Genomic DNA, 57,671 nt, shown 5'->3' with positions numbered 1-57,671 from the left:
GCAGGACGACGCGCGGCGTGGTCGCCGCGAGCCTCCGCAGGGTCGACTCCGCCGCGTCGCGCCACTCGCGCTCGGCCGCCTCGGGCCCGACCGCGTCCGCGCGGCGGGCGAGCACGTTGACGCCGCCCGAGACGACGACGAGATCGGCTCCGGAGGCGGCCGGCAACGCGGCCATCGCCTCGCGGTCGGCCGAGCACGCGTCCTCGAACCCGGGATCGTCGTAGCGCGCGGTCGGCGGCAGGTCGACGGGCGTGCAGCCCGCGAAGGCGAGGGCGACGACGGCCCAGCCCTCGGGGACGAGGGCCGCCGCGATCCCGCTCGTCCAGCTGGCGGCCACGGAGTCGCCGACGACGACGGCGGTGCGCTCGGCGTCGTCCGGGCCCCACCGGCAGGTGCGGGCCCCGTCCGGGCTGGGGGTCGGGTCGTGGCGGCAGCCGGTGTGCGGGTCCATCGCCGGGGCGAGCGAGGTCGCGAAGGCCGAGTCGATCTCCGACCTCTCGGCCGGCGACCAGGTGTCCGCCTCGAGGGCGGCGAGCACGGTCGTCCCGGGGTCCCGCGCGGGGAGGGGCGGCACGTCGCCCCCGCCGGGGGGCTCCGAGGCGAGCCCGAGCACGGAGGCCAGCGCCGACGGCTCGCCGAGCTTGGTGGGGGAGCGGACCTGGGCGGCGGAGGACACGACGACGAGGACCGCCACCACGGCCGCGACGGCGAGGCCGGGGCGTGCGGCACGGGGAGCGCGGGCTCCGGCCGCCACGCGCCCCTGCCCCGGCGGCCGACCGGGCGCCGCCGTCGGACGTGCTGCCCCAGGGCCGCGCAGGGCGGGGCGCTCCACCCAGCGGTACGAGGCCGCGCTCAGCACGAACGTCAGCGCCACCGAGGCAGGGACCCGCCACCAGGAGTCGACGAGGGCCGAGCCGACGACGGCCACCGGAAAGTGCCAGAGGTAGATCGAGTACGACCGGCGCCCTGCCCACACCGCCGCGGGGGCGCAGAGCAGCCGCGGCGCGCCCGGCAGGTCGGCCGAGCCGAACGAGAGGACCAGGGCCGTGCCGAGCACGGCCGGCAGCGCGCCGGGCCACGGGAACGCGGCCAGGGGCTCGGTGAGGAGGAGAGAGCCGAGGACCAGCAGCATCCCCAGGCTCGTGGCCCGGGCTCGCCAGGCGACGGTCCGCACGGCGACGAGGGGCACCAGGGCGCCGCAGGCCGCGCCGACGCCGATCTCCCAAGCCCGGCCGAACGGGTCGAAGTACGCGGCCTCGATGGAGGTCGCGGTGAGGTGCCACGACCAGGCGGCCGAGGCCACGGACGCGACGAGGGCGGTGCAGCCCACGACCAGGCGCCTCCTCGTCGCGTCGCGTCGCCGGACGGCGGCGAGGACGAGCACGACGACGAGGGGCCAGACGACGTAGAACTGCTCCTCGACGGCGAGCGACCAGAAGTGCTGCAGCGGCGAGACCGGCCCGTCGTGCTGCAGGTAGTCGGTGCCGGCTGCGATGAGGTGCCAGTTGGCGCTGAAGGTCGCGGAGGTGACCGCGTCGAGCAGCACGTCGAGGGCCCGCGGCGTCGACCAGACGGCGAAGGAGGCGGCGACCGTCGCCCCGAGGACGGCCCCGGCGACCGGCAGCAGTCGGCGGGCGCGGCGGACGTAGAAGGCCCCCAGGTCGACGAGGCCGGTGCGGTCGTGCTCGTCGAGCAGGAGGCGGGTGATGAGGTAGCCCGACAGCGCGAAGAAGACGTCGACCCCGATGACCCCGCCGACCGGGACGAAGGTCAGGTGGTAGAGCACGATCACGGCGGCGAGCCACCCTCGGAGCCCTTCGAGCTCGGGGCGACGAGTGAGTGGACCGACCGTTCTGCGGCTGCGAGGCATCAGGCATTTATACCCTCCGGTCCAACCTGGTGCAATATGAGTTCCACAGGTAGGATTCCGGTACGACGTCGGCGGTCAGGGCCGGCGCTGACGGTCCCTCGAGCCGGGCGACGACCTCCCGACCCGAAGGCCCCCATGACGACCAGCTCCCGCTCCTCGTTCCGACCCGACGTCGAGGGGCTCCGGGCGCTCGCCGTGCTCGTGGTCGTGGCCGAGCACCTCGTCGGCTGGCCGTCCGGCGGGTTCGTGGGTGTCGACGTGTTCTTCGTCGTCTCCGGCTTCGTCATCACCTCGGTGCTGCTCGCCGAGCTCGACGCGACGGGGACCGTCTCCCTGACGGCGTTCTACGCCCGTCGCGCCCGGCGGATCCTGCCGGCCGCCGGCGTCGTGCTCGTCGCCGTCGTCGTCGCGGCCTGGGCGCTGTGGCTCGCGCCGCGGGCCTGGGCCACCGTCCTGGACGCCCTCGCGTCGGCGGCGTTCGTCGAGAACTGGCACCTCGTGGCGCTGGGCACGGACTACCTCGCCTCCGACGGGGCCGTGTCGCCCCTGCAGCACTTCTGGTCGCTCGCCGTCGAGGAGCAGTTCTACCTCGTCTGGCCCCTGCTCGTCATCGCCGTCGCCGTCGTCGTCCGCCTCCTGCGGCGGCCCGGAGCGACCCCGGCGCTGCTCGGTGCCGTGTTCGGGGTCGTCCTCCTGGTGTCGGTCGCCTGGTGCGCGTGGCGCACGGGCGTCGCGCCCGCCGCGGCGTACTTCGACTCGGTCGGACGCACCTGGGAGCTCGCGGCGGGCGGCCTCGCCGCGCTCGCCGCCCCCGGGGCGCGCCGTCTGCCCCGGGCGGCCCGCCGGGTGCTGACCCTGGCCGGGCAGCTCACGATCGTCGGCTCGGCCCTCGCCGTCGGGTGGGCCCTCGCCGGCCCGGCCGCGGCGTTCCCGTGGCCGTGGGCCCTCCTGCCCGTGATCGGGACCGTGCTCGTCGTCACCGCGGGCTCGGGGACGCTGGGCCCGGTCGAGTCGGTCCTCGTCTCCCGGCCCGCCCGGTGGGTCGGCCGGCGCTCGTACTCCCTCTACCTCTGGCACTTCCCCGTCATCGTGTTCGCCGCCTCCCTCGGGCTCGACGGCCCCGGGTGGGTCGTGGCCCAGCTCGCGCTGACCGTGCTGCTGACCACCGCCTCCTACCGGCTCGTCGAGCAGCGCGTGCAACGGTCCGGCTGGCTGCGCGGGGCTGCGGACCCGACGGGCGGCAGCTCGTCCGTGCGCGACACGGCTGCGGTCCCCTCCTCGGCGGTCGGACCTGCCCCCGTCCGTGCGGGCTCGCCGACGACGGCACCGAGGAGGCGCGGCGCACGAGGGCCCGTCGCCCAGGTCGCGCTCGCCGTCGTCGTGGGGACCGTCGTGGTCGGTGCCTCGGCGGCACAGCTGCGGGGGCCGGCGTGGCTGATCGACCCGGCCGCCGTCCGCGCGGTCGCCTCGCCGGGAACCTCGGGCACCCCGGGCGGCCCGGCCGCCCCCGGCGCCTCGGGCCGCGTGGTCGGCGACCCGGCCTCGTGGTCGACATCGTCGCTCCGGGCCGCCCTCGACGGCGCCGTTGCCGGTGCGGGAGACGTGCCGACGGCCGTGCTCGAGGGTGCGTTCTCGTCGGCCTCCGCGCCGCAGATCGGCCCGGAGGGGTGCCGCTACGACGTCGGGACCGACCCCGCGTCGTTCGAGCCCTGCGTCACCGGGCCTGCCTCGGCCGAGCGCGTGGCCGTCGTCGTCGGCGACTCGATCGCCCTCAGCTGGATGCCCGCGGTCGTCGAGGCCCTCGGCCCTGACTGGCGCGTGCTCGGACTCGGCGTCGGGAGCTGCTCGACGATCGAGGCCCGGTTCCACGGGGGCGACGGCGGCACCGCCTTCGCCGACGCGTGCTCCGAGAGCCGGTCGCACCTCGTGGACTTCGTCGAGCGCACCGCGCCCGATCTCGTCGTCACCTCGTCGAGCGCCGCCGGGGTCGATCGGCTCCTCAGCGGCGCGACGGGGGCGGAGGCGGCAGCCGAGTGGCGGCGCGGCACGACGTCGGGCGTCGAGCGGCTGTCCCGTGCCGGCGGCGGTGCTCGCGTCGTGCTGCTCGGAGCACCCCCTCGGGGCGCCTCGCCGGCGGCCTGCGCCACGAGGGCGACGCGCGCGGCGCTGTGCACGACCGAGGTGGAGCCCCGATCCGAGGCGGCGGCGCGGGCCGAGGCCGCCGGGGTCGCCGACGCGCGCGCCGCAGGAGTCGACGCCGTCCGGGTCGACGTCGAGCCGTGGTTCACGTCGACGGGAGGGCTCGTGCCCGTCACCGCGGGGCCCCTGCTCGTCCGGTCGGACGCGCAGCACCTCACCGAGCAGATGTCACGATCGCTCGGCGGCCTCGTCAGGCTGCACCTGCGGGAGGGTGCGCTCGCCCGCTGAGGCAGTCTCCTCGCGCCGCACCGTGCGGCGCGGCACCGTGCGGCGCGACGCAGTGCGGCGCGGGTCAGGCTCGTGAGGCGGCTCGTCGTCCGGTGCGTGGGCGGCTGTCCACCTTGTCGGCCTCGGACGGATCGTTCGCCTCGTCGGCCTGGTCGGCCTGGTCGGCCTCATCCGCCTCCTCGGCCTCGCGGGGAGCGTCCGCCCGGTCCGCCTCCTCACCAGGCTCTGCGCCCCAGCGTCGGTCGGACAGGCAGACGACGACGGCCAGCAGCAGCACCATCGTGGTCATCTTGAACGCGTCGCAGGTCATCAGCCCCGAGGTGAAGACGACGAGGCACGCGCGGACGTCGCGGCCGCCCCGGATCGCCGAGACCACGAGGGCGGCGACGACGAGGCCCGCCCCGAGGACGCCCTGCGTGGCGAGCGACGACAGCAGCTGGTTGTCGACCACGTTGAAGCCCGTGCCGAAGAAGTAGCCCTGGGCGAACAGCTGACCCTCGCTGCCCTCGCCGCTGCCGAAGAAGGCCTCGAGCACGGGGCGGCCGACCAGTCGGGGAACGGCGGGGAAGTGCCCGGCCCGGTTGAGGAACGAGCCGGAGGACAGCAGCTCGTCGGCCCGCTGCGCGATCTCCGTCCACGACACGAGCACGACGGCGACCGCCGCGGCCGCGAGGATCGACCCGCGCTGCCACGTCGCCGATCGGCGCGAGCTCACGAGCAGGTAGGCGAGCGCGATCACGGCAGCGACGACGGCGCTCCGCGAGCCGGCCAGCACGAGGCAGGTGCCCAGCAGGACGAGCGCCGACCACCGGGGGCCGGGCGCGCGTCGGCGCCAGGTGGTGAGCAGCAGCACGAGGCCCACCATGAGCAGGGTGCTGTACGGCAGCGCGTGCGACATCGTCCCCTGCACCCGGACGGCGTCGCCGCCGAGGAGGTGGTTCTCGTTCCACAGGCCGCGTCCGGTGGCGTAGACCTTGTAGCCCCAGAGCAGGGGCTGGCCGCGCACGACCTCGACCAGGCCGGCGAGCCCCTGGAGCACGGCGACGACGACGACGCCGTCGACCAGTCGACGGCGGTCGGCGGATCCGGCCTGCGCCAGCACGACCACGACGAGCCCCGCGAGCAGGGTCGTGCGCAGCACGAGGCCGAGCCCGGGCGGGTAGGCGACGAACGTGGTGACCGACGCGCCGACGAACACGGCGACCAGCAGCACCGGGCCGGCGGCGACGCGCAGGCCGCCGGGCGGTCGCGGCGACGCCGCCGTGAAGAGCAGCAGGACGAGGCTCGCGACGACGACCGCGTCGCACACGGCCTGCGGCACGAGCGGGGACCACGCGAAGCAGTGCAGGCCGAGCACGAGCGCGACGACCGCGCCCCGGAGCGCGTCGCCGCGGACGACGGCCGCGAGCACGAAGAAGGCGGGCACCGCGAGGACGCCCGCGAGGGCGGCGAGCATCACGAGGCCGCCCCCTGCACCGAGACGATCCGGAGCGTGGCGACCAGGGAGGCACCCTGCACGGCGACCCCGACCGCCTCGGCGAGCACGAGAGCGGAGACCGCCCCGACGGCTCCGCCGACGAGCCCGCCGAGGGCCAGCGCGGGCAGGCCCACGACGGCGGCGGCCGTGACGGCCGTCGTGATGCGCGGCGCCTCGCCGACGGAGACGAGGCCGAGGGCCGCGCCCCGCGACACGGACATGACGAGCAGCAGCACGGCGACGGAGACGAGGAGGTGCGGGTCGAGATCGACCGTGCCGCTGAACAGCACGGGCGCGACGACGGGCATCGCGAGCACGAAGCAGACGGCGGCGACGGCCCCCGTCGCCGTGGTGAGGGCGATCGACACGGCGATCCGGCGCGCCCTGTCGTGCTCCGGCGACGAGCCGAGCCAGTTCTGCAGCCGTGCGGGCAGCGCGCCGAGCACCGCGAAGCCCATGCGCATGGGGCGGTCGGCGCCCGAGAACACGGCCACCGACGCCGGGGCGACGAGGCCCAGCACGGCCGCCGGGAGCATCGTGTAGACCGTGCTGATCGCCCGGCCGCGGAGGATCGTGCCCCGGGAGCGGACGAGGCTCGGCACGCCGCGCAGGGCAGCGCCGGACGGGAGCAGCGGGAGGCTGCCCACGGCGGCGGCGATCGCGACGCTCGCCACGGGCACGGCCAGGAGGACCAGGCCGTAGACGACGAGGTCGGCTCCGGCGCTCATCGCGGCGGCAGCGGCGAGGAGCAGCAGCACGCGGGGCAGGGCGTCCGAGACGAGTGCGGCGCCCGGGCGCCCGACGCCGACGAAGTACCAGGCGGGCGACGCGGCGCCGGTCAGCACCGTGCCGGCGGCGACCAGGGCGGCGGCCAGGGCGTGGTCGGCGACGACGAGGCCGGCGGCCACGGCGCAGACCGGCGCGACGACGGCCGCGGCCGCCAGCTTCGCGGCCTGGCCCGCGTGCCAGAGCGCACGTCGTCCGTCGTCGTCGGCTCGAGCGACGGCCTGCACCTGGTCGAGCGACCAGCCGAGCTCGGCGACGACGTGCCCGGCGCCCCCGACGGCGAGGGCGACCGCGACGGCGGCCCAGCCGGACGCTCCCGCCGTGGTCGTCACGGCCGGGATCACGAGCACGGGCGCGACGGAGGCCACGAGCGGCGCGAGGACGAAGAGGGCGAGATGGCGGGCCTGGGCCGCGGCGCGCCTCATCGGGTCGCGACGATCGCGAGGGAGTCCCAGCCGCGCCGGACGACGGCGGCCAGCCGCTCGTCGACGTCGGGCACGGCCCGGGAGGCGGCCGCCGGGTCAACGGCGCAGAGCGCGTCGGCCACCGACGCGGCCGACCCCGGCTCCGTCGTGACGAGCAGGGCCCCGGCGGCCGGGGCGATCTCGACGAGCGCCGGCGAGTCGGCGGTGACGACGACGCGCCCCGAGGCGAGGCCCTGCCAGACCTTGTTCGCGATCACCGAGCGTGCCTTCTCGGACGAGCCGAAGATGCCGAGGACGACGTCGGCCGCCGAGATCAGCCCGGCGAGCGCCGCCTCCGGGACCGGGTCGACGAAGCGGCAGAGGTGCTCGATCCCGAGGAGCCGCACGGCGCGTTCCGTGGCGTCGCGGGTGCCGCCGTCGCCCACGAGGGTGAGGCGGACGTCGCGCCGGCCCTGCGTCAGCGCCAGGGCCGCCACGACGACGTCGAGCCCGTGCAGGGGGATGTAGTTGCCGTACCAGAGCACCTCGAGGGTGTCGCCCGGCGCACGCGGCGGGGTGGGGACGGCCCACTCGGGCGCGCCGACGGGCAGCGACACGACGCGCGTCCCGGCGGCCGCCCTGCTCGTGACGGCCCGGCGGGCCCGGACCTCGGTGTCGACGAGCCAGACGTGGGCGGCACGGAGGGCGAGGTCGTCCTGGAGGCGGAGGAGGCGGGCGCGCAGCGACCCGGGCCGGACCCGGCCCCAGTCACCGACCTCGGTCTCGTGCAGGCCGACGAACCCGTCGACCACGACCGTGGAGCGGGTCAGCCGCCCGACGAGCCCGACGTACGGCGCGTGCGCCAGGCGCAGCTCGCTGAGCACGACCACGTCGTGGCGCAGGGACTCGCGGACGAGCGTCGCCAGGTCGCGCAGGAGGCGCAGCGCGCGCGGGCCGCGACGGCTCGCCGTCAGCACGGTCACCTCGCACCCCTCGGCGCGGAGGTGCTCGCGGAGGCGGCGGTTGCGCGGGTAGGACGGGTCGTGCACCCGGTACTGGAGCACGCGCACCGGGCCGGTCACCGCGTGCCCGCCGACTCGCGCAGCCAGTGCGCGACGACGTCGACCGCGTGCACGATCTGCGTCACCGCGGCGGCGTACGCACGCTCGTCGCGGCCCCAGGGGTCGGGCACGTCGTCGAGCTCGGGCGAGGCCGGGGGCAGCGTCGAGCCGCGCTCGGCCACCGCGAGGCGGACGGCCTCCCGCAGCCTGCCCTCGACGTCGGGCGCGGCTCCCCGTGCCTCGGACGCGAGGCCGGCGCCGTGCTGCTCGACGACGCGGACGAGCTCGAGCAGCGTCATCGCCCGCCGGACGACGCGCGGGCGCAGCTCGATGGCCGCCCGGCGGTGCTCGCGGGCGAGGCCGAGCACGAGGTCGGCGGCCGCCAGCTGCTCGCCGGTCACCTGCGCGGCGTCGTGCGACGGGTCGAGCCCGCGTGCGGACACGCTCGCGGCGATCGTCGGGGCCATCGGCTCGCCGACGACGGCACGGGTTCCGCCGCTCGACACGACGACGGGCAGCCCGGCGAGCCGGTCGCGGAGCAGCACCTCGGCGAGCGGCGAGCGGCAGATGTTGCCGGTGCAGAGCACCACGACGGCGACGGGCGCGGTCGTCACGGCGCCACCGGCCCGGTGGCCCCGGTCGTGGACCTGACGGCGCGCGAGACGTCGCGGCGGCCCGTCCCCGGGGTGCCGTCCACCGAGGCGGCCGCGACCGTGAGGGCGGGGGAGTCCCCGTAGTAGGAGTCGTAGGTCGTGTAGCCGTAGGCGTCCGCGCCCTTGGTGGGGACCATGGTCATGACGACGCCGAGGACCCGGCTGCCGACCCGGTCGAGCAGCCCGAGCGCCTGGGTGAGCTGTCCCCGCGTCGCGCGGCCCGCGCCGACCACGAGGATCGAGCCCGACGTCATCGTGCTGATGACGGCGGCGTCGGTGACGGGGAGGAGGGGCGGGGCGTCGATGATGACGTGGTCGAAGGTCGAGCTCAGCTCGTCGACGAGGGCGGCCATCGCTCGCGACCCGAGCAGCTCGCTCGGGTTCGGCGGCGTCGTGCCGGCGGCCAGCACCGTGAGGCGGCCACGCCCCCAGGGCTGCAGCACGTCGTCGAGCTCGGCACGGCCGATGAGGACGTCGGTGAGGCCCACCGTCCCGTCGAGGCCCATCAGCTCGGCGAGCCGCGGGCGCCGGAGGTCGCCGTCGACGACGACCACGCTCGCGCCCGTCTCGGCGAGGGCGATGGCGAGGTTCGCGCTCGTCGTCGACTTGCCCTCGGCGGGCAGCGCGGAGGTGAGCACCATGCTGCGCCCCCGCGTGTCGACGTCGAGGAACTGCAGGGCGGTCCTCAGGCCGCGGAAGGCCTCGGCTCGCGGGCTGCGGGGATCGGTGTGCACGAAGAGCGGGCGTGACCGGACGGTCACGTCGTAGCCGACCGCGCCGATGACGGCCGCGTCGGTCACCTGCTGCACGTCGGAGAAGCCGCGGACCTTGGTGTCGAGCAGGGACCGCAGGGCGGCCCCGCTCAGTCCGACGACGAGCCCGCCGAGCAGGCACAGGCCGAGCGTGGTCGCGAGCCGCGGGCTCGCCGGAGCGAGGGGGGAGGACGCGGGCTCGATCGTCTCGACCCGGACGGGCGTGGGCCCGCCGCCGACGGGCAGCTCGAGCTCGTCGGCGACGACCGTCGTGAAGCTCGACCCGACCGCGGACGCGATGCTGCGGGCGACCGCGGGGTCGTCGTCGCTCGCCGAGATCACGACGATGACCGTGTTGGCCGGCGAGGTGGCGGTGACGCGCTTCGCCAGCTCGGCCACGGTCGTGTCGAGGTCGAGCTCGTCGATCACGGGCTGGAGCACGCGGGCGCTCGTCGCGACGGAGAGGTACGACGTCACCTTCTGCTGTGCCGCGCTGCTGCCCTGCACGATGTCCTGCGCGCTCGACTGGTCGACGCCCTGCACGGACACGAAGACCTGGGTCGTCGAGACCCAGGAGGCCGGCAGGAGCAGGAGGGCCAGCACGCCCGCGGCGAGGCCGACGGCGACCCCGCCCGCGACGAACGACCAGCCCTTCCTGACGATGCGGACGTAGTCGGAGAACTCCATGGGTGATCCTCGCTTCGGGGCGACGAGCCGGAGACGGCGGTCGTCCGACGCAGGGTGAGTGCTGTCACAATCTAACATTTCTCACATGTACGTCAAGCGTAGATATCGCCGGGACCCGCAGCCGCGACGGAGGACGGTCGTCAGCGGCGCAGCGACCGCCTGAGCTCCGCCTCGTAGGCGTCGCAGACCGACTGCCAGGTGTAGGCGGCCTCGGCCCGCGCCGCCGCCGCCTCGCGCAGCCGCCGCTGCTCGGCGGGGTCGTCGAGCAGGGCGACGACCGCCTCCGCGATCGCCGCCGGCTCGGGCGGGACGAACACGCCCGCGTCGGCGAGCACCTCGCGGTTGTAGACCGTGTCGCGGGCGATCACCGGGGCGCCCGTGAACATGGCCTGCACGAGCGCAGGGTTGGTGCCGCCTACGCTGTGGCCGTGGAAGTACGCGCCGGCGTGCTGCCAGAGCGCGAACAGGCGGTCGTCGTCGCTGACGTGGCCGAGCCAGCGGACCCGGTCGTGGTCGGCGGCGAGGTCGCGGACCAGGTCGTCGAGCTCGCCGCCGTAGCCGGTCGAGCCCACGATCACGACGTCGTGGTCGACGGCGATGCGCCGCGCGGCCTCGACGAACTCCACGATCGAGTTCTCGGGCACGAAGCGGGCGACGACCAGGGCGTAGCCGCCGTGCGTCAGCCCGGGCTCGACGGGCAGCTCGCGCACGGGGTCGCCGCCGTAGGGGATGAAGGTGCCCTCGACGCCGAACTCGTCGCGCCAGCGCCGGACGATCTCGACGGCGTCGCAGACGAGCGCGTCGGCGAAGCGCGCGGAGGCGCGGGCCCCGAGCTTGAACACGGTCTTGGCCGCCCGGCCCCACTTGGCCCGCTCCCACTCGATGCCGTCGACGTTGATGATCACGGGCACGCGGCGGAGCCGGAGCAGCGGCAGCCAGAACCCGTTCGCGACGTTCATCATCAGCACCGCGTCCGGTCGGCGCACGACGGCGTCGAGCACGGCCGTCAGCCCGTAGCTCAGGGTGCTCAGCGACCGGCTCTCGACCCCGCGGGTCGTGCGCGTGCGCACCCGGGGGTCGCGGGCGGGGTCGTCCTCGCGCACGGCGCCGTGCCTGCCGTAGACCGTGACGTCCCACCCGGCGTCCACGAGGGCCGGCGCGATCCGGCGGACGGCGGTCTCGAAGCCGCCGTAGTAGCTCGGGTAGCCGCGCGTGCCGATCACGGCCACGGAGGGCCGTCGGCCGTCGGGGGCCGCACCGTCGAGGGCACCGGAGAAGGGGCGGGGGCGAGGCGACATGGACGTCCGTTCCGAGAGGGGGCGCGCGGCGCACCACGGTACCGCAGCCCCGCGCCGCGGCCGGGCTGGCCCCCGAGCGAGGGGGATGGTACAGGCGTGTCCCCAGGAGTGCGGACACGGTGAGGTGAAAGGCGGGGTGAATTGGGCGATCAGGGCTGTTCGGGGTACACGTGTCGCCCACACTGGGACCGGGTCGCCTACTGGGACGGCAGCCCCGCCTCGGCATCCGCTCCGATCACGAGCTGGAGGGCCGATGATCGCCGAGCGCGATCGCCGAACCGACAAATGAGGATCAGCCGTGCCCGCAACTCTCGACGCCCCGACGCGCCGTGACCGCTCCGCCCGCCACGTCCGCCGCCGGCCGCGCCACCGCGCGGGCGGCAGCGCCTGGCCGCTGCCGATGCGCGTCGTCGCCGTCGTGCTCGCCGTGATCGTCCCCGTGACCGGCCTGTCGCTCGTCGACCCCGCCGAGCGCGCCGAGGCAGCCGTCGTCCAGTGGGGTACAGCCGGCGGCACCGCCCCGTCCTGGCAGGACACGGTCAACGGCGACTTCCTGCAGGTGGGCAACGGGGTGCTCGCCTGCGGCACGGCCGTCGTCTCGGGCGCCGGCACCTGCGCGAACCTGCACGCGGGCACCACGACCGCCACCAACAACGTCAACGACTACTTCTCGATGCAGGCCTCGAACACCGTCTCGGGCTTCACGACCAACTCGAGCTCCGCCTCCGTCACCATCCCCTCCGGGGCCACCGTCGCGAAGGCGTTCCTCAGCTGGAGCGCCAACACGGGCGTCTTCGCGGGGCGCACCGGAGCCGACGCGCTGCGCTGCGGCGCCCTGACGCAGAACCAGGTCATCAGCGGACAGTCGCCCCTCGCGACCCGTCCCGACAGCTCGTCGGGCTACCGCACGCAGGCGGCGAAGCTCAAGGTCGGCTCGGCCGCCGTGCGCAGCGTCCCGGCGACCGGCGTCCTCGAGGACACCGCGGCCACGGCCCCCGGCACGGCGCTCTACTACAGCGCCGGCGCCGACGTGACGGCCGCCTTCGCGGGCGCCGCCACCGGCAGCGCGCTCGCCGTCTCGGCAGGCGACATCTGGGCCCCCGTCGGGGCGGGCTGCTACGCCGGCTGGTCGCTCACGGTCGTCTACGACTACGGCACCTACGTGCCCGGCACCACCGCCTCCGAGCCGCACAGCGTCATCTACTACGAGGGCCACGTGCGCGAGGGCGCCTCCGACCCCGACCTCACCGTCGCGTTCTCGGGCTTCTCGTCGCTCGGCGCCGCCCGCTTCGGCTACACGCTGTTCGAGGGCGACCGGGGCATCACCGGCGACTACATGCGCTACAACCGCCAGGCCGGGGCGTACGCCGAGATCCCCAACGCCGCAGGGGCCCTGGACAACGTCGGCATCAGCCGGGCCGACGGCTCGACGCGCTACACGCAGACCGGGTCGGCGGCCACGCCGGTCTTCACGAACGCGAGCGTCGACGCCGCGACCACGACCCTGCCCGGCGTCCAGGCGGGCGACACCTCGATCAACCTGCAGATCGGCACCAGCGGCGACTCGTACCTGCTGCGCAGCGCCGTGCTCAGCGTGCCCACCGCCTCCTTGACGGTGGTGAAGAGCCTCGACGGCACCATCGGCGACCAGTACCGGGTCGCCACCGAGAACACCCGGTTCCAGATCACCGTCTCGAACACGGGCTCCGTGGCGCTGATGAACGTGGTCGTGGCCGATCCCGACAACCCCGAGTGCCGGAGGACCGTCGGGACCCTGGCGGTCGGCGCCGTGGTCACCTTCAACTGCACCGGCCCGCCGCCGACGCAGGCGAACCAGGTCAGCTCGGCCACCGCGACCGGCACGGCCGCCGGCAACTCCGCGGTCACCGTGACCAGCACCGGCACGACGACCGTGCACCTCAGCGCGATCGCGCTCACCAAGACGGGCGCGCTGCCCTCCGGCTCGACCGGGGCCGTCGGCGACGTCGTCACGTACACCTTCACCGCCCGGAACACCGGCGGCGGCACCCTCACGGGCGTCAGCATCACGGACACCAGCCTCCCGGGCCTCTCCGGCCTCACCTACGGCGCCTGGCCCGGCGGCACCGCCGGCACCCTCGGCGAGGGCCAGTCGGTCACGGCGACCGCGACCTTCGCCCTCACGCAGGCCGTCGTCGACGCCTCCTCGATCTCGAACACCGCCTCCGTCGTCGGCACCGACGCCGACGGCGGCCCGCAGCCCACCGCCTCCGCGACCGCCCGCACCGCCGTGCCGGCGAACCCGGCGCTCGCGCTCACGAAGACCGGCGCCCTCCCCGCCGGCAGCACCGGCCGGGCCGGCGACGTCGTGACCTTCTCCTTCACGCTGCGCAACAGCGGCAACCAGACCGTCGCCGGCGCGACGATCACCGACGGCGTCGCGGGCGTCGGCACGATCGCCTACGGCACCTGGCCGGGCGGCACGGCCGGCCGCCTCGCCCCCGGGCAGCAGGTCACGGCCACCGCCCCGTACACGCTGACCCAAGCCGACGTCGACCGCGGCACCGTGCCGAACACGGCCACCGCCCGCGCGGCGTCCCCCAGCGGCGCCGCCGTCACGTCGAACACGGCCTCGACCAGCGTCGCCGTCGCCGCTGCGCCCGCCCTCGCCACCACGAAGCGGGCCGCCCTGCCCGCCGGAGCCGCGGGCGTCGCCGGCGACGTCGTCACGTACACCGTCACGTTGTCGAACACGGGCAACCAGACCCTCACGGGAGTCGCCGCGAGCGACCCTCTGACCGGTCTCTCGGCCTTCAGCTACGGCACGTGGCCGAGCGGCACCGCCGGCACCCTGCGCCCCGGCCAGCAGGTCACCGCGACCGCGACCTACACGGTGCGGCAGAGCGACGTCGACTCCGGCTCGGTCGTGAACCGCGCCACCGGCACCGGCACGCCCCCGAGCGGCGCGGCCGTCTCGTCGGCGGCCGCGGCGACGCTGCCGCTCTCGACCGGCTCGTCCGTCTCGCTGACGAAGACCGGTGCCCTCGCCGCCGGTGCCTCCGGCCGCGCCGGCGACGTCGTCACCTGGAGCTTCAGCGCCGCCAACACCGGCTCCGTCACCCTGCGCGGCGTGACGATCACCGACGCCGTCGCCGGCGTCGGCCCGATCACGTACGGCACCTGGCCGAGCGGCACCGCCGGCACCCTCGCCCCCGGGCAGGCCGTCACGGCGACCGCGTCGTACACGCTGACCCAGGCCGACGTCGACGCCGCCCGGGTGCAGAACACGGCCACCGTGCAGGGCACCCCGCCGTCCGGCGCCGTGGTGCGCCAGACCGCCACCGCCTCGGTCGACGTGGCCGCGGCGAGCACCGTCTCGCTGACCAAGTCGGGCGCGCTCGCCCCGGGCGCGACCGGCCGTGTCGGCGACGTCGTCACCTGGTCGTTCACCGTGCGGAACACCGGTGCCTCCACCCTCGACGCCGTCACGATCGCCGACCCGCTGGTGGCCGACCGCGTGGCCTTCGGCACCTGGCCGGGCGGCACCTCCGGCCGTCTCGCACCGGGCCAGCAGGTCTCGGCGACGGCCAGCTACGCGCTCACCCAGGCCGACGTCGACGCGGGCTCCGTCGTCAACACGGCGACCGCGACCGGCACCCCGGCCAACGGGCAGCGAGCGACGTCGAACGCCGCCGCGACCGTGCCCGTCGCCTCGTCGCCCGCCATCTCCGTCGCCAAGTCGGGCGTGCTCGCGGCCGACGCGCAGGGCCGCGCCGGCGACCGCGTCGACTACACGTTCACCGTCCGCAACTCGGGCAACGTCAGCCTCACCGGCGTCGCCCTGACCGACCCGCTGCCCGGGCTCTCGGCCGTCACGTACGGCACCTGGCCGGGCACCGCGGGCACGCTCGCGCCGGGCCAGCAGGTGACGGCGACCGCGCGCTACGCGCTGACCCAGGCCGACGTCGACCGGGGCAGCGTCGCGAACACGGCCACCGCCTCCGGCACCCCGCCCGCAGGAGGCGCGGTGCGCGCGAGCGGGTCCGCCCTCGTCACCGTCGCCCCGGCCCCCGCGGTCGCGCTGACGAAGTCGGTCGCGGGCACCGCGGCCCGCGCGGGCGACGTGCTCACCTACACGTTCACCGCGACGAACACGGGCAACCAGACCCTCACCTCGGTGTCGGTCGCCGACCCGCTGCCCGGCCTCTCGGCCCCGGCGTACGGCACGTGGCCGAGCGGCACCGCGGGCACCCTCGCCCCGGGCCAGCGCGTCACGGCGACCGCGACCTACGCGGTGACGCAGGCGGACGTCGACGCGGGCTCCGTCGTGAACACGGCCACCGCCTCCGGCCGGACCCCGGCGCTCGGCACCGTCCAGGGCCAGGGCTCCGCCACGGCCCCGATCAGCGCGCCCGGCTCGCTCGGCCTGACGAAGACCGGCACCCCCGCGGCCGGCTCGACGGGCGCCGCCGGCGACGTCGTCACCTACTCGTTCCGCGTCGTCAACACCGGCGCCGTGACGCTGCGCGGCGTCGCCGTGACCGATCCGCTCGCCGGTCTCTCGGCCGTCTCGTACGGCACCTGGGCCAGCGGCACCGCCGGCACCCTCGCCCCCGGCCAGGCGGTCACCGCCACGGCCAGCTACCGCCTGACGCAGGCGGACGCCGACCGGGGCAGCGTCGTGAACACGGCCACCGCCTCCGGCCGGACGCCCCAGAACGCGCTCGTGACCCAGGGCGCGACGGCCACGACCGCCGTGCCGCAGACCGCCGGGCTCGCCGTCGCGAAGAGCGGCGCCCTGCGCGCCGGGTCGACCCGCGCCGCCGGCGACGTCGCCGACTTCACGATCCGCGTGACGAACACGGGCACGGTCACGCTGGGCTCCGTGGTGCTGAGCGACTCGCTCGCCGGCCTCAGCGAGCCCGTGCTGACCTGGCCGGGCACCCCTGGCCAGCTGGCGCCCGGGCAGACCCTCGTCGCTCGCGCCTCGGCCGCCGTGACGCAGGCCGACGTCGACGCCGGCGCGGTCGTGAACACGGCGACGGCCCGCGGGGTCGCCCCGGGGGGCCAGACGACCACCGCCTCCGGCGCCGCGACCGTGCCGATCACCTCGTCGCCCGCGCTCGCGCTCACCAAGCAGGTCGCGCCCGTCGCGGGCGGCTCGGCCGGCCGCGCCGGCGACGCGCTCGAGTACCGCTTCTCCGCCACGAACCGCGGCACCGTCACCCTGACCGGCGTCGGCATCGCCGACCCGCTGGCCGGTCTCGGCACCCTCGCCTACACGTGGCCGGGCGCCGCCGGCCGCCTCGCCCCGGGCGAGACCGTCACCGCCACGGCCCGCTACGTCGTGACCCAGGCCGACGCCGACGCCGGCAGCGTGGCCAACCGAGCGTCCGTGCGCGGCGCGACGCCGCAGGGCGTCCAGACGTCGGCCGAGGCGACGGCCGTGCAGCCGATCGGCTCCGCCCCGGCGATCGCGCTCGACAAGACGGCCGTCGTGGCCGGCTCGGGCTCGGTCGGCAGCCGCGTCACCTACCGCTTCGACGTGACGAACACCGGCACGCAGACCGTCTCGGGCGTCACCGTCGAGGACCGCCTGCCCGGCCTCTCCGCGATCTCGTACGGCACCTGGCCCGGCGCGGTGAGCGGCCAGCTCGCCCCCGGCCAGACCGTGCGCGCCACGGCGACCTACGTGCTGACCCAGGCCGACGTGGACGCGGGCAGCGTCGCGAACACGGCCACCGCATCCTCGACCGGTCCGTCCGGCACGGCCGCGGCGGCCTCCGACGCGGAGACGGTGCGCACGGCCGTGGGCACCCAGGCCGTCGGCCTGACCAAGACCGAGACGCTGCGCGGCACGGCCGCCGGCGACGTGGGCGACACCGTCGACCTCGGGTACGTCGTCACCAACACGGGCACGACCACCCTCACGGGCGTCTCGGTCAGCGACCAGCAGCCCCGCACCACGGCCGTCGTCTACGGCGCCTGGCCGGGCGGCACCGCCGGCACCCTGGCCCCCGGCCAGTCGGTGACGGCGAGCTCGAGCTTCACCCTCGTGCAGGCCGACGTCGACGCCGGCCAGGTCGGCTCGCGGGCCACGGCCGTGGGCACGTCGCCGCGCGGCGCCGTGGTGCGCGCCGACGCCGACGGACAGGTCACGACCCGGCAGGCGCCGGGCGTCCAGCTGACGAAGACCGGGGCGGTGGCCGCAGGAGGCGCCGGTGCGGTCGGCGACACGGTCGAGTGGCGCTTCGTGCTGGTCAACACCGGCACGGTGACGCTGTCCGGCGCGGCGATCACCGACGCCCTGCCCGGCATCACGACGCCCGTCGTCACCTGGCCCGGCGAGCCCGGGGCCCTCGCCCCCGGCGCCCGGACCACCGCCACGGCGCAGTCCGTGCTGACCCAGGCCGACGTCGACGCGGGCAGCGTCGTCAACACGGCGCGCGCCACGGCGACCTCGCCCGCGCCGGGCAGCCAGACCGTCACGGCCACCGCGGCCGCGACCGTGGCCACGGCCGCGAGCGCGCCCCGCCTCGAGCTGACCAAGACCGAGACCGTCACGCCGCCGGCGTCGGGCCCCACGACGGCGAACGACGGCGCCGTCTTCACCTACGTCGTCACCAACACCGGCAACGTGACCGTCTCGGGCATCTCGATCCTCGACGGGCAGGCCCGCCTCTCGGCGGTGACCTGGGGCTCGGGCACCTCGACGACCGTGACGCTGCGCCCGGGCGAGAGCGCCACGGCGACGGGCGCCTACCGCCTGACGCAGGCCGACGTCGACGCGGGCCGCATCGGCTCGGCCGCGACCGCCTCGGGCACGGCGTCCGACGGCCGGCCCGTCCAGGCGACCGCCGCAGCGGAGGCGCCCGTCACCCGGGCACCCGCGCTCGCGCTGGCCAAGACGGCCGCGTTCGACGCCTCGACGACCAACGGCCAGCAGACCGACGTCGGCGAGACGGTCGTGTGGTCGTTCCTCGTGACCAACCGGGGCAACACCACGCTGACCGGCGTGGGCGTGGCCGACGACATGGCGGGCGTGACCGTGCAGCTCGGGCCGTGGCCCGCGGCCGCCGGCACGCTGCTGCCGGGGGAGTCCGTCAAGGGCACCGGGCGCCACGTGGTGACGCAGGCCGACGTCGACGCGAACGACGGCCTGCTCGTCAACCGGGCCACCGCCTCCGCGTCGGCCCCCGACGGCACGACGCCCACCGGCGTCGCGAGCGCCTCGATCCAGCTCGACGCCGCCGCGCAGGTCGGCCTCGTCAAGACCGAGCTCTTCGCCGACCCCGACGCCGCGGTGCACCGCGCCGGCGACCGCGTCTCGTTCACCTTCGACGTGACGAACACGGGCGCCTCGACCCTGACCGACGTCGTCGTGACCGACGACCAGGCCCGCCTCGGCGACGTCGCCCTCGCCGACGGCGGCCCATGGACGGGCGACAGCCGCATCGCGCCCGGGCAGACGGTGCGCTTCACGGCCTCGTACGCCCTGACCCAGGCCGACGTCGACGCTGGACGCGTGCGCAGCACCGCCTCCGTCACGGCACGCTCGGTCGACGCTGCGGGCGACCGTGTCGAGGCCACCGACGTGCGCAGCCTGCTCGTCGCCGCCGCGCCCGGCTACTCGTTCAACAAGACCGGAGCCTTCGCCGGCGGCGCGGCCGGTCGCCTCGGCGACCGCGTCGACTACGCCTTCGACGTCGTCAACACCGGCAACGTGACCCTCTACCTGATCGAGGTCAGCGACCCGCTGCCCGGCATCGGCACCATCACGTACACGGGCCTCGGCGAGGGCCGCTCGCTCGCGCCCGGCAGCTCGGCCCAGGGCACCGCGTCGTACCGGGTGACCCAGGCCGACGTCGACCGCGGCCGCGTCGAGAACACGGCGACGGCCATCGCGAACCCGCCCGCCGGCGACGCGATCACGTCGACCCGCTCGTTCACGCTCGCGACGGCCGCCCAGGCGCCGTCGATCACGCTCGACAAGCAGGAACTGCTCGAAGGAGGCGCCCGCGGCGTCGCCGGGGACGAGGTCCGCTTCTCGTACACGGTCACCAACACCGGCGACACGACCCTCAGCGACGTGCAGCTGACCGACGCCCAGCCCGGGATCTCCGAGATCGTGTTCGGCCCGTGGCCGGGCGCCGACCGCACCCTGACGCCGGGCCAGTCGATCACCGCGACCGCGACCGCCCGCCTGACGCAGGCCGACGTCGACGCCGGGGGCATCGCCTCCACGGCGACCGTCTCGGGCTCGGCGCCGGGCGCCTCGGGCGCCCCCGCCACCGTCTCCGACGATGCCGACGGCTCGGTCGCGAGCGTCCGCGAGAACGCCCTCGTGCTCGACAAGCGCGCCACCGCGACCGACGGCTCGGCCGTCGAGTCCGCGCAGCTCGGCGACACGCTGCGCTACGTCATCACGGCCCGCAACACCGGCACGACGACCCTGACGGGCGTCGCGATCGTCGAGGCCCTGGCCGACGCGACCCCGTTGCAGTACGGCACCTGGCCGACGGCCGAGGGCACGCTGCTGCCCGGCGAGGCCGTCACGGCGACCACCGACCGCGTCGTCACGCAGGCCGACGTCGACTCGGGCTCGGCCCTGAACACGGCCACCGTGTCGGGCACGCCGCCGCCGGGCTCGGGCGACTCCCCGACCGCCCGCGCCTCGGCGAGCGTGGTCACCACCTCGGCCGCGCCCTCGATCCGAATCGAGAAGACGCAGGCTCTCGCGTCCGACGCCACCGGCGTCGCCGGCGACGTCGTGCAGTACTCGTACGTCGTCACGAACACCGGAGGGGTCACGCTGACCGGCGTCACCGTGCGCGACGGCCAGGCGCGCGTCACCGACGCCGTGTTCGGCCCCTGGCCGGGCGGCACCGCGGGCACCCTCGCCCCCGGCCGGTCGGTCACCGCGACCGCGACCCACGTGCTCAGCCAGGCCGAGGTCGACGCGGGCGGCGTGTCGAGCACGGCCACGACGCGCGGCACCCCGCCGAGCGGCGCCCGCGTCGCCGGCACCGCCGACGCGCTCACCGAGGTCGCCGAGCGACCCGACGTCGAGGTCACCAAGACCGGCACGCTCGCCGACGGCGCGCGCGGCGTGGTCGGCGACCGCATCGACTACGAGTTCGTCGTCGTCAACCGCGGCAACGTGACCCTGAACCTGCTGACCGTGCGCGACGCCCTCGCCGGCGTCGGCGACGTCCGCTTCGGCGAGTGGCCCGGCCCGGTGGGCCAGGTCGGCCCCGGCGAGCAGGTGCGCGCCACCGCGTCGTACACGGTCACGCAGGGCGACGCCGACGCCGGAGCGGTCGTCAACCAGGCGCTCGCCACCGCGACCCCGCCCTCGGGCGAGCCCGTCACGGGCACCGGCGTGCACACCCTCGCGCTCGCCCCGACGACGCCCGCGCTCTCGGTCGCCAAGACGCAGGTGCTGCCCGCCGGCGCCGCGGGCGTGGCCGGCGACGTCGTGACGTACTCGTTCACCGTGACGAACACGGGCACGTCGACGCTGACCGACGTCGTGCTGTCCGACGCGCAGGCCGGGCTCTCCGACCTCGTCGTCGGCTCCTGGCCGACCTCGGCGGGGACGCTCGCCCCCGGGCAGAGCGTCACCGCGACGGCCACCCACGTGCTGACCCAGGCCGACGTCGACGCCGGAGGCCTCTCGTCGCCGGCCGTCGCCTCCGGCACCTCGCCGCAGGGCGACGCGGTCGCCGCGCGCACCTCCGCGTCGACGCCGCTGACCGCGCCCGCCGCCGTGTCGCTCGACAAGTCGGTGACGGACGCCTCAGGAGGCGCGGGTGCGGTCGGCGACGTCGCCCGCTACACGTTCAGCGTCGGCAACACCGGCGCCGTGACGCTCTCGGGCGTCGACGTGGCCGACCCGCTGCCGGGCCTCGGCACGATCGCCTGGACCTGGCCGGCCGCCGCGGGCGTGCTCGCGCCGGGGGAGACCGCGGTGGGCACCGCCTCCTACGTCCTCACGCAGCAGGACCTCGACGCCGGCTCCGTCGCGAACCGCGCCACGGTCTCGGCCCAGCCGGCACGCGGCGAGACCGTGCGCGCGTCGGACGCCGCGACGCTCGCGACCAGCTCCGGACGACCTGCCCTCGCGCTGACCAAGACCGAGGCGCTCACGCCGGGGGCGCGCGGCGTCGCCGGCGACGCCGTCCAGCTCAGCTGGGTCGTCACCAACCCCGGCAACCAGACCGTGACGGGCGTCCAGCTCGCCGACGACCAGGTCGGCGCCCCCGCTCCCGTCTTCGGCTCCTGGCCGGGCGGCACCGCCGGACGCCTCGCGCCCGGACAGAGCGTGACCGCCACGACCACCTACCTGCTCACCCAGGCCGACGTCGACGCGGGCGGCGTGACCAGCGCCTCCCGCGCCACGGGCACCGGCCCCGGCGGCGTGCCCGTCCGGGCCGACGCGACGGCCGGCGTCGCGGTCGACCAGGTCTCGACGATGTCGTTCACCAAGGCGGGCCGTCTCGCCGCGGGCACCACCGGGCAGGTCGGCCAGGGCGTCGACTACACGTTCCAGGTGCGCAACACCGGCACGGTCACGCTCAGCCTGCTCGACATCGTCGACGAGATGCCGGGCCTCAGCGACGTGACGTTCGACCGCTGGCCGGGCGCGATCGGCGTGCTCGCGCCGGGTGAGCGCGTCATGGGCCGGGCGGGCTACACGATCCGCCAGAGCGACCTCGACGCCGGCGGCGCGATCACGAACACGGCCACGGCCTTCGCCACCGCGCCCGACGGGACGGTCGTCCGCCGACCCGCGTCGGCCACCGTGCAGGCGGCGCCGCAGGGCCCGGTCGTGGGCCTGACGAAGGAGGCGCAGCTCGCCGAGGGCGCGACCGGTCGCGCCGGCGACCGGGTCGAGTACTCGTTCACCGTCACGAACCAGGGCAACACGACGCTCACCGGCGTCGTCCTCGCCGACGGCCAGCAGGGCCTCGGCACGATCACCCCGGGCACCTGGCCGGGCGGCACCGCCGGCACACTGGCGCCGGGCGAGTCCGTCCGGGCGACCGCCGTCTACGTGCTGACCCAGGCCGACGTCGACCGCGGCTCGGTGTCGTCCGTCGCGACGACCTCCGGTCGCTCGTCGGCGCCCGCGCAGACCGTGACCGCGAGCGACGAGAAGACCGTCGTCGTGCCGCCGCAGCCCGCGCTGGCGTTCGCGAAGACCGTCGCGCCCGCCACGGGCACGGCGCCCGGCGACGCGCTCACGTACACCTTCACCGCGACGAACACCGGCACCGTCACCCTCGACGGCGTCGTGTTCGACGACGCCCTCGTCGGGCTCTCGCCCGTGGCCGTCGCGACCTGGCCGAGCGGGACCGCCGGGCGCCTCGCGCCGGGCGAGACCGTCACCGGCACGGCGACCTACCGGGTCACCCAGGCCGACGCCGACAGCGGCTCGGTCGTCAACGCGGCGCGGGTGCTCGCCAGCCCGCCGACGGGCGCGCCGCTCACCGCGAGCAGCGCGGCCACGGCCTCCACCGCCCCCACGGCCGCCGCGATCGGCGTCGAGAAGACCGCCGCCCTCGCGACGGGCGCCGCGGGCGTGGCCGGCGACACGGTCGAGTTCTCGTACGTCGTCACGAACACCGGGACGGCCACGCTCACCGGCGTGACCCTGACGGACGCCCTGACCGCCGCCTCCCCGGTCGTCTTCGGCCCCTGGCCGAGCCCGACGAACCGCCTGCTGCCCGGCGAGAGCGTCACCGCCACCGCCCGGTACGTGCTGACCCAGACCGACGTCGACGCCGGCGCCGTGAGCTCGTCGGCCCGCACCACGGGCACGACGCCCGACGGCTCGGTCGTCGCGTCCGACGACGCCGCCGGCGTCGAGCTCGCGCGGACCGCCTCGGCCTCGGTCGACAAGACGGCGTCGTGGGTCGCCGGAGGCGCCGGTCGCGTCGGCGACGTCGCCCGCTTCACGATCGCGGTCGCGAACACCGGCACGGTGACGCTCTCCGACGTCGTCGTGACCGACCCCATGGCCGCCACGGAGGCGGACCCCTCCGGCGTCGTCGCCCCGGCGAGCTGGCCGGGCACCCCCGGCGCGCTCGCCCCGGGCCAGCGCGTCGCCGCGACCGTCGACCGGGTCGTGACGCAGGCCGACGTCGACTCCGGCGCGCTGGTGAACGTCGCGACGCTCCGGGCCGCTCCGCCGGCCGGCGCCGGCGACCCCCTCGTCGTCCGCGACGGCGCGACCCTGGCGACGGCCGTGACCGCGCCCGCGGTGTCGATCGTCAAGACGGCGACCCTCGAGCCCGGGGCCGCCGGCGTGGCCGGCGACGTCGTCCGCTACGAGTACCTCGTCACGAACACGGGCGACGCGACCCTCTCGGGCGTCGTCGTCTCGGACGACCAGGCCCGCGCCTCCGTCGTCTCGTACGGCGACTGGCCCGCGGCGGCCGGCACCCTCGCGCCCGGCCGGACGGTCACGGCCACGGCGAGCTACGTGCTCACGCAGGCCGACGTCGACCGCGGCGTGGTGGCCTCGCGCGGCAGCGTCGTGGGCACGCCGCCGAGCGGCCCCGCCGTCCGCGCCTCCGCGGTGCAGGAGGTGCGCCTCGACGGCACGGCCTCGCTCGCCCTCACGAAGACGGGCGCGCTGACCGCCGGGCCCTCGGGCACGACCGGCCGCGTCGGCGACGGCGTCTCGTTCGCCTTCACGATCACGAACACCGGCGCCGTCACGGTGTCGGGCGTCGCGGTCGACGACCGGCTGAACGGCGTCTCCGCCGTCGAGCTCGGCCCCTGGCCGGGCGAGGTCGGCGTGCTCGCGCCCCGCCAGGTCGTCACCGGCACCGCGACCTACGCGGTCGTGCAGGCCGACGTCGACCGCGGCAGCGTCGTCAACGCCGCGACCGTCTCGGGCACCGCGCCGTCGGGAGCCGCCGTGCTCGCCGACGCGCGCACGACCGTGCCGCTGACGGCCGACGGGCCCCGCCTCGGGCTCGTCAAGCAGGTCGCCCTCGCGCCCGGCGCGACCGGACGCGCCGGCGACGAGGTCGTCTACACCTGGGTCGTCACCTCGACCGGAGACGTCACCGTCCGCGACGTCGCGGTCGCCGACGGGCAGCCGGACCTCAGCGACATCTCGTTCGTCTCGTGGACCGGCCAGGGCGACTTCGACCGCGTCCTCGCGCCCGGCGCCTCCGCGACGTTCACCGCCCGGCACGTGCTCACGCAGGCCGAGGTCGACGCCGGGGTGCTCGTCACCGAGGCGACGGCGACCGCGGTGGGCGACGACGCCGCGGCCACCCCGGTCTCGGCGACCGACGCCGTCCCGCTCGTCCTGCCCTCCTCGCCGGCCCTCGCGGTCGACAAGGAGGCGCGGTGGGCGGACGGCGGCACCGGCCGCGTCGGCGACGTGGTCGAGTACCGCGTCTCCGTGGTCAACGCCGGCACGGTAACGCTGGCCGACGTCGTGGTGAGCGACCCGCTGCCCGGGCTCTCCGGGTTCACGTACACCGGCGGGACGGCCGACGGCTGGCCCGACGAGGCCGGTGTGCTGGCCCCCGGCGAGTCCGTCGTCGCCACGGCCCGGTACACGGTGACCCAGGCCGACGTCGACGCAGGCTCGGTCGTGAACGCGGCCTCCGCCTCCGGCGTGCCGCCGACGGGCGCCGCGACCGTGGCGAGCGACGCGGCGACGATCGCGACCGCCGACGTCGCGCCGCGCCTCGCCGTGACCAAGACGCAGGCGCTGCCCGAGGGCGCCGCCGGCGTCGCCGGCGACACCGTGCCCTTCACGTTCACCGTCACGAACACCGGCTCGGTCACCCTGACCGACGTGCGGCTCGCCGACGGCCAGGCCGGTCTCGGCGACCTCGTGGTCGGCCCCTGGTCGGGCGCGGTCGGCTCGCTGGCCCCCGGCCAGAGCGTCACGGCCACCGCCGGCTACGTGCTGACGCAGGCCGACGTCGACGCCGGCGCGATCGCGTCGACCGTCACCGCGACCGGCACGCCCGTGCGCGGCCCGGGCGGCCCCGGGGTCCCGGCCGACGTCTCGGCCTCGGCCGACGGCCGCACCCCGCTCGTCGCGGACGCCGCCCTGGTCATGGCCAAGGCCGGCGCCCTGCGCGGCTCCGGCCTCGCGGGCGACGTCGTCGACTGGACGATCACCCTGCGCAACGAGGGCGGCGTCACGCTCTCGGGCGTGCAGGTCGCCGACCCGCTGCCCGGCCTCAGCCCCCTCGTGCTCGGCCCCTGGCCGACCGTCGAGGGCAGGCTCGCCCCGGGCGAGTCCGTGACGGCCGTCGCCATGTCGACGCTGACCCAGGCCGACGTCGACGCGGGCGCCGTGACCAACACGGCCACCGCCTCCTCGACCCGGCCGACCGGCGAGGCCGTCGGGGCTGCCGCGCAGGCGACCGTGCGCACCGCGCCCGCCGTCGCCGGCCTCACGGTCGCCAAGACGCAGGTCATGGCCGACGGGGCGACCGGCAAGGCCGGCGACGTGCTGCAGCTCGGCTACGTCGTGCGGAACGCGGGCTCGGTGACCCTGCGCGGCGTGACGCTGTCCGACGCCCAGCCCGGCCTCTCGCAGATCGTCTTCGGCACGTGGCCGGGCGAGCCCGGCGTGCTCGAGCCCGGGCAGAGCGTGACCGCGAGCGCCACGTACGTGCTCACGCAGCGCGACGTCGACGCAGGGATCGTCACCTCCGAGGTGACCGCCACGGGCGAGGCGCCCGGCGGCGCGACCGTCGACGACGTCGCCGAGGCGGGGGTCGTGCTGCCCGGCTCGTCCAGCGTCTCGCTGCGCAAGACCGGCGCCCTCGTCGGCGAGGGCGCGGCCGGCGGGCTCGTCCGCTTCGGCTTCGAGGTCGTCAACACCGGCGACGAGACCCTGTCGGGCCTCGCGCTGACCGACGAGCTGCCCGGCCTCGGCGAGGTCGTGTTCGGCCCGTGGCCCGGCGCCGAGGGCGTGCTCGCCCCGGCGCAGGGCGTGACGGCCACGGCCGACTACGTGCTGACCCAGGCCGACGTCGACGCGGGCCTCGTCCGCAACACCGCCTCCGTCCTCGGGACGACCGCGGGAGGCGCCCTGCGCGCCGACGAGGACACGACCGTCGTCACGGTGGTGCCGCGCTCGGGCGTCGAGCTGACCAAGACCGTCAGCTACGCGCCCGGCAGCGCCGGACGCCTCGGCGAGCAGCTCGACTACCGCTTCGTCGTCGTCAACACCGGCACGGTGACGCTGGTCGGCGTCGGCGTGGAGGACGAGATGCCCGGCCTCGGCGACGTACGGTACGAGTCGTGGCCCGGCGAGCCCGGCGTGCTCGCACCCGGACAGAGCGTCGTCGCGACCGCCGCGTACACCGTCACCGCCGCCGACGTGGCAGCCGGCCAGGTGTCCAACACGGCGACCGCGATCGGCACGGGCGCCGGCCCCGACGGCACGGTGCCGCCCGTGACGAGCCCCGACCCGACCCCCGACCCGACCCGCGACGACGACACCGTCGTCGTCCCGACCCACGACCGCGTGCTGGCCTTCACCGGCGACGAGGTGGCCGCCCCGGCGCTCCTCGCCCTGGTGCTGCTGGTCGCCGGCCTCGGCCTGGCCCTCACGGGCCGGCGTCGCGACCGGGACGTGCGCACGACGACCGCCCGCCCGAGAGGACACTCATGACCACCCGACCTGCCCTGCTCCGCACCTCCTCCGCCGGCTCCCGCTCCGCGCTGACCCGCTCGGCCGTGGCCGTGCTCGGGGGCGCCGCGCTCGTCGTCGCCCTCGCCGGCTGCACCGGGGGAGGCGACGGCGACGCCAGCCCGTCGCCCACGCCCTCGAGCACGGCCGCCGCGGCGCCCGCCGTCACCGACATCCAGGACGACCCGGGCACGGCGCCCGACTTCGTGGGAGCCCTGCAGGACGTGCAGCAGACCGCGTGCGAGCTCGACGGAGGCGCGTACACGGTCACCGGGACGGCCGCGAACCCCACGGACGCCGCCCAGCACTACCGGATCTACGTGTCGCTGCTCGACGGCGACCAGGCGACCCTCGGCCTGACCCAGGTCGACCTCGACGCGGTCGCCGCGGGCGAGACCGCCGAGTGGGAGGCGCAGCTCGCCGTCGACTCCGCCGACCTGAGCTGCGTGCTACGCGTGGAGCGCTTCGCCGCGTGACCACCGTCAGCGGCGTGCCCGCGAGCGCGGTGACGGCGGAGTCCGCCGGGTCGGCGCCTGCCGCGCCGGTGCCGGTCGGCGCGTCGCCGACGGGCGTGCCGCGGCTGCCGGGCGCGACGGTCAGCCGGCCCCGGCTGCTGAGGGCCCTCGACGAGGCCTCGGGGTCGCCCGTCGTGGTGCTCCGCGGGCCGGCGGGCTGCGGCAAGACGGTGCTGCTGGCCGACTGGGCGCGCCGCCACCGTCGCGACCACGAGCGCGTGCTGTGGCTCGGCCTCGACGCGGCGCTCGACGGCGTGCCGGCCGCTGACCGGCGGCGCGCCTTCTGGGCCGCCGTGGGCCTCGCGCTGCGGGCCTCGGGACGGTCCTCGTCGGCCCTCGCGCGCCTCCTCGGCGACGACCTCGCCCCGGCCCCTTCGCGGTCCGCCCTCGTCGCGGCCGCCGCCGCCCCCGACCAGCCCCTCGTGCTCGTGCTCGACGACCTCGACCTGCTCGACGACCCGGCGGCCCGGGCCGACCTGGAGGCGGTCGTCGGCTCGGGCGGGCGGGTCAGGGCGGTCGTGGCGACCCGGTCCCGCAGCTGGCTCGAGCGGGGCGACGTCGCCGCCGCCCTCGACACCGTCGTGGTCGGGCCCGACGCCCTGGCCCTCACGCCTGCGGAGGCCGCGGTCGTCGTGGCCGGCGTGCTGCGGCGTCCCGTGGACGCCTCGCGCGTCGTCGCGCTGCACACCGCCGTGGGCGGCCACGCCGGGGCCGTCGTGGCGTCCGCGCGCGCCGTCGCCGACCGCGTCGACGCCGACCGGACCCTGCTCGTCGACCGCGGCGGCCGGTCGTTCGAGGAGGCGCTGGCCGCGTGCGCGCTCGACCACGTCCGTGCCTCGCTGGCCCGTCACCTCCGCGGCGGGCCCGCCACGGAGTTCGTGCTCCGCACCTCCGTCGTCGACTCCCTGCCCACGGCGCTCGCGGCGCGCCTCGCCGACCTGCCCGACGCCGACGCCGCGGCGGCCGCGCTCGACCGTGCGGCGGAGGACGGCCTCGGGGCCTGGCGCACCGAGAGCACGGGCGCGCACGGCGAGTTCGCCTACTACGCGGCGGTGCGCGAGGCGCTGCGGAGCGAGCTGGACGCCCGGCGGCCCGACGACGCCCGCACGCTGCGCCAGGAGGCCGTCGAGTGGGCGCTCGAGGCGGAGCAGCCGATGATCGCGGCCCGGGCCGCGGCGGCGCTGCTCGACATGCCCCTCCTCTCGCGCGTGCTGCAGCGGTCGTGGCCCTCGTTCACCCTGCGGCACGCGGCCGAGCTGGTGGGCGTGCTCGGGACGCTGCCGAGCCGGCGCACGGCCCGGCACCCCGTCGTGCTCGCGATGACCGCCCTCGCCTTCTCGACGGTGAGCATGCACCACGCCCGCGTCGCGCAGGCCCTCGAGGCCGCCGTCTCGGCCGTCGAGGAGCGCGTCGGCTCCGTCCCCGCGCCCGACCAGGCGTTCCTCCTCGCCGTCGAGGCCCAGGCGCGACGGATGCTCGGCGACGTCGCCCGCGCCCGCGCCGCCGCCGCACGGGCCGAGGTCGTGCTCGCGGCCCTGTCGCCGGCCGAGCGGGAGGAGATGGCGCCCGTCGCCTCCTTCGTGCACCAGCAGCTCGGCGTGACGGCGCTGCTCGACGGCTCGCCCGAGGAGGCGCTGCGCTCCTTCGCCGCGGCGTCCGGCGCGGCGTCGGGACCGGAGCACGCCGCGCAGCGGTCGTCGTCGGTCGGCGCCAGCGCCTTCGTGCACCTCTGGATCGGCGAGGTCGCGACCGGCCGCGCCCTGCTCGCCCAGGTGGGCGACGAGACGGCCGGCCCGGTGGCGCTCGCGCGGGCCGTGCTCGCGCTCGAGGACTTCCGCCCCCACGAGGCCCTTCGGCTCGTGCCCGACGTCGAGCCGCTGATGGCCTCGTCCGAGCACTGGCCGATCGTCCTCGCCGTACGGGCGTCCGCCATGATCTCGCTCGGCCAGACCGCCGTCGCCGGCCACCTCGTCGACCTCGACGCCCAGGCGGCGCGCTGGAGCGTCCGCTCGCCGACCGCCGGAGCGTCGAGCGACCTGCTCGCGACGACGCGGGTGCGCCTGATGCTCGCGGTCGGGCGCGTGAGCCGGGCCGAGGCGGAGCTGGAGCACCTGCCGGCCGACGACCCCACGGTCGTCCTGCGCCGCGGGGCCGCGCACCTGCTGCGCGCCGACGCCCGACGTGCCGCCGACACCGTCTCGGGCGCGCTGCTCGCCGGCGTCCCCGACCAGCGGGTCCGGTCGCAGCTGCTGCTGCTGAGGGCGGTCGCCGAGCTGCGGCTCGACCGTGCGGCCGCGGCGCTCGCGACCTTCACGGCGGTGCTCGACGCTTTGGCCCACACCGGCCTCCGCACCGTGCTGCTGACCGTGCCCCGCGACGACCTCGAGCAGCTCGTCGCCGCGGCGACCGCGTCGGGCGACCCCCGGGCCGAGGACATGCTCGGCCCCGGCCGCTCGCTCGCCGGCGACCTGCCCGCCGACGCCATCGGCAGCTCGCTCTCGGAGCGCGAGGCGGTCGTGCTGCGCTCGCTCGCCACGGAGCGCAGCCTGCCCTCCGTCGCCGCCGAGCTGCACGTCTCCGTGAACACGGTCAAGACGCAGCTGCGGAGCGTGTACCGCAAGCTCGGCGTCTCCGGCCGCCGCGAGGCCGTGGAGGCCGCCACGCAGCGCGGCCTCATCGGCGGCTGACCCGGGAGAGGATGGACCCATGTCCTCCACGAACCTCCTCGGCGTGCCCGAGACCCTCCTGCCCGCCGACCCTGCCGTCACGGCCGACCTCGAGACGCTCTCGCTCGCCGAGGTCGTCGTCGCCCACCCGACGTCGTCGCTCGCCTGGGCCCTGCTCAGCGACGAGGCCTCCGCGCGGGGCGCCGACCTCGAGGCCTACGCCTACGCGCGGGTCGGCTACCACCGCGGCCTCGACGCGCTGCGCGGAGCCGGCTGGCGCGGACAGGGCCCCGTCCCGTGGTCGCACGAGCCGAACCGCGGGGTGCTGCGCTCGCTCTTCGCCCTGCGCCGCGGAGCCGCCGCGATCGGCGAGACCGCCGAGGTCGAGCGGCTCGGCACGTTCCTGGCGGACGCCGACCCCGCGGCCGCCCCGGCGATCGAGGCCGAGGAGGCGGGCCGGCGCTGACGGCGCCCGCCGCGCCTCCTGCGCCCGCGGCTCCGGGCCCTGTGGCTCAGCCGATCAACGACGGCCGCAGGTCGCGCAGCGTCCGCTGCCGCGTCATCCGGGCCGTCGCGAGCAGCGACACCAGCAGCGCGCCGAGCATCCAGAGGGCGAGAACGCCCGCGTCGGTCCACGCCGTCGCGGTGCTGCCGCCGTACATCAGCTGACGCAGCCCGTCGGTCGCGTAGCTCATCGGCAGCACGAAGTGCAGCGCGGCGAGCGGTCCGGGCAGCGTCTGCCACGGGAACGTCCCGCCGGCGGTGACCAGCTGCACGACCATGAGCACCAGCCCCAGGAACTGCCCGACGCTGCCGAGCAGCACGTTGAGCATCATGATGATCGCCGCGAAGGTGACGCTCGCCAGGCCCATCGTCCCGAGCATGCCCCAGGTGTGCGCCACCTCGAAGCCGAGCGCCCCGCGCACGATGGCGAACAGGGCGACCATCTGCAGCACGCCGAGCAGGGCCGGCGTCAGCCAGCCGGCCGCGACCACCCGCACGGGTGCCTTCACGGCGGTGATCGCCCGCTTCGACACGGGCTTCACGATCAGGAACAGCGCGTAGATGCCGATCCACGCCGCGAGGCTGATGAAGAACGGGGCGAGCCCCGCGCCGTAGGTGCCGGCGCTCGTGAGCGGCTGGTCGTCGACGCCGACGGGGTCGCTGATCGCGGAGGCCTGGTCGTCGCGGCTCTGCTCGGTGCTCGCGGGGATCTCGCCGAGGCCGCTCTGCAGCCCGTCCCGCAGCTGCACGGCGCCGTCGTCGAGCGTCCCGAGCCCGTCGCGCAGGCTGACCGTGCCGGTGCTGAGCGTGCCGAGCCCGGTCGACAGCGAGGCCGCCCCCGTCTCGAGCGTGCCGAGGCCCGACGACAACGAGGAGGCGCCCGAGGCAGCGCTCTGCGCTCCCGTCGCCAGCGTGTCGGCCCCGGCGGCCGCGTCGGAGATGCCGCTCGTGAGGGCCGGGGTCGCCGAGGCGAGCGCCGCCGCGCCGGCGGAGACCTGGTCGGCGCCCGTCGAGAGCGCCCCGACCTGGCCGTTCAGCTGCTGCACCTGCGTGTTCGCGTCGGCCAGGCCGTCGGTGACGGGGGCGAAGTACGAGGCGACCTCGGCCGCCGAGGCGACCGCCTCCTCCTGCGTCTGGCCCTGCGAGACGAACAGGGCGACGAGCTGACGCCCGATCGCCGCCTGCGTCTCGGGGGCGGCGTCGGCGGCGGCCTGGCTGGCCGTCGCCGCGTCGCCGACGGCCGTCGCGAGCTGCCGGTTGCCGTCGGCGACCTGGGCCGCGCCGTCCGCGAGCTGCTGCGTGCTGGCGGGCAGGCCGGTCGTCTGGTCGCGCAGCTCGTCGAGCCCGGTCGAGAGGGTCGACGCGCCGGTCGCCAGCTGGGAGGTGCCGCTCGCGAGCGACCGCGCGCCCGTCGCCGCGGTGGTCGCGCCCGTCGCGAGCTGGTCGGCTCCCGACGACGCGTCGGCCGCCCCGGCCACGAGCTGGTCGGCGCCCGACACGGCGGAGTCCGCGCCGCTGACGAGCTGGGACGCCCCGTCGACCGCGCTGCCGAGGTTCGTCCGGATGTCGGCGAGGCCGACGAGCAAGGTGGACGCTGCCTCCTTGCCGACCTTCTCGGCGACCGACGCGCGGATGGTCTTGCCGGCCTGCCCCGCGATCGTCGTCGCCAGGTAGCTGTTCGTGTCGTTCGTCGCGAGGACGATCCGCGCCCGCTGCGGGTCGTCCGAGCTGGCCGAGGTCAGGTCGGCGCTGAAGTCGCGCGGGATCGTGAAGGTGAAGTCGTAGGTGCCGTCGCGCAGCCCGGCCGCGGCCTCGGCCGACGAGACGGTGTGCCAGTCGAAGTCGCCGCCGTCGACGACCTCGTCGGTCACCTGGTCGCCGTAGTTCGTCGCGGTGCCGTCGACGACGGAGCCCTGGTCCTCGTTGACGAGCGCCGCGGGCACCTGGTCGAGGTTCGCGTACGGGTCCTGGTTCGCCCACAGGTAGAGGCCGCCGTAGAGCAACGGCACCGTCATCAGGGCGACGAGGGCGAGGCGCGCGAGCCCGGTGGAGGTCAGCCGTTGCAGCTCGGCTCGGACGATGGCGATGATCTTCACGGTCAGCGGTCCTCTCGGGTGGGGGCGACCGCGCTGTCGTCGGGTGGGGTGTCGGTGTCGGCGTCGGTGTCGAGGTAGGTGTCGGTGTCGACGTCGGGGGCGTCGAGGGAGGTGGTGCCCAGGTCGTCGGGACCGGTCGCGTCGTCAGCGTCCGCGTCTGCGTCCGCGTCTGCGTCTGCGTCCGTTCCTCCGGCGGCGTGCTCGCCGTGCTGTCCGAAGTCGGGCACCGGCAGCGCCTCGACGGCGGCCAGCGCCGCGGCCCCGGTGATCGTCAGCACGGTGACCCCGCGGGCGACGAGGTCGTGCACGACGGCGAGCCAGGCGGCGACGTCGCCGCCGTGCCGCTCGGGCGAGGTGAGCACGAGGCCCCGCACGCCCTCGCGCAGCACGGCGAGCTCGCAGAGCAGGCGCACGCGCAGCTCCGTCGACAGCGCCTGGAGGCGGGTGCGGCGGTGCTCGGCGAGGCCGATCTCGTCGAGCAGCAGGGCGGTCGAGGCGCGGTCGCTGCGGAGGCCGGCGAGCGCGAGCTCCTCCCGGGCGACCTGCGCGACGGTGAGCGAGCCGAAGGGCTCGGCCACCGACGGGGTGTCGACCAGGGCGAAGGAGGCGCGGATCGCGGCTGCGTCGTCGCTCCCGTCGAGGGTCACCTGCCCGCTGGTCGGGGCCATGCGCCCGCCGGCGATCAGCGACGCGAGCACGGGGGCGTCGACCGTCTCGACGGCGACGAACCCGGGCGCGCCGCGGTCGGCGACGACGGTCAGCTCGGGCAGCGGCGCACCGGGCCCCTCGCCGACGGCGACGTGGTCGAGCTCGAGCCTCACGAGCGGTCCTCCGGGGTGCGCAGCGCGAGGGCCGGCGTGCTGCGGACGAGCTCGCCCGCCTCCTGCCAGCCGAGCCCGACCATGCCGAGCACGGCGAGCATCACGAGCCGGTGGCCCTCGGCGTGGTCGAGGTCGCGCACGGTCGCCTCGTCGAGCACGGCCAGCGCCGACCCCTCGACGAGGTGGGCGAGGGTCTCGACGTCGACGTCGTCGCGCATCCGGCCGTCGGCGACGCCGCGGCGGACGGTCTCGAGCAGGAACGCGCGCAGCGGCGCGAGCGCCGTGCCCACGTCGCGCATCAGCGGCCCGCGCACGGTGAGCTGCGCCATGACGCGGACGTGCTCGACCTCGGCCCACAGGCGCGCGCCGAGCTCGGCGAGCTGGACGACCGGGTCGTCGGAGGGCGCCGGCACCGCGGCGGCGGCGATGCGGGCGGCACCGCGCAGGGTCACCTCGCGCACGAGGTCGTCCCGGGTCGCGAAGTGCCCGTAGACGCTGCGTCGGGACAGCCCCGCCTCGGCGGCGATCGCCTCGAGCGGGACGGCCGGGTCGACGTTGAGGAGGCGCACGGCGGCCGCCATCAGGGCCTCGCGGTTCGCGGCGGCGTCGCGTCGGGGCGCGCGGGTGGGGGAGAGGGGGGAAGACGAGGCGTGCACGACCCCGATCATACGATCTTGCACACCAGTGTGCAAGATCGTGATGGTGGGGGAGAGGGGCGAGGAGGCGTCGGTAGGGTCGGGCGATGACCCTCGAGGAGGCGGCGCGGCAGCTCTACGCCCTGCCGCCGCAGCAGTTCACCGCCGCCCGCGACGCCCTGGCCGGCGACGCGAAGTCCGACGGCGACGCCGCCCTGGCGACATCCGTGCGCGCGCTGCGCCGCGCCTCCGCGTCCGCCTGGGCCGTCGACCTCCTCGCCCGTGACGCCCCGGACGACCTCGTCGCCCTCGCGGCCCTCGGCGGCCGGTTCCGCACGGCTCAGACCGACGGCGACCGCTCTGCCCTGTCCGCCCTGACCCGGGAGCGGAAGGAGGCGCTGGCCGGTCTCGTCGCCCGCGCCCGCCTCCTCGCGTCCGACGCGGGCCACCCGCTCTCGGCCGCGGCGCTCGCCGAGGTCGACCAGACCCTCCGTGCCGCCGTGGCCGACGCGACCGCCGCGGCCGCCGTGCGCAGCGGCCGCCTCGTGCGGGCTCTCGCCGCCGACGGCCTCGAGGAGGCGGACCTCACCGACGCCGTCGCCGGCCCTGCCCCCGAGGGAGTCGCCCCGGAGCGGCTGCGCGCGGCCGCTGCCCCCGCCGGTGACGACCACGACGACGAGGGCGGGGGAGCGACGGGATCGGCCTCTGGTGGCGGGTCACGGACACGCGGCCGGGCGGCCGCTCGGCAGGCAGCTGCCGAGGCTGCCCGACGCGCCGCCGAGGAGGCGGCCGCGGACGCCGAGCACGAGGCCGACGACGCGGAGGCGGCGCTCGCCGAGGTCGACGAGCGCGCGACCCGGCTGGCTCACGACCGGGACGACGTCCTCGATCAGCTGCGCCGCCTCCGGGACGAGTTCGCCGCCGCCGAGCGTCGCAGCGCCGAGCTGGACGACCGCGAGAAGTTCCTCACCCGCGAGCGCCGCCGTGCCGACGCCGACGCGGCTGCCGCGCGCCAGGCCGCCGACCGCGCCCGAGCAGCCCTCGCCCCCCGCGACTGACCCCGCCGGCGCAGGTCGCCGCCTGCTCTCCCGCGCAGCGAAACACCCCGGTGTGGACCGATCACCCCGCTCTTACGAGGTGTTTCGTCCACAACGGGGTGTTAGAGCGCGGCTGGCGCGTCTGCCCTAGCCCCGAGCGCCCATCAGGTGCTCGAGCGCGAGCTGCTGCAGGCGGACGAACCCGTACCCGTGGCCGCCGAAGTGCTGGCCCGCGTCGTAGTCCTCGTACGAGGCGCGGTCGGCGAGCAGCTGCTCGTAGCCCTCGCCCTCGCCGAGCGTCGGCGTCGACAGCTCCGCGACCTGGGAGGCGGCCAGCGCCTCCTGCACGTCGGGGTCGGCACGGAACGCCTGCGCGCGCTCCTTGAGCAGCAGGTACATGCGCATGTTGGCGGCGGCGGAGTCCCACACGCCCGAGATGTCCTCGGTGCGCGACGGCTTGTAGTCGAAGTGGCGCGGGCCGTCGTAGGTCGGGCCGCCCTGGGGCGAGCCGTGCTCGAGCAGGTCGACGAGCGAGAACGCGTTCTGCAGGTCGCCGTGGCCGAAGACGAGGTCCTGGTCGTACTTGATGCCGCGCTGGCCGTTGAGGTCGATGTGGAACAGCTTGCCCTGGTAGAGCGCCTGGGCGATGCCGGCCGTGAAGTTGAGGCCCGCCATCTGCTCGTGGCCGACCTCGGGGTTCACGCCCGCCATCTCGGGGTGCTCGAGCGTCTCGATGAACGCGATCGCGTGGCCGAGGGTCGGCAGCAGGATGTCGCCGCGGGGCTCGTTGGGCTTGGGCTCGATCGCGAAGCGCAGGTCGTAGCCCTTGTCGAGCACGTACTGCGAGAGCATGTCGACGCCCTCCTTGTAGCGCGACAGCGCGGCCTGCACGTCCTTCGCGGAGTCGTACTCGGCGCCCTCCCGGCCGCCCCACATGACGAAGGTCTTCGCGCCGAGCTCGGCGGCCAGGTCGATGTTGCGGAGCACCTTGCGGAGCGCGAAGCGGCGGACGCCGCGGTCGTTGGAGGTGAAGCCGCCGTCCTTGAAGACGGGTGCGCTGAAGAGGTTGGTCGTCACCATCGGCACGACGATGCCGGTCGCGTCGAGGGCGCCCTTGAGGCGGTCGATCTGCGTCTGGCGCTCCGCGTCGGTCGAGCCGAACGCGAAGAGGTCGTCGTCGTGGAAGGTCAGGCCGTAGGCGCCCAGGCGGTCGAGGTTCTCGACGGCCTCTACCACGTCGAGGTCGGGGCGGGTCGGTCCGCCGAACGGGTCGGCGCCCGTGTAGCCGATCGTCCAGAGTCCGAAGGAGAACTTGTCGTCGCGGGTGGGAGTGGTCGTCATGTCCGGGGTCCTCGTCGTCGAGAGCGTTTGTTGTCGTCTCCAACATATGCGCTCGGGGCGACGATCACAAGGGCGTCGTCGCTGCTCCTCCCCAGGGCGGGCCCAGCGCCGGCGCGTCCCCCGTCGTCGGGCGGGGAGGTTGCGTGCCCTCGCCGCCGCCCGTACTTTGTTGTTGGCCACAACGAACGTGGCGACGCGTGACGAAGGAGTCAGATGTCCCCCGACGAGACCAGCGCCGCTGCGACCCGGCTCGACGACGTCCGCCCCGACCTCGGCGTCGCGATGGTCGGCCACGGTTTCATGGGCGCCGCCCACTCGCAGGCCTGGCGCACGGCGCCCGCGTTCTTCGACCTCCCGCTGGCCCCGAGGATGACGGCGATCGTCGGCCGCGACGCCGACGCGACCCGCGCCGCTGCCGCCCGCTGGGGCTGGCAGCGCGCCGAGTCCGACTGGAGGCGCGTGGTCGAGAGCGACGACGTCCAGCTCGTCGACATCTGCTCGCCCGGCGCGACGCACGTCGAGATCGCGGTCGCCGCCCTCGAGGCCGGCAAGCACGTGCTCTGCGAGAAGCCGCTCGCCAACACCGTCGCCGAGGCCGAGCTGATGGCCGAGGCCGCCGAGCGTGCGGCCGCCCGGGGCGTCCTCGCGATGGTCGGCTTCAGCTACCGCCGCGTGCCCGCGATCACCTTCGCCCGCGACCTCGTCGCCCGGGGCGCGATCGGCGAGCTGCGCCAGGTGCGTGCCCTCTACCTGCAGGACTGGCTGGTCGACCCCGAGGGCCCGATGACCTGGCGCCTCGACAAGAGCGTCGCCGGCTCCGGCTCGCTCGGCGACATCGGGGCCCACCTCGTCGACGCCGTGCAGTTCGTCACGGGCCGGGCCCTCACCGACGTCAGCGGTCTGCTGCACACCTTCACGACCGAGCGCCCCCTGCTCGGCGAGGTCCGCGGCCTCGGCGGCACCGCCTCCTCCGAGCGGGGGCAGGTCACGGTCGACGACGCGGCCCTCTTCACGGCCAGGGTCGAAGGAGGCGCCCTCGCGACCTTCGAGGCCACCCGCGTCGCGACCGGCCGCAAGAACGCGCTGCGGCTCGAGTTCAGCGGCACGGGCGGCGCGATCGCCTTCGACCTCGAGCGGATGAACGAGCTCGAGGTCTACGACGCGGGCGCCCCGGTCGACCAGCTCGGCTTCCGGCGCGTGCTCGTGACCGAGCCCGAGCACCCGTACACGGGCTCCTGGTGGCCGACCGGCCACGGCCTCGGCTACGAGCACGCCTTCAGCCACCAGGCCCGCGACCTCGTCACGGCGATCGCGGCGGGGGAGCAGCCGACCCCCTCCTTCGCCGAGGGCCTGCAGGTGCAGCGGGTGCTCGACGCCGTCGAGCGCAGCGCCGCCGACGGCAGCCGCTGGCTCGCGACCGCGCCCTGACCTGACCCGATCCGACCCGACCCGTCCCTGCCGAGAGAAGATCCATGACCACCCCCACCACCCCCCTCCGCGTGACCGTCTGGGGCGAGAACCGCCACGAGCAGATCGAGCAGCACGTCGCCGAGCGCTACCCCACGGGCATGCACGGAGCGATCGCCGAGGGCGTCGGCGAGAACCTGCCCGACGCGCAGATCACGATCGCGACGATGGACATGCCCGAGCACGGCCTCAGCGAGGAGGCGCTCGAGCAGACCGACGTGCTCACCTGGTGGGGCCACGCGGCGCACGACGAGGTGAGCGACGAGGTCGTCGAGCGGGTGCACCGCCACGTGCTCGCAGGCATGGGCCTGATCGTGCTGCACTCCGGTCACTGGTCGAAGATCTTCACGAAGCTGATGGGCACGACCTGCACCCTCCGCTGGCGCAGCGAGCACGACCAGGAGCTCGTCTGGACCGTCAACCCGCAGCACCCGATCACGCGCGGCGTGCCGAACCCGATCGTCATCCCCGAGCAGGAGATGTACGGCGAGTACTTCGACGTGCCGACCCCCGACGAGCTGGTCTTCATCTCGGGCTTCACCGGCGGCGAGGTGTTCCGCAGCGGCATGACCTACCGGCGTGGCTTCGGCAAGGTGTTCTTCTTCAGCCCCGGCGACCAGGACTTCCCCGTCTACCACCACCGCGACGTCCGCCGCGTGATCGCGAACGGCGTCGAGTGGGCACGCCCCGAGCGCGAGCGCGAGACGCCGACCCTGCTGCGCTACGAGACCGGCCAGTACTTCCAGGGGGCCGACTACGAAGGGGCCCTCGAGCGATGACGTTCCGCACCGTCGACAGCCGAGGAGGCGCCCTGCGCGTCGTCCAGGTCGGTGCAGGAGGCATGGGTCGGGCCTGGCTCCGCGCGCTCGCCGACAGCGCCGACGTCGAGCTGGTCGGCATCGTCGACCTCGACCTCGACGCCGCCCGGGCGGGTGCCGAGCACCACGGAGACGCGTCGCTGCCCGTCTCGACCGACCTCGGCGCGCTGATCGCCGACCTCTCGCCCGACGCGGTGGTCGACGTGACGGTGCCGGTGGCGCACCACCCCGTGACGACGCAGTCGCTGTTCGCCGGCCTGCCCGTCCTCGGCGAGAAGCCGGTGGCGCTCGACGTCGCCGAGGGGCTCTCGCTCGCGGCCGCCGCCGAGGTGACGGGCGAGCTCTTCATGGTCAGCCAGTCGCGTCGCTACGACGACCACCTGGTCGCCCTCAAGCAGCAGGTCGCCGAGCTCGGGGAGGTCGGCGTCGTCACGACCGAGTTCTTCAAGGCGCCGCACTTCGGCGGCTTCCGCGAGCAGATGGACGACGTCCTGCTGCTCGACATGGCCGTGCACCCGTTCGACTCGGTGCGCTGGCTGCTCGACGCCGACCCCGTGTCGGTCTGGTGCGAGTCGTTCAGCCCGTCGTGGAGCTGGTACCGCGGCGACGCGGCCGCGAACGCCGTCTTCGAGTTCGAGGGCGGGGTGCGCTACGCCTACTCGGGCAGCTGGTGCAGCCCCGGCGCCGAGACCTCGTGGAACGGCTCGTGGCGCGTCGGCGGCTCGGCCGGCACCGCGCTCTGGGACGGCGACGAGGCTCCCGTGCTCGCCCTCGCGGACGAGACGGGCGCCTCCTCGTCGCCCCGGCTGTCGCCCCTGCCGACCGTCGGCGACGGGATCGAGGGCTCGCTCGCCGCGTTCGTCGGGGCGCTCCGCACCGGCGACGTGCCGCACGGCGAGGTGCACGAGAACGTGATGAGCCTCGCGATGGTCGAGGCAGCGATCGAGTCGACGCGCAGCGGGCAGCGGGTCGTGATCGACGACCTGCTCGAGCGGGCGCTCGTGACAGCGATCGAGCGGGAGGCGCGCGACGACGTCCGGGCCCGCCTCGAGTCGTGGACCTCGGTGCGCGCCGCGCTGCAGGCGGTCCCCACGGCACCTGCGGCGACCACGGCAGGGGCGACCTCGTGACCCGCCGCGCGCTCGTCGTCCGCGGCGGCTGGGAGGGCCACGACCCGACCGGCACGACCGACTCGTTCGTGCCGTTCCTCGAGCGGTCCGGCTTCGAGGTCAGCCTGCACGACGGCCCGGCGGTCTACGCCGACGCCGACGTGATGCGCGACGCCGACCTCGTGCTGCAGAACGTCACGATGTCGACGATCGAGGGGGCGCAGACCGTGGGGCTCCGCGCGGCCGTCGAGGCGGGCACCGGCCTGGCCGGCTGGCACGGCGGCATCGCGGACTCGTTCCGCGGCGACGCCGACTACCTGCACCTGATCGGCGGCCAGTTCGCGGCGCACCCCGGCAAGGCCGCGGCCGACCGGGTCGGCGACGAGACGGACGGCTTCGTGCGGCACGTGATCCGCTTCACCGAGGCGGCGGCGACGCATCCCGTCACCGAGGGCCTCGACGACTTCGAGGTCGAGAGCGAGCAGTACTGGCTGCTGCACGACGACTACCTCGACGTGCTCGCGACGACCACGCAGGAGGCGCGGGCCGGCGACCCCTGGACCCGCCCGGTGACCTCGCCCGCCGTCTGGACCCGTCAGTGGGGCCTCGGCCGCATCGCCGTCGTCACCCCGGGGCACTCGCAGGCCGTGCTCGACCACCCGACCGTCCGCACGCTCGTCGAGCGCGGCCTGCTGTGGGCCTCGCGATGAGCGGCGTGGACGCGGGCGTGGCCGGCGGCGGCACGACCGGCACGAGCACGACCGGCGAGAGCACGACCGGCGGCTCGGCCGCCGCGCCGATGCGCGTCGGCGTGGTCGGCGTCGGGGTCATCAGCGAGCAGTACTTCGCCTCGTTCGAGCGGCTGCCCGGTCTCGCCCTCGAGGCCGTGGCCGACCTCGACCGGGCGAGGGCCGCCTCCGTGGCGGAGCGTCTCGGCGTGCGCGCCCTGACCGTCGACGAGCTGCTCGCCGACGACCGGGTCGACGTGGTGCTGAACCTCACGATCCCGGCCGCGCACGCGGAGATCGCGCTGCGGGCGATCGCGGCCGGCAAGCACGTCTACGGCGAGAAGCCGCTCGCGCTCACGGTCGCCGACGGCGCCGCGGTGCTCGAGGCGGCCCGGGCGGCAGGGGTGCGGGTCGGCTCGGCACCGGACACGGTGCTCGGCACGGGGGTGCAGACCGCAGCCCAGCTCGTCGCCTCGGGGGTGGTCGGCGACCCCGTCGGCGCCGCAGTCTCGTGGACGGCCTCCGGGCACGAGGCCTGGCACCCCGCGCCCGACTTCTACTACCGGGCAGGGGGCGGCCCGCTGTTCGACATGGGCCCCTACTACCTGACGACGCTCGTGCACCTGCTCGGGCCGGTCGTCTCGGTGTCCGGCCTCGTCTCGCGCTCGGCCCGGCGGCGGACGATCGGCACCGGCCCCCGCGCCGGCGAGCGGCTCGAGGTCGACGTCGACACGCACGCGAGCGCGCTGCTGCGGCACGCCTCGGGAGCGACGTCGACCGTGACGGTGAGCTTCGAGGTGTGGGGCTCCCGGGCGCCGATCACCGAGCTCTACGGCACGCTCGGCACGATCGCCGTCCCCGACGCGAACATGTTCGGCGACCCCGTCGAGCTGCTCACCGCCGACGACCGCACCTGGCGCGAGGTCCCGGCCACGGCGGGCTACGGCGACGCGGGTCGCGGGTACGGCCTGGCCGACCTCGCCAGGGCGGTCGCGGCGGGGGAGCCGCACCGCGCCTCCGGCGACGTCGCCCTGCACGTGCTCGAGATCACGGAGGCGGTGGCCGCGTCGAGCGCGTCCGGCACCGTCGTGACGCTGGTCACCCGCCCGGACGTGCCGCCGCTGGTGCCGCTCGGCGCCGAGCCGCACCAGGCGTGAGCGCCCCGATACCCTGGTGACCAGGGAGGCCGCGGTGCAGGACGAGGCGAACGACACGACAGGCGCTCTGGCGACGGCGCTGCCCGATGCAGGAGGCGCCCCTCCCGCCGGTCGCGCCCGTCCCCTCCTCGATCGCCCTCGTGGGTCGAACCTCTCCTCGGTGCTCGGCATCGTGCACGGCGACGGCCCGACCTCGCGCAGCGAGCTGACGCGACTGACCGGTCTCAACCGCTCGACCATCGCCGCCCTCGTGGGCGAGCTCGTCGAGCGCGGCCTCGTCGTCGAGTCGGAGCCCGTCGCGGCGAACCGGGTCGGCCGCCCCAGCCCGGTGGTCAGCGCCTCGCCCGACGTCGTGGCCTTCGCGGTCAACCCCGAGATCGACGCCGTGACCGTCGGCCGCGTCGGGCTCGACGGGGTCGTGCAGCGCCGGGTCCGGCACGAGACGGACGGCGTCCCCACCGCGGTCGAGGCGGCGGAGATCGCGGCCCGCCTCGTCCGCGAGCTCGTCGACGAGGTGCCCGGAGCCCGGGTCGTCGGCGTCGGCGCCGCCGTGCCCGGCCTCGTGCACGCGGACGGCGGCCTCGTCCGTCTCGCGCCGCACCTCGGCTGGGTCGACGAGCCGTTCGCGCGCCTCCTGTCCGACGCCACCGGCCTGCCTGCCCGGGCGGCCAACGACGCGAGCACCGCCGTCGTCGCCGAGGGCCTCTTCGGCGCCGGCGCGGGAGCGAGCGACCTCGTCTTCCTCAACGGCGGCGCGAGCGGCGTCGGCGGGGGAGTGGTCGTCGACGGCCGCCCCCTCCGCGGCCGCGACGGCTTCGCGGGCGAGATCGGCCACACGCTCGTCGAGTCGGCCGGGCGGCTCTGCCACTGCGGCGCCGTCGGCTGCCTCGAGACCGAGGTCGGCCAGGCCGAGCTGCTGGCCGTCACCGGCCTGTCCCGCGCCCAGGCGGACGAGCTCGACGCCGCGCTGGCGACGGCGCTCGCCGAGGGCGACGCCGACGTGCGCCGCGAGGTCGAGCGCCAGGTCGACTACGTGGCCGTGGCGCTCCGCAACGTGCTCAACGCCTTCAACCCGTCGGTGATCGTGCTCGGCGGGTTCCTCGGGTCGCTGCAGGCCGCCGCGCCCGACCGGCTGCTCGACCGCGTGACCGCGCAGGCGCTGCCCGGGCCGCGCGACGGCGTGCAGCTGCGGCGGGCCGCGCTCGGCGCCGACCGGCTGATGATCGGGGCCGCCGAGCTGGCGTTCGCCGACCTCCTCGCCGACCCGGCCCGCGCCTCCTGACCCGGCCCGCGCCTCCTGACCCGGTGTCAGGCCGTGGCGGCCGCCGCGTGCCCGTGCTCGTCGCGCGTCGCCCAGACGGCGACCGCGGCGGGCCCGGCGAGGTCGACCGTGCCGTCGTCGAGCTCGACCCGCAGCGACCCCGCGTAGTCGCGGCGCTCGGCGACCCGGACGTGCGCGCCCACCCGCAGCTGCAGCGAGCCCAGGTAGCGCAGCAGCTCGGGCTCGTCGTCCGAGACGCGGACGACGTGGCCGCACTCGCCCTCGACGAACTCCTGCAGGGTGTGGGCCTCGGGCCGCACGACGGTGCCGTCGGCCTGCGGGATCGGGTCACCGTGCGGGTCGGCCGTGGGGCGCCCCAGCTCGACGTCGAACGCCTCGAGCAGGCGGTCGCTGACGGCGTGCTCGAGCACCTCGGCCTCGTCGTGCACCTCGTCCCACGCGTAGCCGAGCCGCTCGACGAGGTACGTCTCGATCAGGCGGTGGCGGCGCACCATGCCGACGGCGACGTGCCGGCCACGCTCGCTCAGGGCGATGCTGCGGTACGGCGTGTAGTCGATGAACCCGTCGCGCTCGAGCTTGCGGAGGTTGCCCGACACCGTCGACGCGCCCACCCCGAGCGTCGCCGCGATCTCGTTGGTCGTGATGCCGGGGGAGCCCTCGGCGGCCCACTCCTCGGCCTTCCAGATGACCTTGAGGTAGTCCTCGGTCATCGTCGAGCGGGTGGGTCCCGGTTCCGGTGGCATGTCCCCGATCCTAGGTCCCGCCTCCTGCGCCCGACCCTCTCGCCTCCTGTCCGTCGAGGGCGGGTCAGCTCGCTCGAGGGCGGGTCGCCGCTGACCCGCCCTCGACCTCGCTGACCCGCCCTCGGCCGATCGCAGGCGTGCAGGTCAGCGCGGCAGCGACCCGAGCGCCTGCGCCGCGCGGTAGCGCTGGCCGATCGCGGGCACGAGGTCCGGCTCCGAGGAGGCGCGGGTCGACACCGCCCACCCCGGTCGCGTCCCCGAGAGGGCCCACGCCGCCTGCCGTGCCGCACCGTCCGCGACGTACTCGCCGGGCGCGGGCACCGTGACCGGCACGTCGAGCACCTGGGCGGCGACGGCCTGCACGGCCGGGTTCAGCGCGGCGCCGCCGATCAGCAGCACGCGCCGCACCTCCACCCCCTGGTCGCGCACGGCGGCGGCGCCGTCGGCGAGGGCCGACAGCATCCCCTCGACGGCGGCACGGGCGAGGTTCTCGCGGGTGGTCGAGGCGAGCGTCAGCCCCGAGAGGGTGGCCGTCGCGTCGGGCAGGTCGGGCGTCCGCTCGCCCTCGAAGTACGGCACGAGCGAGACCCCGCCGGAGCCGGGCTCCGCGGCGAGCGCCAGCCGCGCGAACTCGTCGTGGTCGACGCCGAGCAGCGTGCCGATCGACGACAGCACGCGGGCCGCGTTGAGGGTGGCGACGAGCGGCAGGAACCCGCCGGCGGCGTCGGCGAAGCCGGCGACCGTGCCCGACCCGTCGTGGACGGGCGCGTCGGTCACGGCGAACGCCGTCCCGCTGGTGCCGATGCTGATGACGAGGTCGCCCACCCCGGCGTCCAGCCCGAGGGCCGCGCCGGCGTTGTCGCCGGCGCCCGCCCCGACGAGGACCCCCTCGGGGACCGGCCCGTGCGCGACCGTCGTGCCCGCCGCCTCCGACGGTCCCAGCACGCGCGGCAGCACGACGTCGCCAGGAGCAGGAGCAGCAGCAGGCGCCGAAGCAGCAGTCGAAGCAGCGGCTCCGTCGCGTCCCGCGGCGACTCGCCCGGTCTTCCCGAGCGCCCGCTCGAACAGCTCCAGGTCGTACGCGTCGTCGCCCGGGCTCCAGTACGAGGTGCCGCTGGCGTCGCTGCGGTCGGTGACGAGCGCCTCGAGGTCGGGGCCGAGCGGCGAGGAGGCGGCGGGCCCGTGACCGAGGAGCCGCCAGGTCAGCCAGTCGTGCGGCAGCGCCACGGCGGCGACGCGCGCGGCGGCCTCGGGCTCGGCGTCGCGCAGCCAGCGCAGCTTGGTGGCCGTGAAGGAGGCGACGGGCACCGAGCCCGTCCGTCGCGCCCACTCCTCCGCCCCGAGCTCGGCGGTCAGCTCGCGAGCCGCCCCGGCGCTGCGGGTGTCGTTCCAGAGCAGGGCGTCGCGCACGACCGCGCCGTCGGAGTCGAGCACGACCATCCCGTGCTGCTGCCCGGCGACCGAGATCGCGGCGACGTCGTCGAGGCCGCCGGCCGCGTCGATCGCCTCGACGAGGGCGTCCCACCAGGCGTCGGGCGGCACCTCGGTGCCCTCCGGGTGCCGGGCGGTGCCCTGGCGCACCAGCTCTCCGGTGGCGGTGTCGCGGATCACGACCTTGCAACTCTGGGTCGAGGAGTCGACCCCGGCGACGAGACTCATGGGGGTAGTTTGTCGTATTGCGCAACGAATTCCTAGAGCGGTGCGCGACGGGCGTGCCGCGCCTCCTCGTCGGTAGACTCAAGTGCACCTGACACGGTGCACGCGTGCCTCATCCGGGCGCGATCGCCGACCGCGAGGAGACGACCATGCCCGCAGTAGTCATCATCGGAGCCCAGTGGGGCGACGAAGGCAAGGGCAAGGCCACCGACCTGCTCGGCAGCCGCATCGACTACGTCGTCAAGTTCAACGGCGGCAACAACGCCGGCCACACGGTCGTCATCGGCGACCAGAAGTACGCCCTGCACCTGCTTCCCTCGGGCATCCTGTCGCCCGGCGTCACGCCCGTCATCGGCAACGGCGTCGTCATCGACATCGAGGTGCTCTTCGACGAGCTCGACGCGCTGATCGCGCGCGGCGTCGACGTCTCGAAGCTCAAGGTCAGCGCGAACGCGCACGTCATCACGCACTACCACCGCACCCTCGACAAGGTGACCGAGCGCTTCCTCGGCAAGCGCCAGATCGGCACGACAGGTCGCGGCATCGGCCCGACCTACGCCGACAAGATCAACCGCGTCGGCATCCGCGTGCAGGACATCTTCGACGAGGGCATCCTGCGCCAGAAGGTCGAGGCGGCCCTCGACCAGAAGAACCACCTCCTGGTGAAGGTCTACAACCGCCGCGCGATCGAGGCCGACGAGATCGTCGAGTCGCTGCTCTCGTACGCCGAGCGGCTGAAGCCGATGGTGGCCGACACGGCGCTCGAGATCCACCAGGCGCTCGAGGCCGACAAGACCGTCCTCTTCGAGGCCGGCCAGGCGACCATGCTCGACGTCGACCACGGCACGTACCCGTTCGTCACGTCGTCGTCCGCGACCGCAGGAGGCGCCTCCACCGGCTCCGGCATCGGTCCCGGCCGCATCCAGCGCGTCATCGGCATCGTCAAGGCGTACACGACCCGTGTCGGGGCAGGTCCGTTCCCGACCGAGCTGTTCGACGCCTCCGGCGAGTTCCTCCGCGCCAACGGCTTCGAGTTCGGCACGACCACGGGCCGGCCGCGTCGCTGCGGCTGGTACGACGCCCCGATCGCCCGCTACTCGGCGCGCATCAACGGCGTGACCGACTTCGTGCTCACGAAGCTCGACGTGCTCACGGGCCTCGAGACGATCCCGGTCTGCGTCGCCTACGACGTCGACGGCGTGCGTCACGACGAGGTGCCGGTGTCGCAGAGCGACTTCCACCACGCCGTGCCGATCTACGAGGAGTTCCCCGGCTGGACCGAGGACATCACCGGGGCCCGCGAGTTCAGCGACCTCCCGAAGGCCGCACAGGACTACGTCCTGGCCGTCGAGGCCATGAGCGGCGCCCGCATCTCGGCGATCGGGGTCGGCCCCGGCCGCGAGGCCGTCGTGGTCCGCCACGACCTCCTCGCCTGACCCGCCGCGGGGACGCCTCCCGTCGCCCCGCGCTCGGGCGCGCCCGCCTCAGACGACGCTGAACCCGTCCCCGAGGCGGCCGCGTCCCGTCAGCGCGAGCAGCACCTCCTCGCCGTGCCCCTGCATCGTCGCGGTCCGGGCGGCGAGCGCCGCGGTGTCGGCGACCGCGGCCGTCGGCAGCGTGTGGGCCAGCCCGGTCGCGCGTGACAGGTCGATGGTGTGCACGACGAGCTCGAACACGCGGGTCCGCAGGTACTCGCCGAGCGGGATCCCCATGCCTCCGAGCGACACGATCCGGTTCGAGGGGGCCCGGTCGAGGGCGCCGCGCGACTCGACGAGCGCCTCGGCGACCCGGGCGGCCGGGTCGTCGCCGAGCCACCGGCCGGCCTCGACGCCGCGGGCGTGCACGCCGTCCGCGTCGGTGAACTGCGAGGCGTACGCCGAGTACCAGGCCTCGGCCGACGGGATGGTCACGTCGCTCGGCTCGTCCAGGCCGAGGTAGGTCGACACCGTGAGCACAGCCCGGGAGGTGTGGCCCGCCAGGTCGCGGACGGTCCAGCGCCCGAGGCCGGGCGCGTCCCACTGCTCGGGGCGGACTCGCGAGAGGAGGTCGACGAACGACTCGGCCGACTGGCCGAAGGTGCGGGGTGTGGTCACGCTGACATCTTGCTCCGCCGCTGCCAGGATCGACGCATGACCGCGCTCGGGCCGTTGCCCTTCGTCCCCCTCGTCGGCCGTCTCGTCACGGTCGTCCCGCTCCGTCACGACGACCTGCCCGAGCTCCACCGCGCCGTCGGCAGGCCCGAGGTCTTCGCCGGGGGCTGGGGCGGCGGCGCGGCGGCGTACCGCGACGACTACGACGAGTGGGCCGAGTTCCTGCGCGGCTACCTGCCCTGGGACGAGGGGCTCGTCTGGGGCGTCCGCCGCACGGTCCCGGCCGGCGAGGTCCCCGGCGAGCTCGTCGGCACCACCACCGTCGGCCTCGTCGACCTCCGCTGCGAGAGCGCCCACGTCGGCTGGACCGCCTACGCGCCCGAGGTGTGGGGCACCGGCGTCAACGTCGAGACGAAGCTGCTCGTGCTGGGGTCGCTCTTCGACCACGGTCTCGGGCGTGTCCAGATCCAGGCCGACGCCCTGAACGAGCGGTCGCGGGCGGCGATCACGCGGCTCGGCGCGACCTTCGAGGGCGTCCACCGCCGCACGCAGCCGCGGGCCGACGGCTCGTGGCGCGACACGGCCGTCTACTCCGTCCTCGCCGACGAGTGGCCGGGCGTCCGGGATGGTCTCATGCAGCGTCTGGAGACTGTTCAGCAACCGTCCAGATGAGGGGTCGACTGTTGCTCTCATGACTTTGGAGATCGCTTACACCGCCATCGCCCACGCCACCGGCGGGGGCCGTGACGGCCACGTCCGCAGCGAGGACGACCGCCTCGACTTCGACACCCGTCCGCCCAGGGAGCTCGGCGGCTCCGGCGAGGGCACCAACCCCGAGCAGCTCTTCGCCGCGGGCTACGCGGCCTGCTTCCTCAGCGCGATGCACGGCGTCGCCAAGAAGCTCGACGTCGACACGAGCGACAGCTCGGTCAGCGCGAGCGTCGGCATCGGCGGCAACGGCGACGGCGGCTACGGCCTCGCCGTCGAGCTCGACATCTACACGCCGAACGTCCCGGCCGACCGCCGCCAGGAGCTCGCCGACGCCGCGCACCACGTGTGCCCGTACTCGAACGCCACCCGCGGCAACGTCGAGGTCACGCTGACCCTCGTCGACTGACGCAGCAGCACAGCAGCACAGCAGCAGCGAAGGAGGCGCGTCCCGCGATCGCGGGACGCGCCTCCTTCGTCCGTCCGCACCGCCCTGCGACACGGAACGTCGCCGATCGTCCCGGCCTGCCGTCGCAGCGCCCCGATAGGGTCGGGACATGGCACTCGACAGTCCCCTCGGGGCGGACAGCCCCCTCACGACCGACGACCGCGAGGCGATCGACGAGCTCTCGAGCATCCGTCAGAGCATCGACAACATCGACGCGGCGCTCGTGCACCTGCTCGCCGAGCGCTTCAAGTTCACGCAGTCGGTGGGGCACCTCAAGGCGGCGGCGGGCATGCCGGCCAGCGACCCCGAGCGCGAGCGCGTGCAGATCCAGCGCCTCCGCCAGCTCGCCGAGGAATCGCATCTCGATCCGGCCTTCGCCGAGAAGTTCCTCGGGTTCATCGTCGGCGAGGTCATCCAGCACCACCAGCGCATCGCGAACGACGCCGCCGGGTCCTCGTCCGAGGGCCGGGCGTGACCGACGCGGGAGCCGGGCTCGACGCGTCGGCCGGGCACGACCCGTCCGTGGTCGAGACCCCTGCGGCGGAGTTCCCCGCGGCGGACGTCGGCTCGCCCCAGCGCCTCTACGTCGGCTCGTACACCGCCTCCAGCGGCGGCTCCGGCGCGGGCATCACCGTGCTCGAGCGCACCGCGCCGGGTCAGCCGTGGCAGTCGGTGCAGACCGTGGAGGCCGACGACCCCTCCTTCCTGGTCGCGACCGAGGGCGCTCTGCACGCCGTGTCCGAGACGACGGAGGGGCGGGTCCTGTCGTACACCGTCTCCGCCGGTCGCCTCGTGGCCGCGTCGAGCGCCGCCTCGGGCGGGGCCGCGCCCTGCCATGTGCTGTTCGACCCCGCCTCCGGGGCGCTCGTCGTCACGAACTACGTCGGCGGCACGGTCTCCGTCCTCTCCGGCGACCCCTCGCTCACGAGCCGGGTGGCGCACACCGTCGCGCTGCCCGTCGGGCACGGCCCGGTGCAGGAGCGCCAGGAGCGCCCGCACGCCCACCAGGCCTCGCCCACCCCGTGGGGCACGCTGCTGGTCAGCGACCTCGGGACCGACCGCCTGGTCGAGGTCGCCGTCGACCCCGTCACCCTCGTGCCCGAGATCGTCGGCGTGCACCTGCTGCCCGCCGGGGCCGGCCCGCGTCACGTCGCGTGGCTGGGCGATCGCCTCGTCGTCGCCGGCGAGCTCGACGCCCGGCTGCACGTGCTCCGGCGCGTCGGCGAGAAGCTGGTCGTCGACCACTCGGTCGAGGTCTTCGAGGGCTCGTCCTCGGCGTCCGGGGTCTTCCCCTCGCACCTCGACGTGGACGGCGGACGCGTCTACGTCGCCACCCGCGGTCGCGACAGCATCAGCGTCCTCGCGCCAGGCGACGACGGCCGCCTCGAGCTCGTCGGCGAGGCTCCCTGCGGCGGCACCTGGCCGCGGCACTTCGTGATCACGCCCGGCGTGCTGTACGTCGCGAACCAGGGCTCGGACACGGTCGCCGTGCTGCCGCTCGACCCCGAGACGGGCGTCCCCGGCGAGCCCCTCGACGTCTTCACGCTCGGCAGCCCCGCCTGCATCCTCCCCGCCTGACCGGTCCCGCGGGCCCGCGCCTCCCTACCTGACCCGCCCCCGCCCCGTCAGCAAATGCCGACCGTGAGCGCCGTTCGGGCAGCGCAACAACTGGATATCCCGTCACAGCAGCCCCACCGGTCGGGTTCTGCGCTTCGTGGGTGATCGTGGACGCAGGGCTGCAGCAAATGCCGACCGTGAGCACCGCTCAGGCCGCACAACACCCGGATATCCCGCTACAGCAGCACCGCAGGTCGGCATTTGCGAGTACGCAGACACGCGCGGGCGCGAGGGCTCAGCGGAAGGGGCGGTCGGCGGCCGCTCAGCGTGCGAGGCTGCGCAGCAGCGCGACGACCTCATCGACCGAGGCGCGGCCGCGGTGCACGGCCCCGGCGGCACCGGACGCACCCGACGCACCCGATCCGCCCGACGCACCTGCAGCACCGGCAGCACCCGACGCGACCGACGCCTCCTCGAACTGCGCGGGCGTGAAGTAGAGCCCGTCCGAGACGAGGCACACGAGGCTGGCGACCGCGGGGTCGCCGACCTCGTCGAGCACGACCCGATACCAGCGGTCCTGCATGGCCGTGAGCGCGGAGACGGCCTGCGGCCAGCGTCCGCTCGCGCCGAGGCCGGCGACGGCGGTGATGCACCTGTCGAGCGGATCGTCCACGGGGATGGCCGACCGCGAGGAGGTGCGGATGAAGTAGTCGACGACGCCGTCGGCAGCCGAGGTCATGCGTTCGACGTCGTCGTCGAGCAGCGCCTCGAGGCGGGCGACGAGCCCGTCGACCAGCGCTTCGCGCGAGGGGAAGTGGTAGAGGAGCCCGCCCTTCGAGACGTCCGCGGCGGCGGCGACGGCGTCGAAGGTGGCACTCCGCTCGCCGGCCTCGACGACGAGGTGCTCGAAGGAGTCGAGCATCTTCTCTCGGGCTGACGGACGCGGGCTCATCCTGTTACTGTACCGTCTGGACGGTCAAGCTGTACCGTCCAGACGGTACAGCCCGCCCCGAACGCCCACCACGACCATCGAGAGACCCATGAGCACCCGCGACGACTGCCGCACTCCCGCCCCGACGACGCCTACGACGACACGCGCCCCGGCGCCCGCCCGCGCCGGCGCCCGCCAGTGGGCCGCCCTCGTCGTCCTGATGCTGCCGGTCCTCCTCGTCTCGGTCGACAACACGGTGCTCAGCTTCGCGCTCCCCGAGATCTCGACCGCGTTGCAGCCCTCGGCGGCCGCGCAGCTCTGGATCGTCGACGTCTACTCCCTCGTCCTCGCCGGCCTGCTCGTGGCGATGGGCTCGCTCGGCGACCGCTTCGGCCGCAGGCGCCTCCTCCTCATCGGGGCCAGCGGCTTCGCCGCGGTCTCGGTCGTCGCCGCCTTCGCCCCCACCGCCGAGGCGCTGATCGCCGCCCGCGCCGTGCTCGGCTTCTTCGGCGCGATGATCATGCCCGCCACGCTCTCGCTGCTGCGCAGCACCTTCACCGACCGCGACCAGCGCCGCCTCGCCATCGCGATCTGGGCGAGCGGCTTCGCAGCCGGTTCCGCCCTCGGCCCGATCGTCGGGGGAGTGCTCCTCGAGCACTTCGCCTGGGGCTCGATCTTCCTCATCGCCGTGCCGGTGCTGCTGCCCCTGCTCGTGGCCGCGCCGATCCTCGTCGTCGAGAGCCGCGACCCCGCCCCGGGCCCGTTCGACCTCGTGTCGGTCCTGCTCTCCCTGCTCGCGATGGCGCCGGTCGTCGCGGCGATCAAGCAGCTCGCGACGCACGGCCCCGGCCTCGACGTGCTCGCCCTCGCCGTCGTCGGCCTCACGGCGGGCTGGCTGTTCGTCCGTCGTCAGCTGCGGCGCCCGCGTCCCCTGCTCGACGTGCGGCTCTTCACGAACCCGGTGTTCGCGGGCTCGATCGTCGTGAACCTGCTGGCCATCACCTCCCTGGTGGGCTTCCTCTTCTTCACGACGCAGCACCTGCAGCTCGTCGTGGGCCTGCGGCCGCTGCACGCGGCGCTCACCCTGCTGCCCGGCCTCGTCGTCATGGTGCTGTCCGGGCTGGCGGTCGTGCCGCTCGTCCGCCGGGTCGCGCCGCGCAGCATCGTCGCCGTCGGCCTGGGCGCCGCGGCCGTCGCCTACGGAGCCGTGTGGCTGTCCGGCGCCGACGCCCCGGTGTGGGTGTTCGTCGTCAGCTTCGCCCTCGTCGGACTCGGCGTGGGAGCGGCCGAGACGATCTCGAACGACCTGATCATCGCCGCGGTCCCGGCCGACCGTGCAGGAGCCGCCTCCGCGGTCTCCGAGACCGCCTACGAGGTCGGGGCGGTGCTGGGCACGGCCGTGCTCGGCAGCATGCTCACGGCGATCTACCGCGGGGCGCTCGTGGTGCCCGGCACGGTTCCCGCCGACGCCGCGGCGGCCGCTCGCGAGACCCTCGGCGGCGCCGTGGCCGCTGCGGAGCCCCTCGAGCCCTCGCTCGCCACGGCGCTCCTCGACGCCGCGACGCACGCCTTCGACACCGGGCTCGTCGCGACCGCGGCGGTCGGGGCCGGCGTGATGGTGCTCGCCGTCGTGGTCGCCCTCGTGGCCCTCCGCCGGGCCTCCGCGCACGACTGACCCGCAGGAGGCGCGGCGCGCGTCCCCGACGGCCTGTCCAGGAGGCGCGACGCCCGTCCCCGACGGCCGCCCGCGACCCCCTGCCGGCGGCGCGGCGCCCCTCCCCGCGCAGGTACAGTGAAGGGTCACCCGCCTCGCCGACCCCAGGAGTCCCATGTCGCGCACCGTCCGCCTCGCCGCCGTCCCCGGCGACGGCATCGGCCCCGAGGTCGTCGCCGAGGCGCTCAAGGTGCTCGAGGTCGCGGCAGGCGACGACGCCTCCTTCGAGGTGACGCCGTTCGAGCTCGGCGCGACGCGCTACCTCGAGACCGGCGACATCCTCACCGACGACGACCTGGCGGCCCTCGCGTCGCACGACGCGATCCTCCTCGGTGCCGTCGGCGGCGACCCGCGCGACCCCCGCCTCAAGGGCGGCATCATCGAGCGCGGCCTGCTCTTGAAGCTCCGCTTCGCCTTCGACCACTACGTCAACCTCCGTCCCACCACCGTGTACCCGGGTGTCCCGTCGCCGTTGGCCGACCCCGGCGAGGTCGACTTCGTCGTCGTCCGCGAGGGCACCGAGGGGCCGTACGTCGGCAACGGCGGCGTCCTCCGTGCCGGCACGCCGCACGAGATCGCCAACGAGGTGAGCGTCAACACCGCGCACGGCGTCGAGCGGGTGGTCCGCTTCGCCTTCGAGAAGGCGCGCAGCCGTCGGGGCCGCCTGACCCTCGTGCACAAGACCAACGTGCTCGTCTTCGCGGGCGGCCTCTGGCAGCGCATCGTCGACGCGGTCGCCGCCGAGTACCCCGACGTCGAGGTCGACTACCAGCACGTCGACGCGGCGACCATCCACCTGGTCGTCGACCCGGCCCGCTTCGACGTGATCGTCACGGACAACCTGTTCGGCGACATCCTCACCGACCTCGCCGGCGCGGTCAGCGGCGGCATCGGGCTCGCGGCCTCGGGCAACCTCAACCCGAGCGGGGCGTTCCCGAGCATGTTCGAGCCCGTGCACGGCTCGGCGCCCGACATCGCCGGCCAGCAGCGGGCCGACCCGACCGCCGCGGTCCTGTCCGTCGCGCTCCTGCTCGACCACCTGGGCCTGGAGGAGGCGGCGGCGCGGGTCCGCGAGGCCGTCGAGGCCGACATCGCCGCGCGTCAGCAGTTCGCGGGCACCCGCCGCAGCACGTCCGAGATCGGCACGGCGATCGCCGACCGCGTCGCCGCCCTCACCAGCCAGGAGGCCGCATCATGAGCCAGACCGACGACACCACCACGATCGGCGACACCGCCACGACCGGCGACGACACCGCGACGACCGCCGAGTTCGGCCTCAGCTTCGAGCTGACCCCGTCCGAGTCGGTCCGTGACAGCGCCGAGCGCGAGGTGATCCTCAGCGACCCGGGCTTCGGCAAGCACTTCACCGACCACATGGTCTCCATCCGCTGGACCCTCGACGAGGGCTGGCACGCCGCCCGGGTGCACCCGTACGGGCCGCTCCAGCTCGACCCGGCCGCGTCGGTGCTGCACTACGCACAAGAGATCTTCGAGGGCATGAAGGCCTACCGCCACGCGGACGGCTCGATCTGGTCCTTCCGCCCCGACGCCAACGGCAGGCGCCTCCAGCGTTCGGCCCGGCGGCTCGCGCTGCCCGAGCTCTCGACCGACGACTTCGTCGAGAGCGTCAAGCAGCTGGTGCAGGTCGACAGCTCGTGGGTGCCGAGCGCCCCCGAGACGAGCCTCTACCTGCGGCCGTTCATGATCGCGAGCGAGAGCTTCCTCGGCGTGCGGGCGGCCCAGCAGGTCGACTACCACGTCATCGCGAGCCCTGCAGGCGCCTACTTCACCGGAGGCGTGGCCCCGGTCTCGATCTGGCTCACCACGAACTACGCCCGCGCGGGCAAGGGCGGCACGGGTGCCGCCAAGACGGGCGGCAACTACGCCTCGTCGCTGCTGCCGCAGCAGGAGGCCTACGAGAACGGCTGCCAGCAGGTGCTGTTCCTCGACTCGTCCGAGAGCACCTACATCGAAGAGCTCGGCGGCATGAACGTCGTGCTCGTCTACGCGGACGGCACCCTGGTCACCCCCGACAGCGACTCGATCCTCGAGGGCATCACCCGCGACTCGATCCTCGAGCTCGCCGAGGCGCGCGGCCACCGGGTCGAGCGACGCCGGGTGTCGCTCGACGAGTGGCGTGACGGGGTCGAGAACGGCGACATCGTCGAGGTCTTCGCCTGCGGCACGGCCGCCGTGGTCGTGCCGATCGCCGAGCTCAAGGGCGAGGGCTTCCACGTCGGCTCGCCCGCCGCCGAGGGCGGACCCCTCACGATGTCGCTGCGCGAAGAGCTCACCGACATCCAGTACGGGCGTCGCGACGACGTCCACGGATGGATGACGAGGCTCGACGCATGAAGATCGCACGGTTCGCGACCCCCGGAGAAGACCCCCGCTACGGCATCGTCGACGAGCGCGAGCTGATCGTGCTCGCGGGCGACCCGATGTACAGCGGCTACGAGACCACGGGCGAGCGCGTCTCGCTCCGCTCGGCCAAGCTGCTCGCGCCGGTGATCCCGCGCTCCAAGGTCGTGGGCGTGGGCCTGAACTACCACGACCACGCCGACGAGCTGGGGCAGACCCCGCCGGAGGCGCCCCTGCTGTTCCTGAAGCCGAACACGACGGTCATCGGCTTCGGCGACTCGATCCAGCTGCCGCCCGACATCGGGCAGGTCGACTTCGAAGGCGAGCTCGCCATCGTTATCGGCTCGATCGCGAAGCGCGTCAAGGCCGAGGACTACCAGGACGTGGTCTTCGGCTACACGATCGCGAACGACGTCACCGCCCGCGACGTGCAGACGGCCGACGGCCAGTGGACCCGGGCCAAGGGCTACGACACGTTCCTGCCGCTCGGCCCGTACATCGAGAACGAGTTCGACTGGAGCGACGCGACCATCGAGACCCGCGTCGACGGCGAGGTCAAGCAGCGCGAGTCGACGATGCAGATGATCCACAAGATCCCCGAGCTGATCGAGTACGTGACCGACGTGTTCACGCTCCTGCCCGGCGACGTCATCCTCACCGGCACCCCGGCCGGCATCGGCCCGTTCACCGCGGGCGAGACCGTCGAGGTCGCGATCTCGGGCATCGGCTCGCTGATCAACCCCGCCAAGAACCGCGTCTAGGCACCGTCGGTGACGACCCCGGCACCGTCCGCCGCGCCTCCGCGGCGACGGGTCCTCCCCGGGGTCGGCCTCGCGGCCGTGGTGCTCGGGGTCGCCTGGCTCGTGCACCTGGTGCTGCCGGCGGTCCCGGTCCTGACCGGCTGCGTCGTCCTCGGCATCGCCCTCGGCCAGGTCCCGGCGTTCCGGCCCGCACTCGACGGGGTGCTCGCACCCGGGCTGACCCTGTCGGCGAAGCGCCTGCTCCGCATCGGGGTCGTGCTGCTCGGGCTGAAGCTCAGCCTGGTCGACGTGGCCGGGCTCGGCTGGGCGACGGTGCTCAGCGTCGTCGGGATCCTGGTCGCCACGTTCCTGGTGACCTGGCAGCTCGGGAGGTGGGCCCGCCTCCCCGGTGACCAGCCCCTCCTGCTCGCGGCCGGCTTCTCGATCTGCGGGGCGTCGGCGATCGGCGCGATGTCGGCGGTGACCCGCGACCGCGGCAAGGACGCCGCGACACCGGTGGCCCTCGTCACCCTGTGCGGCACCGCGGCGATCGCGGTCCTCCCCGCGCTCGGCTCGGCGCTCGGACTGACGCCGGTGCAGTTCGGTGCGTGGACCGGCGCCAGCGTCCATGACGTCGGCCAGGTGGTCGCGACCGCGCAGACCGCCGGCGCCTCGGCGCTCGCGATCGCCGTGGTGGTCAAGCTCACACGGGTGGTCATGCTCGCCCCCGTGGTCGCGATCACGTCCGCGGTGGTCCGCCGCGGAGGAGGCGACGCCGGCACCCGGCCTCCCCTGGTGCCCCTGTTCGTGGTCGGGTTCCTCGCCACGGTCGTGCTGCGCACCCTGGTCGACCTGCCGGAGGCGGTGGTCACGGGAGCCGACACCGTCCAGACCGTCCTTCTCGGCCTGGCACTCGTCGGGCTCGGGTCGAGCGTCCGGCTCGAGCGTCTCGCCCGCACCGGTGGTCGCGCCGTCCTCGTCGGCCTCGGTTCCTGGGTCTTCGTCGCCGGGCTCTCGCTGCTCGTCGTCCTCGCGTTGCCGCTCAGCTGACGATGCGGCCCCTCGTCCGTCGTCCCCCGTCCCAGTCGCCTCGTCTCTGGGCGCGGCCGAGCGATCGGGTCGATCCGGGCGGCCGGTCGCGATCGTCACCATGCCCTGGGACGCCCTGTGCCGGGCCCTGGCGGGCGAACGAGGGCCAGACCCTTGATTTTCCGGGGATCGAGGTTGCGACACGCCCGGGATGCGGCAGGGTTTGGACGATGTGCCTGGTGTGCCTGTAATGTTTCCTCTTGTCACCACGGAGGTGCGGCGGAGCGAAGCTCCACCGGCCACCAGATGACATTGACCTCCAAGTCCTCGAGTTGCTGCTGGTTCTGCTAGCTGGCCTCGGACCAAGTGGGTTGCAAACACTGATCCAGATGGTGTAGCGTCATGGCTCGTCGTGAGAACGACACCGGCTCTCAGGAGTCGA

The 57,671-nt window shown here is 75.3% G+C and carries 37 protein-coding genes (1 of these 37 running past the window's edge); 22 read left to right on the top strand and 15 right to left on the bottom strand.

Annotated features, from left to right (window positions below):
* Positions 1-1,870: the 5' portion of an acyltransferase family protein gene (locus IFT77_RS12595; RefSeq protein ID WP_192043042.1), read on the bottom strand. It extends 320 nt beyond the left edge of the window; 1,870 of the gene's 2,190 nt are visible here — the first part of the coding sequence; its start codon is at positions 1,868-1,870; the stop codon falls past the left edge of the window.
* 135 nt (positions 1,871-2,005) lie between these two features.
* Between IFT77_RS12595 and IFT77_RS12590 the strand changes: the two genes are divergently transcribed.
* Complete coding sequence (locus IFT77_RS12590) at positions 2,006-4,297, top strand: acyltransferase (protein WP_192170171.1); 2,292 nt, start codon at positions 2,006-2,008, stop codon at positions 4,295-4,297.
* 64 nt (positions 4,298-4,361) lie between these two features.
* Here IFT77_RS12590 and IFT77_RS12585 read toward each other — a convergent pair whose 3' ends face one another.
* The 6 genes from IFT77_RS12585 to IFT77_RS12560 all read right to left on the bottom strand — a co-directional run bounded on the left by IFT77_RS12585 (position 4,362) and on the right by IFT77_RS12560 (position 11,415).
* Positions 4,362-5,756, bottom strand: a complete 1,395-nt coding sequence (locus tag IFT77_RS12585) for a hypothetical protein (protein WP_192170170.1) — start codon at positions 5,754-5,756, stop codon at positions 4,362-4,364.
* Positions 5,753-6,985, bottom strand: coding sequence for a hypothetical protein (locus tag IFT77_RS12580; RefSeq protein WP_192170169.1), 1,233 nt, complete (start codon positions 6,983-6,985; stop codon positions 5,753-5,755). The genes IFT77_RS12585 and IFT77_RS12580 overlap by 4 nt, the downstream gene beginning before the upstream one ends.
* A complete protein-coding gene (locus IFT77_RS17510) occupies positions 6,982-8,046 on the bottom strand; it encodes a glycosyltransferase (RefSeq protein ID WP_192170168.1) in 1,065 nt (354 codons plus the stop codon). Before IFT77_RS17510 ends, IFT77_RS12580 begins: the two co-directional genes overlap by 4 nt.
* Entirely contained in the window at positions 8,043-8,639 is a 597-nt protein-coding gene (locus tag IFT77_RS12570) for a low molecular weight phosphatase family protein (protein WP_192043037.1), read from the bottom strand. The genes IFT77_RS17510 and IFT77_RS12570 overlap by 4 nt, the downstream gene beginning before the upstream one ends.
* On the bottom strand, positions 8,636-10,117 hold the full coding sequence (locus tag IFT77_RS12565) for a polysaccharide biosynthesis tyrosine autokinase (protein ID WP_192170167.1): 1,482 nt from the start codon (positions 10,115-10,117) through the stop codon (positions 8,636-8,638). The genes IFT77_RS12570 and IFT77_RS12565 overlap by 4 nt, the downstream gene beginning before the upstream one ends.
* Before the next feature lie 140 nt (positions 10,118-10,257).
* The gene (locus IFT77_RS12560; protein ID WP_192170166.1) at positions 10,258-11,415 is read right to left on the bottom strand and encodes a glycosyltransferase; all 1,158 of its coding nucleotides are present in this window, start codon (positions 11,413-11,415) and stop codon (positions 10,258-10,260) included.
* A 298-nt stretch (positions 11,416-11,713) separates the two neighbouring features.
* Between IFT77_RS12560 and IFT77_RS12555 the strand changes: the two genes are divergently transcribed.
* The 4 genes from IFT77_RS12555 to IFT77_RS12540 are packed head-to-tail and all read left to right on the top strand — an operon-like array spanning position 11,714 to position 30,723.
* A complete protein-coding gene (locus tag IFT77_RS12555; protein ID WP_192170165.1) occupies positions 11,714-27,058 on the top strand; it encodes a DUF11 domain-containing protein in 15,345 nt (5,114 codons plus the stop codon).
* A complete protein-coding gene (locus IFT77_RS12550; RefSeq protein ID WP_213016646.1) occupies positions 27,055-27,552 on the top strand; it encodes an FxLYD domain-containing protein in 498 nt (165 codons plus the stop codon). Before IFT77_RS12555 ends, IFT77_RS12550 begins: the two co-directional genes overlap by 4 nt.
* The gene (locus IFT77_RS12545; RefSeq protein WP_192170164.1) at positions 27,549-30,278 is read left to right on the top strand and encodes a LuxR C-terminal-related transcriptional regulator; all 2,730 of its coding nucleotides are present in this window, start codon (positions 27,549-27,551) and stop codon (positions 30,276-30,278) included. Before IFT77_RS12550 ends, IFT77_RS12545 begins: the two co-directional genes overlap by 4 nt.
* A gap of 19 nt (positions 30,279-30,297) precedes the next feature.
* Entirely contained in the window at positions 30,298-30,723 is a 426-nt protein-coding gene (locus tag IFT77_RS12540; RefSeq protein ID WP_192043032.1) for a DUF3151 domain-containing protein, read from the top strand.
* A 46-nt stretch (positions 30,724-30,769) separates the two neighbouring features.
* Here the strand turns inward: IFT77_RS12540 and IFT77_RS12535 are convergent, their stop codons facing one another.
* Genes IFT77_RS12535 through IFT77_RS12525 form a run of 3 tightly spaced genes read right to left on the bottom strand, consistent with a single transcriptional unit; the run spans position 30,770 to position 34,334 of the window.
* Complete coding sequence (locus IFT77_RS12535; protein WP_192170163.1) at positions 30,770-32,857, bottom strand: YhgE/Pip family protein; 2,088 nt, start codon at positions 32,855-32,857, stop codon at positions 30,770-30,772.
* 2 nt (positions 32,858-32,859) lie between these two features.
* Positions 32,860-33,678 (bottom strand): hypothetical protein, encoded by an 819-nt coding sequence (locus IFT77_RS12530; RefSeq protein WP_192170162.1) that lies wholly within the window; start codon positions 33,676-33,678, stop codon positions 32,860-32,862.
* Complete coding sequence (locus tag IFT77_RS12525) at positions 33,675-34,334, bottom strand: TetR/AcrR family transcriptional regulator (RefSeq protein WP_371741048.1); 660 nt, start codon at positions 34,332-34,334, stop codon at positions 33,675-33,677. Before IFT77_RS12525 ends, IFT77_RS12530 begins: the two co-directional genes overlap by 4 nt.
* Positions 34,335-34,420: 86 nt before the next feature.
* Here IFT77_RS12525 and IFT77_RS12520 point away from each other — a divergent pair, with 86 nt between their 5' ends.
* Positions 34,421-35,371, top strand: coding sequence for a transposase (locus tag IFT77_RS12520; protein ID WP_192170160.1), 951 nt, complete (start codon positions 34,421-34,423; stop codon positions 35,369-35,371).
* A 126-nt stretch (positions 35,372-35,497) separates the two neighbouring features.
* Here the strand turns inward: IFT77_RS12520 and xylA are convergent, their stop codons facing one another.
* A complete protein-coding gene (gene xylA / locus IFT77_RS12515) occupies positions 35,498-36,691 on the bottom strand; it encodes a xylose isomerase (protein ID WP_192043028.1) in 1,194 nt (397 codons plus the stop codon).
* A gap of 282 nt (positions 36,692-36,973) precedes the next feature.
* On the opposite strand from xylA, the gene IFT77_RS12510 reads away from it, so the two are divergent.
* From IFT77_RS12510 to IFT77_RS12485, 6 genes are all read left to right on the top strand, one after another.
* Positions 36,974-38,119 (top strand): Gfo/Idh/MocA family protein, encoded by a 1,146-nt coding sequence (locus IFT77_RS12510; RefSeq protein WP_192170278.1) that lies wholly within the window; start codon positions 36,974-36,976, stop codon positions 38,117-38,119.
* 44 nt (positions 38,120-38,163) lie between these two features.
* On the top strand, positions 38,164-38,937 hold the full coding sequence (locus IFT77_RS12505) for a ThuA domain-containing protein (RefSeq protein WP_192170159.1): 774 nt from the start codon (positions 38,164-38,166) through the stop codon (positions 38,935-38,937).
* Positions 38,934-40,106, top strand: a complete 1,173-nt coding sequence (locus tag IFT77_RS12500; RefSeq protein WP_192170158.1) for a Gfo/Idh/MocA family protein — start codon at positions 38,934-38,936, stop codon at positions 40,104-40,106. The genes IFT77_RS12505 and IFT77_RS12500 overlap by 4 nt, the downstream gene beginning before the upstream one ends.
* A complete protein-coding gene (locus IFT77_RS12495; protein ID WP_192043024.1) occupies positions 40,103-40,795 on the top strand; it encodes a ThuA domain-containing protein in 693 nt (230 codons plus the stop codon). The genes IFT77_RS12500 and IFT77_RS12495 overlap by 4 nt, the downstream gene beginning before the upstream one ends.
* A gap of 89 nt (positions 40,796-40,884) precedes the next feature.
* Complete coding sequence (locus IFT77_RS12490; RefSeq protein WP_192170277.1) at positions 40,885-41,970, top strand: Gfo/Idh/MocA family protein; 1,086 nt, start codon at positions 40,885-40,887, stop codon at positions 41,968-41,970.
* Positions 41,971-41,986: 16 nt separating this feature from the next.
* Positions 41,987-43,252, top strand: coding sequence for an ROK family protein (locus IFT77_RS12485; RefSeq protein ID WP_371741046.1), 1,266 nt, complete (start codon positions 41,987-41,989; stop codon positions 43,250-43,252).
* A gap of 26 nt (positions 43,253-43,278) precedes the next feature.
* On the opposite strand, the gene IFT77_RS12480 is transcribed toward IFT77_RS12485, so the two are convergent.
* Complete coding sequence (locus IFT77_RS12480) at positions 43,279-43,995, bottom strand: metal-dependent transcriptional regulator (RefSeq protein WP_192043023.1); 717 nt, start codon at positions 43,993-43,995, stop codon at positions 43,279-43,281.
* Between the two features lie 144 nt (positions 43,996-44,139).
* Positions 44,140-45,654: an FGGY family carbohydrate kinase gene (locus tag IFT77_RS12475; protein ID WP_192043022.1), complete on the bottom strand. Its 1,515-nt coding sequence runs from the start codon at positions 45,652-45,654 to the stop codon at positions 44,140-44,142.
* 146 nt (positions 45,655-45,800) lie between these two features.
* Here IFT77_RS12475 and IFT77_RS12470 point away from each other — a divergent pair, with 146 nt between their 5' ends.
* The gene (locus IFT77_RS12470) at positions 45,801-47,087 is read left to right on the top strand and encodes an adenylosuccinate synthase (protein WP_192043021.1); all 1,287 of its coding nucleotides are present in this window, start codon (positions 45,801-45,803) and stop codon (positions 47,085-47,087) included.
* A gap of 48 nt (positions 47,088-47,135) precedes the next feature.
* On the opposite strand, the gene IFT77_RS12465 is transcribed toward IFT77_RS12470, so the two are convergent.
* A complete protein-coding gene (locus IFT77_RS12465) occupies positions 47,136-47,744 on the bottom strand; it encodes a maleylpyruvate isomerase family mycothiol-dependent enzyme (RefSeq protein WP_192043020.1) in 609 nt (202 codons plus the stop codon).
* Positions 47,745-47,780: 36 nt separating this feature from the next.
* On the opposite strand from IFT77_RS12465, the gene IFT77_RS12460 reads away from it, so the two are divergent.
* The 4 genes from IFT77_RS12460 to IFT77_RS12445 all read left to right on the top strand — a co-directional run bounded on the left by IFT77_RS12460 (position 47,781) and on the right by IFT77_RS12445 (position 50,475).
* Positions 47,781-48,413, top strand: a complete 633-nt coding sequence (locus IFT77_RS12460) for a GNAT family N-acetyltransferase (RefSeq protein ID WP_192043019.1) — start codon at positions 47,781-47,783, stop codon at positions 48,411-48,413.
* Between the two features lie 25 nt (positions 48,414-48,438).
* Positions 48,439-48,858 (top strand): organic hydroperoxide resistance protein, encoded by a 420-nt coding sequence (locus IFT77_RS12455; RefSeq protein WP_305798191.1) that lies wholly within the window; start codon positions 48,439-48,441, stop codon positions 48,856-48,858.
* 148 nt (positions 48,859-49,006) lie between these two features.
* Positions 49,007-49,372: a chorismate mutase gene (locus IFT77_RS12450; protein WP_123548564.1), complete on the top strand. Its 366-nt coding sequence runs from the start codon at positions 49,007-49,009 to the stop codon at positions 49,370-49,372.
* Positions 49,369-50,475 (top strand): beta-propeller fold lactonase family protein, encoded by a 1,107-nt coding sequence (locus IFT77_RS12445; protein ID WP_192043017.1) that lies wholly within the window; start codon positions 49,369-49,371, stop codon positions 50,473-50,475. Before IFT77_RS12450 ends, IFT77_RS12445 begins: the two co-directional genes overlap by 4 nt.
* Positions 50,476-50,776: 301 nt before the next feature.
* On the opposite strand, the gene IFT77_RS12440 is transcribed toward IFT77_RS12445, so the two are convergent.
* A complete protein-coding gene (locus IFT77_RS12440) occupies positions 50,777-51,406 on the bottom strand; it encodes a TetR/AcrR family transcriptional regulator (protein WP_192043016.1) in 630 nt (209 codons plus the stop codon).
* Positions 51,407-51,494: 88 nt separating this feature from the next.
* Between IFT77_RS12440 and IFT77_RS12435 the strand changes: the two genes are divergently transcribed.
* The 5 genes from IFT77_RS12435 (at position 51,495) to IFT77_RS12415 (ending at position 57,250) form a co-directional block, all read left to right on the top strand.
* Positions 51,495-53,060, top strand: coding sequence for an MFS transporter (locus tag IFT77_RS12435; protein ID WP_192170157.1), 1,566 nt, complete (start codon positions 51,495-51,497; stop codon positions 53,058-53,060).
* A 154-nt stretch (positions 53,061-53,214) separates the two neighbouring features.
* A complete protein-coding gene (locus IFT77_RS12430; RefSeq protein WP_192170156.1) occupies positions 53,215-54,297 on the top strand; it encodes a 3-isopropylmalate dehydrogenase in 1,083 nt (360 codons plus the stop codon).
* Complete coding sequence (locus tag IFT77_RS12425; RefSeq protein WP_192043013.1) at positions 54,294-55,454, top strand: branched-chain amino acid aminotransferase; 1,161 nt, start codon at positions 54,294-54,296, stop codon at positions 55,452-55,454. Before IFT77_RS12430 ends, IFT77_RS12425 begins: the two co-directional genes overlap by 4 nt.
* Positions 55,451-56,221, top strand: coding sequence for a fumarylacetoacetate hydrolase family protein (locus IFT77_RS12420; RefSeq protein ID WP_192043012.1), 771 nt, complete (start codon positions 55,451-55,453; stop codon positions 56,219-56,221). Before IFT77_RS12425 ends, IFT77_RS12420 begins: the two co-directional genes overlap by 4 nt.
* A 9-nt stretch (positions 56,222-56,230) precedes the next feature.
* Positions 56,231-57,250, top strand: coding sequence for a putative sulfate exporter family transporter (locus IFT77_RS12415; RefSeq protein WP_192170155.1), 1,020 nt, complete (start codon positions 56,231-56,233; stop codon positions 57,248-57,250).
* Positions 57,251-57,671: the final 421 nt, after the last annotated feature.

The organism is Frigoribacterium sp. CFBP 13729 (assembly GCF_014841875.1).
Taxonomy (GTDB): Bacteria; Actinomycetota; Actinomycetes; order Actinomycetales; family Microbacteriaceae; genus Frigoribacterium.
The sequence above is the reverse complement of the archived record's forward strand: the minus strand, read 5'-3'. Positions and strand labels throughout refer to the sequence as shown.

What these genes read in the sequence shown, in the direction of transcription:
- IFT77_RS12590 (WP_192170171.1), top strand. Translation starts at nt 2,006, where the DNA reads ATGACGACCAGCTCCCGCTCCTCGTTCCGACCCGACGTCGAGGGGCTC.
- IFT77_RS12580 (WP_192170169.1), bottom strand. Translation starts at nt 6,985, where the DNA reads ATGAGGCGCGCCGCGGCCCAGGCCCGCCATCTCGCCCTCTTCGTCCTC.
- IFT77_RS12565 (WP_192170167.1), bottom strand. Translation starts at nt 10,117, where the DNA reads ATGGAGTTCTCCGACTACGTCCGCATCGTCAGGAAGGGCTGGTCGTTC.
- IFT77_RS12560 (WP_192170166.1), bottom strand. Translation starts at nt 11,415, where the DNA reads ATGTCGCCTCGCCCCCGCCCCTTCTCCGGTGCCCTCGACGGTGCGGCC.
- IFT77_RS12550 (WP_213016646.1), top strand. Translation starts at nt 27,055, where the DNA reads ATGACCACCCGACCTGCCCTGCTCCGCACCTCCTCCGCCGGCTCCCGC.
- IFT77_RS12540 (WP_192043032.1), top strand. Translation starts at nt 30,298, where the DNA reads ATGTCCTCCACGAACCTCCTCGGCGTGCCCGAGACCCTCCTGCCCGCC.
- IFT77_RS12520 (WP_192170160.1), top strand. Translation starts at nt 34,421, where the DNA reads ATGACCCTCGAGGAGGCGGCGCGGCAGCTCTACGCCCTGCCGCCGCAG.
- xylA (WP_192043028.1), bottom strand. Translation starts at nt 36,691, where the DNA reads ATGACGACCACTCCCACCCGCGACGACAAGTTCTCCTTCGGACTCTGG.
- IFT77_RS12510 (WP_192170278.1), top strand. Translation starts at nt 36,974, where the DNA reads ATGGTCGGCCACGGTTTCATGGGCGCCGCCCACTCGCAGGCCTGGCGC.
- IFT77_RS12505 (WP_192170159.1), top strand. Translation starts at nt 38,164, where the DNA reads ATGACCACCCCCACCACCCCCCTCCGCGTGACCGTCTGGGGCGAGAAC.
- IFT77_RS12500 (WP_192170158.1), top strand. Translation starts at nt 38,934, where the DNA reads ATGACGTTCCGCACCGTCGACAGCCGAGGAGGCGCCCTGCGCGTCGTC.
- IFT77_RS12490 (WP_192170277.1), top strand. Translation starts at nt 40,885, where the DNA reads ATGCGCGTCGGCGTGGTCGGCGTCGGGGTCATCAGCGAGCAGTACTTC.
- IFT77_RS12480 (WP_192043023.1), bottom strand. Translation starts at nt 43,995, where the DNA reads ATGCCACCGGAACCGGGACCCACCCGCTCGACGATGACCGAGGACTAC.
- IFT77_RS12475 (WP_192043022.1), bottom strand. Translation starts at nt 45,654, where the DNA reads ATGAGTCTCGTCGCCGGGGTCGACTCCTCGACCCAGAGTTGCAAGGTC.
- IFT77_RS12470 (WP_192043021.1), top strand. Translation starts at nt 45,801, where the DNA reads ATGCCCGCAGTAGTCATCATCGGAGCCCAGTGGGGCGACGAAGGCAAG.
- IFT77_RS12460 (WP_192043019.1), top strand. Translation starts at nt 47,781, where the DNA reads ATGACCGCGCTCGGGCCGTTGCCCTTCGTCCCCCTCGTCGGCCGTCTC.
- IFT77_RS12450 (WP_123548564.1), top strand. Translation starts at nt 49,007, where the DNA reads ATGGCACTCGACAGTCCCCTCGGGGCGGACAGCCCCCTCACGACCGAC.
- IFT77_RS12440 (WP_192043016.1), bottom strand. Translation starts at nt 51,406, where the DNA reads ATGAGCCCGCGTCCGTCAGCCCGAGAGAAGATGCTCGACTCCTTCGAG.
- IFT77_RS12435 (WP_192170157.1), top strand. Translation starts at nt 51,495, where the DNA reads ATGAGCACCCGCGACGACTGCCGCACTCCCGCCCCGACGACGCCTACG.
- IFT77_RS12430 (WP_192170156.1), top strand. Translation starts at nt 53,215, where the DNA reads ATGTCGCGCACCGTCCGCCTCGCCGCCGTCCCCGGCGACGGCATCGGC.
- IFT77_RS12425 (WP_192043013.1), top strand. Translation starts at nt 54,294, where the DNA reads ATGAGCCAGACCGACGACACCACCACGATCGGCGACACCGCCACGACC.
- IFT77_RS12420 (WP_192043012.1), top strand. Translation starts at nt 55,451, where the DNA reads ATGAAGATCGCACGGTTCGCGACCCCCGGAGAAGACCCCCGCTACGGC.